Source organism: Pseudorhodoferax sp. Leaf274 (genome assembly GCF_001422445.1).
GTDB lineage: Bacteria > Pseudomonadota > Gammaproteobacteria > Burkholderiales > Burkholderiaceae_C > Pseudorhodoferax.
The window spans coordinates 1-56484 of the sequence record NZ_LMNA01000002.1 but is presented as its reverse complement, the minus strand read 5'-3'; the positions used below and the strand labels follow the sequence as shown (position 1 = coordinate 56484).

At 64.6% G+C, this 56484-nt stretch carries 54 protein-coding genes and 1 tRNA gene (1 of these 55 only partly in view); 48 read left to right on the top strand and 7 right to left on the bottom strand.

From position 1 onward, the window contains the following. The 37 genes from ASF44_RS05850 to tatC all read left to right on the top strand — a co-directional run. Positions 1-79, top strand: partial view of a type 4a pilus biogenesis protein PilO gene (locus ASF44_RS05850; protein ID WP_056898279.1) — the 3' end only. Its footprint begins 596 nt before the window's first position; only the last 79 of its 675 coding nucleotides appear in the window; its start codon lies off the left edge, out of view; the stop codon is at positions 77-79. Continuing rightward, positions 76-627 carry a pilus assembly protein PilP gene (locus ASF44_RS05845; RefSeq protein WP_056898278.1) on the top strand — a complete coding sequence of 184 codons (552 nt, stop codon included), beginning with the start codon at positions 76-78 and terminating at the stop codon, positions 625-627. Before ASF44_RS05850 ends, ASF44_RS05845 begins: the two co-directional genes overlap by 4 nt. After that, entirely contained in the window at positions 624-2738 is a 2115-nt protein-coding gene (pilQ, locus tag ASF44_RS05840; protein WP_056898277.1) for a type IV pilus secretin PilQ, read from the top strand. Before ASF44_RS05845 ends, pilQ begins: the two co-directional genes overlap by 4 nt. Positions 2739-2958: 220 nt before the next feature. Then, positions 2959-4632: an Ig-like domain-containing protein gene (locus tag ASF44_RS05835; protein WP_235579142.1), complete on the top strand. Its 1674-nt coding sequence runs from the start codon at positions 2959-2961 to the stop codon at positions 4630-4632. A gap of 9 nt (positions 4633-4641) precedes the next feature. Further along, positions 4642-5154, top strand: coding sequence for a shikimate kinase (locus tag ASF44_RS05830; RefSeq protein WP_056898275.1), 513 nt, complete (start codon positions 4642-4644; stop codon positions 5152-5154). 27 nt (positions 5155-5181) lie between these two features. After that, entirely contained in the window at positions 5182-6300 is a 1119-nt protein-coding gene (aroB, locus tag ASF44_RS05825; protein ID WP_056898274.1) for a 3-dehydroquinate synthase, read from the top strand. 3 nt (positions 6301-6303) lie between these two features. After that, a complete protein-coding gene (locus ASF44_RS05820; protein WP_056898273.1) occupies positions 6304-7470 on the top strand; it encodes a deoxyguanosinetriphosphate triphosphohydrolase in 1167 nt (388 codons plus the stop codon). An 8-nt stretch (positions 7471-7478) separates the two neighbouring features. Further along, positions 7479-8039, top strand: a complete 561-nt coding sequence (locus ASF44_RS05815) for a DUF1415 domain-containing protein (RefSeq protein ID WP_235579140.1) — start codon at positions 7479-7481, stop codon at positions 8037-8039. Beyond that, a complete protein-coding gene (locus tag ASF44_RS05810; protein WP_056898271.1) occupies positions 8036-8899 on the top strand; it encodes an SAM-dependent methyltransferase in 864 nt (287 codons plus the stop codon). The genes ASF44_RS05815 and ASF44_RS05810 overlap by 4 nt, the downstream gene beginning before the upstream one ends. An 86-nt stretch (positions 8900-8985) precedes the next feature. Continuing rightward, positions 8986-9675, top strand: a complete 690-nt coding sequence (locus tag ASF44_RS05805) for a transposase (protein ID WP_056898270.1) — start codon at positions 8986-8988, stop codon at positions 9673-9675. 188 nt (positions 9676-9863) lie between these two features. After that, the gene (locus tag ASF44_RS05800) at positions 9864-14603 is read left to right on the top strand and encodes a glutamate synthase-related protein (RefSeq protein WP_056898269.1); all 4740 of its coding nucleotides are present in this window, start codon (positions 9864-9866) and stop codon (positions 14601-14603) included. A 29-nt stretch (positions 14604-14632) separates the two neighbouring features. After that, on the top strand, positions 14633-16099 hold the full coding sequence (locus tag ASF44_RS05795) for a glutamate synthase subunit beta (RefSeq protein ID WP_056898268.1): 1467 nt from the start codon (positions 14633-14635) through the stop codon (positions 16097-16099). Between the two features lie 92 nt (positions 16100-16191). Beyond that, positions 16192-17034, top strand: coding sequence for an ABC transporter ATP-binding protein (locus ASF44_RS05790; RefSeq protein WP_056898267.1), 843 nt, complete (start codon positions 16192-16194; stop codon positions 17032-17034). Further along, a complete protein-coding gene (mlaE, locus tag ASF44_RS05785; protein WP_056898266.1) occupies positions 17031-17813 on the top strand; it encodes a lipid asymmetry maintenance ABC transporter permease subunit MlaE in 783 nt (260 codons plus the stop codon). Before ASF44_RS05790 ends, mlaE begins: the two co-directional genes overlap by 4 nt. Before the next feature lie 17 nt (positions 17814-17830). Next, positions 17831-18313 carry an outer membrane lipid asymmetry maintenance protein MlaD gene (gene mlaD, locus ASF44_RS05780; RefSeq protein ID WP_056898265.1) on the top strand — a complete coding sequence of 161 codons (483 nt, stop codon included), beginning with the start codon at positions 17831-17833 and terminating at the stop codon, positions 18311-18313. A gap of 13 nt (positions 18314-18326) precedes the next feature. After that, positions 18327-19064, top strand: coding sequence for a VacJ family lipoprotein (locus tag ASF44_RS05775; protein ID WP_056898264.1), 738 nt, complete (start codon positions 18327-18329; stop codon positions 19062-19064). 115 nt (positions 19065-19179) lie between these two features. Beyond that, the gene (locus tag ASF44_RS05770) at positions 19180-19821 is read left to right on the top strand and encodes a phospholipid-binding protein MlaC (RefSeq protein ID WP_056898441.1); all 642 of its coding nucleotides are present in this window, start codon (positions 19180-19182) and stop codon (positions 19819-19821) included. Next, positions 19821-20090, top strand: coding sequence for a lipid asymmetry maintenance protein MlaB (locus tag ASF44_RS05765; RefSeq protein ID WP_056898263.1), 270 nt, complete (start codon positions 19821-19823; stop codon positions 20088-20090). The genes ASF44_RS05770 and ASF44_RS05765 overlap by 1 nt, the downstream gene beginning before the upstream one ends. 55 nt (positions 20091-20145) lie before the next feature. Further along, positions 20146-21090, top strand: coding sequence for an ABC transporter ATP-binding protein (locus ASF44_RS05760; protein ID WP_056898262.1), 945 nt, complete (start codon positions 20146-20148; stop codon positions 21088-21090). Continuing rightward, entirely contained in the window at positions 21087-21842 is a 756-nt protein-coding gene (locus ASF44_RS05755) for an ABC transporter permease (RefSeq protein ID WP_056898261.1), read from the top strand. The genes ASF44_RS05760 and ASF44_RS05755 overlap by 4 nt, the downstream gene beginning before the upstream one ends. A gap of 10 nt (positions 21843-21852) precedes the next feature. Then, positions 21853-22104, top strand: a complete 252-nt coding sequence (locus ASF44_RS05750) for a BolA family protein (RefSeq protein WP_056898260.1) — start codon at positions 21853-21855, stop codon at positions 22102-22104. A 61-nt stretch (positions 22105-22165) separates the two neighbouring features. Next, on the top strand, positions 22166-23446 hold the full coding sequence (gene murA / locus ASF44_RS05745; RefSeq protein ID WP_056898259.1) for a UDP-N-acetylglucosamine 1-carboxyvinyltransferase: 1281 nt from the start codon (positions 22166-22168) through the stop codon (positions 23444-23446). Next, positions 23443-24099, top strand: coding sequence for an ATP phosphoribosyltransferase (hisG, locus tag ASF44_RS05740; RefSeq protein ID WP_056898258.1), 657 nt, complete (start codon positions 23443-23445; stop codon positions 24097-24099). Before murA ends, hisG begins: the two co-directional genes overlap by 4 nt. Continuing rightward, a complete protein-coding gene (gene hisD, locus ASF44_RS05735) occupies positions 24096-25415 on the top strand; it encodes a histidinol dehydrogenase (RefSeq protein ID WP_056898257.1) in 1320 nt (439 codons plus the stop codon). Before hisG ends, hisD begins: the two co-directional genes overlap by 4 nt. Further along, positions 25412-26500, top strand: coding sequence for a histidinol-phosphate transaminase (hisC, locus tag ASF44_RS05730; protein ID WP_056898256.1), 1089 nt, complete (start codon positions 25412-25414; stop codon positions 26498-26500). The genes hisD and hisC overlap by 4 nt, the downstream gene beginning before the upstream one ends. Continuing rightward, positions 26497-27120 carry an imidazoleglycerol-phosphate dehydratase HisB gene (hisB, locus tag ASF44_RS05725; protein WP_056898255.1) on the top strand — a complete coding sequence of 208 codons (624 nt, stop codon included), beginning with the start codon at positions 26497-26499 and terminating at the stop codon, positions 27118-27120. Before hisC ends, hisB begins: the two co-directional genes overlap by 4 nt. After that, positions 27120-27803 (top strand): imidazole glycerol phosphate synthase subunit HisH, encoded by a 684-nt coding sequence (gene hisH / locus ASF44_RS05720; protein ID WP_056898254.1) that lies wholly within the window; start codon positions 27120-27122, stop codon positions 27801-27803. The genes hisB and hisH overlap by 1 nt, the downstream gene beginning before the upstream one ends. Positions 27804-27840: 37 nt before the next feature. Beyond that, positions 27841-28584 carry a 1-(5-phosphoribosyl)-5-[(5-phosphoribosylamino)methylideneamino]imidazole-4-carboxamide isomerase gene (gene hisA / locus ASF44_RS05715; RefSeq protein WP_056898253.1) on the top strand — a complete coding sequence of 248 codons (744 nt, stop codon included), beginning with the start codon at positions 27841-27843 and terminating at the stop codon, positions 28582-28584. After that, a complete protein-coding gene (locus ASF44_RS05710) occupies positions 28577-29431 on the top strand; it encodes a D-hexose-6-phosphate mutarotase (protein ID WP_056898252.1) in 855 nt (284 codons plus the stop codon). The genes hisA and ASF44_RS05710 overlap by 8 nt, the downstream gene beginning before the upstream one ends. A 32-nt stretch (positions 29432-29463) precedes the next feature. Further along, the gene (gene hisF, locus ASF44_RS05705) at positions 29464-30243 is read left to right on the top strand and encodes an imidazole glycerol phosphate synthase subunit HisF (RefSeq protein WP_056898251.1); all 780 of its coding nucleotides are present in this window, start codon (positions 29464-29466) and stop codon (positions 30241-30243) included. Positions 30244-30271: 28 nt separating this feature from the next. Then, on the top strand, positions 30272-30682 hold the full coding sequence (hisI, locus tag ASF44_RS05700; RefSeq protein WP_056898440.1) for a phosphoribosyl-AMP cyclohydrolase: 411 nt from the start codon (positions 30272-30274) through the stop codon (positions 30680-30682). A gap of 6 nt (positions 30683-30688) precedes the next feature. Further along, complete coding sequence (locus ASF44_RS05695) at positions 30689-31081, top strand: phosphoribosyl-ATP diphosphatase (protein ID WP_056898250.1); 393 nt, start codon at positions 30689-30691, stop codon at positions 31079-31081. Next, positions 31074-31472: a hypothetical protein gene (locus ASF44_RS05690; RefSeq protein WP_056898439.1), complete on the top strand. Its 399-nt coding sequence runs from the start codon at positions 31074-31076 to the stop codon at positions 31470-31472. The genes ASF44_RS05695 and ASF44_RS05690 overlap by 8 nt, the downstream gene beginning before the upstream one ends. 10 nt (positions 31473-31482) lie before the next feature. Then, entirely contained in the window at positions 31483-31839 is a 357-nt protein-coding gene (locus ASF44_RS05685) for a histidine triad nucleotide-binding protein (protein WP_056898249.1), read from the top strand. A gap of 70 nt (positions 31840-31909) precedes the next feature. After that, a complete protein-coding gene (gene tatA, locus ASF44_RS05680) occupies positions 31910-32155 on the top strand; it encodes a Sec-independent protein translocase subunit TatA (protein ID WP_056898248.1) in 246 nt (81 codons plus the stop codon). Positions 32156-32165: 10 nt separating this feature from the next. Then, complete coding sequence (tatB, locus tag ASF44_RS05675) at positions 32166-32651, top strand: Sec-independent protein translocase protein TatB (protein WP_056898247.1); 486 nt, start codon at positions 32166-32168, stop codon at positions 32649-32651. Positions 32652-32708: 57 nt separating this feature from the next. Next, positions 32709-33509, top strand: coding sequence for a twin-arginine translocase subunit TatC (tatC, locus tag ASF44_RS05670; RefSeq protein ID WP_056898246.1), 801 nt, complete (start codon positions 32709-32711; stop codon positions 33507-33509). Positions 33510-33521: 12 nt separating this feature from the next. Here tatC and ASF44_RS05665 read toward each other — a convergent pair whose 3' ends face one another. After that, positions 33522-34667 (bottom strand): S1C family serine protease, encoded by a 1146-nt coding sequence (locus tag ASF44_RS05665; RefSeq protein ID WP_056898438.1) that lies wholly within the window; start codon positions 34665-34667, stop codon positions 33522-33524. Between the two features lie 286 nt (positions 34668-34953). On the opposite strand from ASF44_RS05665, the gene ASF44_RS05660 reads away from it, so the two are divergent. Genes ASF44_RS05660 through pdxA form a run of 3 tightly spaced genes read left to right on the top strand, consistent with a single transcriptional unit; the run spans position 34954 to position 38083 of the window. After that, positions 34954-36270: an MFS transporter gene (locus ASF44_RS05660; RefSeq protein ID WP_056898245.1), complete on the top strand. Its 1317-nt coding sequence runs from the start codon at positions 34954-34956 to the stop codon at positions 36268-36270. 29 nt (positions 36271-36299) lie between these two features. After that, on the top strand, positions 36300-37058 hold the full coding sequence (locus ASF44_RS05655; RefSeq protein ID WP_056898244.1) for a Nif3-like dinuclear metal center hexameric protein: 759 nt from the start codon (positions 36300-36302) through the stop codon (positions 37056-37058). Continuing rightward, positions 37058-38083, top strand: coding sequence for a 4-hydroxythreonine-4-phosphate dehydrogenase PdxA (gene pdxA / locus ASF44_RS05650; protein ID WP_056898243.1), 1026 nt, complete (start codon positions 37058-37060; stop codon positions 38081-38083). Before ASF44_RS05655 ends, pdxA begins: the two co-directional genes overlap by 1 nt. Before the next feature lie 6 nt (positions 38084-38089). Here the strand turns inward: pdxA and mscL are convergent, their stop codons facing one another. After that, complete coding sequence (gene mscL / locus ASF44_RS05645; protein ID WP_056898242.1) at positions 38090-38518, bottom strand: large conductance mechanosensitive channel protein MscL; 429 nt, start codon at positions 38516-38518, stop codon at positions 38090-38092. Positions 38519-38674: 156 nt separating this feature from the next. On the opposite strand from mscL, the gene petA reads away from it, so the two are divergent. The 7 genes from petA to ASF44_RS05610 all read left to right on the top strand — a co-directional run bounded on the left by petA (position 38675) and on the right by ASF44_RS05610 (position 44240). After that, positions 38675-39274 carry a ubiquinol-cytochrome c reductase iron-sulfur subunit gene (gene petA / locus ASF44_RS05640; protein WP_056898241.1) on the top strand — a complete coding sequence of 200 codons (600 nt, stop codon included), beginning with the start codon at positions 38675-38677 and terminating at the stop codon, positions 39272-39274. Between the two features lie 15 nt (positions 39275-39289). Beyond that, the gene (locus tag ASF44_RS05635) at positions 39290-40693 is read left to right on the top strand and encodes a cytochrome bc complex cytochrome b subunit (protein ID WP_056898240.1); all 1404 of its coding nucleotides are present in this window, start codon (positions 39290-39292) and stop codon (positions 40691-40693) included. 22 nt (positions 40694-40715) lie between these two features. Further along, positions 40716-41486, top strand: coding sequence for a cytochrome c1 (locus ASF44_RS05630; protein WP_056898239.1), 771 nt, complete (start codon positions 40716-40718; stop codon positions 41484-41486). A gap of 94 nt (positions 41487-41580) precedes the next feature. Further along, complete coding sequence (locus tag ASF44_RS05625) at positions 41581-42192, top strand: glutathione S-transferase N-terminal domain-containing protein (protein WP_056672295.1); 612 nt, start codon at positions 41581-41583, stop codon at positions 42190-42192. A 19-nt stretch (positions 42193-42211) separates the two neighbouring features. Then, positions 42212-42718 (top strand): ClpXP protease specificity-enhancing factor, encoded by a 507-nt coding sequence (locus ASF44_RS05620; protein WP_056898238.1) that lies wholly within the window; start codon positions 42212-42214, stop codon positions 42716-42718. Positions 42719-42744: 26 nt separating this feature from the next. Then, positions 42745-42820 (top strand) — tRNA-Thr (locus ASF44_RS05615). A 187-nt stretch (positions 42821-43007) separates the two neighbouring features. Next, positions 43008-44240 carry an integrase arm-type DNA-binding domain-containing protein gene (locus tag ASF44_RS05610; RefSeq protein ID WP_056898237.1) on the top strand — a complete coding sequence of 411 codons (1233 nt, stop codon included), beginning with the start codon at positions 43008-43010 and terminating at the stop codon, positions 44238-44240. Between the two features lie 227 nt (positions 44241-44467). Here ASF44_RS05610 and ASF44_RS31530 read toward each other — a convergent pair whose 3' ends face one another. The 5 genes from ASF44_RS31530 to ASF44_RS05605 form a co-directional block, all read right to left on the bottom strand. Beyond that, the gene (locus tag ASF44_RS31530; protein ID WP_156374370.1) at positions 44468-45229 is read right to left on the bottom strand and encodes an HNH endonuclease; all 762 of its coding nucleotides are present in this window, start codon (positions 45227-45229) and stop codon (positions 44468-44470) included. Positions 45230-45348: 119 nt separating this feature from the next. Further along, positions 45349-47013, bottom strand: a complete 1665-nt coding sequence (locus ASF44_RS30835; protein WP_082524559.1) for an AAA family ATPase — start codon at positions 47011-47013, stop codon at positions 45349-45351. Between the two features lie 1004 nt (positions 47014-48017). Continuing rightward, the gene (locus tag ASF44_RS31525) at positions 48018-49595 is read right to left on the bottom strand and encodes a hypothetical protein (protein ID WP_156374369.1); all 1578 of its coding nucleotides are present in this window, start codon (positions 49593-49595) and stop codon (positions 48018-48020) included. Beyond that, positions 49592-51430, bottom strand: coding sequence for a hypothetical protein (locus ASF44_RS31520; protein WP_156374368.1), 1839 nt, complete (start codon positions 51428-51430; stop codon positions 49592-49594). The genes ASF44_RS31525 and ASF44_RS31520 overlap by 4 nt, the downstream gene beginning before the upstream one ends. 195 nt (positions 51431-51625) lie before the next feature. Then, positions 51626-52492 carry a phage integrase N-terminal domain-containing protein gene (locus tag ASF44_RS05605; RefSeq protein ID WP_056898236.1) on the bottom strand — a complete coding sequence of 289 codons (867 nt, stop codon included), beginning with the start codon at positions 52490-52492 and terminating at the stop codon, positions 51626-51628. A 967-nt stretch (positions 52493-53459) separates the two neighbouring features. Between ASF44_RS05605 and ASF44_RS30830 the strand changes: the two genes are divergently transcribed. Further along, complete coding sequence (locus ASF44_RS30830; protein ID WP_200930571.1) at positions 53460-56147, top strand: DEAD/DEAH box helicase; 2688 nt, start codon at positions 53460-53462, stop codon at positions 56145-56147. Positions 56148-56484 lie beyond the last annotated feature (337 nt).

The window sequence follows — 56484 nt, the reverse complement described above, 5'->3', positions numbered from 1 at the left end:
CACGGCGCGCACCTTCCGCTACCTGGACGCCGACGAGATCGCCGCCCAGAAGCCCGCAGCCAAGGGAGCCGGCAAGTGAGCGGGCGGCATCCGGCCTGGGTGGGCCTCCTCTTGGCCGCCGTGGCGCTGCTGGGCGGCTGCGCGGGCGACGACCAGGGCGAGTTGCAGCAATGGATGGCAGAGCAGCGCGGCCAGGTGCGCCCCAAGGTGACGCCGCTGTCCGAACCCAAGCAGTTCGTGCCCCAGGCCTACACGCAGGAGACGTCCGTCGACCCCTTCAGCCAGCAGCGGCTGGCTTCGGTGCTGCGGCAGGACGCGGCGCCGAGCGCCGTCAACACCGGCCTGATCGGCCCCGAGCTGGCGCGCCGCAAGGAGCCGCTGGAGGCGTTCCCGCTGGATGCGATGAGCATGGTCGGCAGCCTGCGCCGCGGCGGCTCGCCGGTGGCGCTGGTCCGCGTCGACAACCTGATCTACCAGGTGCGGGTGGGCGAACACATGGGCCAGAACTACGGAAAAGTGACCAAGATCGACGAAGCGGAGGTAAGCCTGCGCGAAATCGTGCAGGACGGCGGCGGCGAGTGGATCGAGCGCGCGGCGAGTCTGCAGCTGCAGGAGAAAGTCAAATGAACAAGCACAACCACCGGTCCGGCATCCTGGCGCGAGGCCTCGCGGCCTGCGGATTGGCGCTGGCCTGCTTCGGTGCCTGGGCCGTGCCGTCCATCCAGGCCGTGACCGGCGCATTGCAGAACGGCTCGGAAATCGTGCGCATCGACCTGAGCGAAGCCCCGGCCGCCTTGCCGGCCGGCGTGGCCATCCAGTCGCCAGCGCGCATCGCGCTCGACTTCGCCGGCGTGGCAAGCACCATGCCGCGCACGCCCATCGACATCAACCAGGGCAATCTGCGCTCGGCCAATGTGCTCAGCGTGGGCGATCGCTCGCGCGTGGTGCTCAACCTCAAGCAGGCCACCTCGTACAAGGCGCTGCTGCAGGGCAACTCGGTGCTGATCGTGCTCGATCCCGTGGTGTCGGCGCTCCCGGCCAGCCCGACGCCGGTGTTCCCGGATGCCGGCGCCCAAGGCCGCGCTGCCCTGCGCGACCTGGATTTCCGGCGTGGCGCCGACAGCACCGGCCGCGTGATCGTGGGCCTGGGCAACAGCCAGGTCGGCGTGGACGTGCGCCAGCAGGGCCAGAGCCTGGTGGTGGAGTTCCTCAACTCCTCGCTGCCCGAGGGCTTGCGGCGGCGGCTGGACGTGGCCGACTTCGACACGCCGGTGCAGACCATCTCGACCTTCCAGGTCGGCGACCGCGTGCGCATGGTCATCGAGCCGCGCGGCAACTGGGAGCACAGCGCCTACCAGAGCGAAGGCCAGTTCGTGGTCGAGGTGCGGCCGCAGCGCGTCGACCCGAACCGCCTGAGCCAGGGCCCCGGCTTCAGCGGCGAGAAGCTGTCGCTGAACTTCCAGAACATCGAGGTGCGGGCCCTGCTGCAGGTGATCGCCGACTTCACCAACTTCAACGTCGTGACCTCCGACTCGGTGACCGGCTCGGTCACGCTGCGGCTCAAGGACGTGCCCTGGGACCAGGCGCTGCAGATCATCATGGATGCCAAGGGCCTGGGCATGGAGAAGAGCGGCAGCGTGCTGTGGATCGCGCCCAAGGACGAGATCGACGCGCGCAAGAAGAAGGACTTGGAGTCCGCCGCGGCGCTGGAGAACCTGGAGCCGCTGCGCACCCAGTCGTTCCAGATGAATTACGCGCGGGCGACCGACATCGCCACGCAGATCACCAATGCGGGTGGTGGTGGCGGCGCCGGCAGCACGGGCAGCAGCCGCTTCCTGAGCGTGCGCGGCACGGCGATCCCCGAGCCGCGCACCAACCAGCTGTTCGTGACCGACGTGGCGAGCCGGCTGGACGCTGTCAACGAACTCATCAAAAAGCTCGACGTGGCCGTGCGCCAGGTGCTGATCGAGGCGCGCATCGTCGAAGCCTCCGACACCTTCGGCAAGTCGCTCGGCGTGCGCCTGGGTGGCGGCAACGGCAACGGCTACAGCCTGGGCGGCGGCAACCGGATCGTGGCCGGGACCAGCTACAGCAATGCCGTGGCCGCCGCCAACGGCAACGCCATCAACACCAGCAGCAACTTCGTCAACCTGCCGGCCACGACGCAGGGCAGCGCGACGGAGGCGGCCAGCTTCGCGGTCTCGATCTTCCGGGAGGGCGTGGGGCGCTTCCTGACGCTGGAACTGTCGGCGATGGAAGCCGATGGCAAGGGCAAGGTGGTGTCCAGCCCGCGCGTGGTGACGGCCGACCAGACCAAGGCGCTGATCGAGCAGGGCACGGAGCTGCCCTACCAGGTCGCCACGTCCAGCGGCGCCACCTCGATCGCGTTCCGCAAGGCCAACCTCAAGCTGGAAGTCACGCCGCAGATCACGCCCGAGGGCAACATCATCCTGGACCTGGACGTGAACAAGGACAGCGTGGGCCAGAGCACCTCGGCCGGCTTTGCCATCAACACCAAGCACATCAAGACCCAGGTGCTGGTGGAGAACGGCGGCACGGTGGTGATCGGGGGCATCTTCGAGCTGACCGAGAACGACGACGTGACCAAGGTGCCGCTGCTGGGCGATATCCCGATCGCCGGCAACCTGTTCAAGAGCCGCACGCGCACGTCGAACAAGACGGAGATGCTGGTGTTCATCACGCCGAAGATGATCGCCGACCGGATGGCGGGGCGCTGAGGCAGCGGTCCACGGCACTACAGAATCACAAGAGGGAAGAGCTATGCGTTGGATGCGATACCTTGCGGCAGTGGCCGTGGCGGGTTTGGTGGCGGCCTGTGGGGGTGGGGGGAGTTCCACAGGCAGTGGGAGTTCGGGCGGAGGCACCACCACGCCGGCCGTCGCGGGGGTGGAGGTGCTGTCCTCGGCGTCGACGCTGGGGTCGGCCAGCGCCAACACAGTGACCATCACGGCGCTCGTGAAGAACGCGGCCAACAACGGGATGGCCGATACGCCTGTGGCCTTCGCTGCCGACTCTGGCGTGCTGCAGTCCGCAGCGGCCCAGACAGATACCAGCGGTAGTGCGACCGCGATCCTGGCGACCGGTGCGAACCGTGCCAATCGCGACATCCGCGTGACGGTCACAGCGGGGACCATCACCGGCTCGATCGTGGTGCCGGTGACCGGTACGGGCCTGTCGGTGGTCGGTGTCGGATCGGTGTTGCTGGGCGGCACGGCCACCTATGCCGTCACGCTGCGCGACAGCGGCGGCAACCCCATTTCTGCAGCTGCCGTCGCAGTGCGCTCCTCGCTGGGCAACAACGTGAGCCCGGCCAATCTGACCACGGATGCCAACGGTGGTGCCAGCTTCAACTACGTGGCCAATGTGGCAGGCAACGACGTGCTGACGGTGACCGGCGCAGGAGCTTCGACCACCCTGGCCGTGGTCGTCAGCGGCCAGGACTTCACGGTCGTCAGCCCGAGCGCCGGCACCGAGGTGTTTGTCAACACATTGCGCGAGGTGCGGGTGCGGTTCCGCTCCTCAGGCGCTGGCGTCGCCGGGCAGGTGGTGAACTTCAGCAGCACGCGCGGCGTCGTCTCCGCGGGCTCTGCGACCACCGATGCGAATGGCGAAGCGGCTGTGAACGTTTCATCCTCGACCGCCGGCCCGGCAACCGTGACGGCGCAGATCTCCAGCGGCGCGCTGACCAGCGTTCCGCTGCTGTTCACGGCCTCGACACCCGATGCCATCGTGCTGCAGGTCAACCCGGGAGCGGTACCCCCCAATGCCGCCGGCAGCTCGACGAACCAGGCGCAGCTGCAGGCTGTGGTGCGCGACGATTCCGGCAATCCGGTGTCGGGGCGCACCGTCAACTTCACGCTGGTGTCCGACACCAGTGGCGGCCGGCTGGGCGCCGGCATTGGCACGACAGATGCCAACGGCCAGGTCAGCGACACCTTTATCCCTGGACCCTCGTCGACGGCAACGGATGGTGTGCAGATCCGTGCGACCGTCGCCGGCACTGCCATTCAAAGCACGGCGAATCTGACGGTCAGCGCGCGCGCTCTGTTCATCTCGATCGCGACCAGCAATACGATTGGCAATTTGGACGAGACGACCTACACCAAGCCCTTTTCGCTCCAGGTCAACGATGCCAATGGTGTCGCAGTGGCCAACCAGACCGTCACGCTGTCGGTTATGGCCTCCAGCTATGGCAAGGGTTTCATGGCGTGGAACGGCAACAACGCGTGGGTGGTTGCGTCGCGGCTGTGGTGCCCGAATGAAGATCTCAACAACAACGGGCGGCTCGATGCTGGAGAGGATTCCGTTGCGCTCGGCACCGGCAATGGCAATGGTCGCTTGGAGCCTGGTGCACCTGTGATCGTGGCGCCGGGGAGCGTCACCACCGACGCGAGCGGACGGGCGACTTTCAGCCTGACTTATGGTGAGCAGTACGCGCGCTGGATCGAATTCGAATTGACTGCGCGCAGTGCGGTGGCTGGCACCGAATCGCGCGCCGTCTACAAAGACGTGACCCCGATTCTGGCGTCCGACGTCGGGACCGAGACGGTTTCGCCTGCCGGTGCCCGCAGTCCGTTCGGTACCATCCTGTCCTGTACCGACCCCAATTGACGGATTTTCTTGAACATCGCACTCATCGGCCTGCCCGGATCGGGCAAGTCGACCGTCGGCCGCCAACTGGCGCGCCGGCTCCAACTCCCCTTCGTTGACGCCGACCAGTGGGTCGAGCGCCAACTCGGCTGCTCGATCCGCGAGTACTTCGAGCGCGAGGGCGAGGTCGGCTTCCGTGACTTCGAGCAGCAGGCGCTGGCCGACATCGCGGCCGCCGGCCCTGCCGTGATCGCGACCGGCGGCGGCGCCGTGCTGCGTCCCGCCAACCGCGCCTGCCTGCGCGAGAACACCCGCGTCTTCTACCTGTTCGCCACGCCGGAGGAGGTCTTCCGGCGCCTGCGCCATGACCAGGTGCGGCCGCTCCTGCAGGTGGCGGACCCCCAGGCCCGCCTGCGCGAGCTGTTCGCCCAGCGCGATCCGCTGTACCGCGAGACTGCGCACGAGGTGATCACCATCGGCCGGCCATCCACGGCGGCGCTGGTCAACACCATCGCCGAACTCGTGCAGCGCCAGGGCGGCTGAGGGCGGCGGCTTACACTCGGCGCCCTGATGGACGCCACCCTTTCCGCCCCCCCCACGGCCCAGGTGCAGATCGCGCTGGGCGAGCGCAGCTACCCGATCGCCATCGGCGCGAGGCTGTTCGACCAGCCCGCCACCTATGCCGCCGTGCCCAAGGCGGCAGCGGCGTTGATCGTCACCAACACCACGCTTGCGCCGCTGTATGCGCCGCGCCTGCAGCAGGCGCTGGCCGGGCGTTTCGGCACCGTGCACACCGTGGTGCTGCCCGATGGCGAGGCCTACAAGACCTGGGAAACGCTGAACCTGATCTTCGATGCGCTGCTGTCGCGCGGCTGCGACCGCAAGACCGTGCTGTTCGCGCTGGGCGGCGGCGTGGTGGGCGACATCACGGGCTTCGCGGCTGCCAGCTACATGCGGGGCGTGCCCTTCGTGCAGGTGCCCACCACGCTGCTGGCGCAGGTGGATTCCTCGGTGGGCGGCAAGACGGCCATCAACCATCCCTTAGGCAAGAACATGGTCGGCGCGTTCTACCAGCCCCAGCTGGTCGTGTGCGACCTCGATGTGCTCAAGACCCTGCCGCCGCGGGAGTTGAGCGCCGGCCTCGCCGAGATCATCAAGTACGGCCCGATTGCCGACGCGGATTTCCTCGACTGGATCGAGGCCCACGTGCAGGCCCTGCGCGACGGCGACCCGGCCGCGCTGGCGCACGCCGTGCGGCGCAGCTGCGAGATCAAGGCCGACGTGGTCGGCCAGGACGAGCGCGAGGGCGGCCTGCGCGCCATCCTGAACTTCGGCCACACCTTCGGCCACGCGATCGAGGCCGGCATGGGCTACGGCGCCTGGCTGCACGGCGAGGGCGTGGGCTGCGGCATGGTCATGGCTGCGCGGCTGTCTCAGCGCCTGGGCCTGCTGGACGCTGGGCAGGTGGCGCGGCTCACGCGACTGATCGAACGCGCCGGCTTGCCGACCGTCGGTCCCGTTCTCGACAGCGCCGACAACGCCGGCCGCTACCTCGAACTCATGCGCGTGGACAAGAAGGCCGAGGCTGGCGAGATCAAGTTCGTGCTGATCGACGGCATCGGCCGCGCCGTGGTGCGCGGCGCGCCAGACAGCCTGGTGCGCGAAGTCATCGACGCCTCCTGCGCCTGAACGATGCAGGGCGTGCTGGCTCCCTACGCCTGCGACCCGGCCACGAGCCGTGGCCGCCGGCATGCCGAGGCACCCGCGCCCACGCGCACCGAGTACCAGCGCGACCGCGACCGCATCGTGCACTCCACCGCGTTCCGGCGGCTGGTCTACAAGACCCAGGTGTTCCTGAACCACGAGGGCGACCTGTTCCGCACGCGGCTCACGCATTCGCTGGAGGTGGCGCAGCTGGGCCGCTCCATCGCACGCTCGCTGCAGCTCAACGAGGACCTGGTCGAGACCATCGCGCTCGCGCACGACCTGGGGCACACGCCCTTCGGCCACGCCGGGCAGGACACGCTGAACGCCTGCATGGCGCAGTGGGGCGGCTTCGAGCACAACCTGCAAAGCCTGCGCGTGGTGGATGAGCTGGAAGAGCGCTACCCGCGCTACGACGGTCTGAACCTGTCCTTCGAGACGCGCGAGGGCATCCTCAAGCACTGCTCGCGTGCCAACGCCGAACGTCTCGAGGCGGCTTGCCCGGGCGATGTGGGGCAGCGCTTTCTCGAGCGCACCCAGCCCAGCCTGGAAGCACAGCTGTGCAACCTGGCCGACGAGATCGCCTACAACGCGCACGACATCGACGATGGCGTGCGTTCGGGCCTGCTGGTCATGGCGCAGCTGGAAGAGGTGCCGCTGTTCGATGACTTCCGGCGCGAGACGCTGCGCGAGCACCCGCAGCTGGCCGGCCGCCGGCTGCTGTACGAAAGCATCCGCCGCATGCTGAGCGCCCAGGTCTACGACGTGATCGGCGCCAGCAGCGCGGCCCTGGCCCGCGCGCGGCCCGACAGCGCCGATGCGGCACGCCGCTGCGCGCCGCTGGTCGGCTTCGGCGACACCATGCGCGAGGCCTCGCAGCAGCTCAAGCGCTTTCTCATGCGCAACCTGTACCGCCATGCGCAGGTCGTCGAAGTGACGGGCCGGGCCAAGGCGGTGGTGCAGGAACTGTTCGCGGCCTACCAGCAGGCGCCGGCCGAGATGGCCGGCGGCTTCGCCGAGCGGGCCGGTGCGCGTGCCGCGGCAGCCGGCATGGCGGGGCAGGCCCGCGTGGTGGCCGACTACATCGCCGGCATGACCGACCGCTTCGCCGCGCGCGAGCACGAGCGCCTGACCGGCCAGCGACTGCTGGGATGAGCGTCGCCATGCCTTCGCACGATGTGGTCCGCGCCGACACCCAGCGCTGGCTCGAGCGCGCCGTGATCGGCCTGAACCTGTGCCCGTTCGCCAAGGGCGTCGTGGCCAAGGGCCAGCTGCACGTGGCCGTCAGCGACGCGCGCGACGACGAGGCCGTCGAGGCCGTGCTGCGCGAGGAGATCCAGGCCCTGCTCGCGCTGGACGCCGAGGTGCGCGACACCACGCTGCTGGTGCTGCCGCTGGCCTTGCCCGACTTTCTGGACTTCAACGACTTCCTGGACCGGGCCGACGCCGTGCTCGACGCGCTCGACGCGGTGGGCGAGCTGCAGATCGCCAGCTTCCACCCCGATTACCAATTTGCCGGCACTGCACCCGACGACGTGACCAACTGCAGCAACCGCGCGCCGTACCCGATGCTGCACCTGCTGCGCGAAGACAGCGTGGAGCGCGCCGTCGAGGCGTTCCCCGACGCATCCGACATCTTCGAACGCAACATGGCCACGCTGGAGCAGCTCGGCGCCGAAGGCTGGGCCGCGCTCGGTGTCGGTGCCACCAAGGACACCCCATGAAACGCGGAGCCCCCGATCTGGCCGCGGCCCTGGCCACCGAGCTGCGGCCCGGCCAGTCCATCGAGCTGCTCAAAGAGCTGCACATCCTCACGCGCGAGGGCAAGCTGAACCAGGATTCGCGCCGCAAGCTCAAGCAGGTCTACCACTTGGTGCAGTTCATCGAGCGCGAGATGCGCGAAGGCTTCGCGGCCGATGCGCCGATCACGCTTGCCGACCATGGCGCGGGCAAGTCCTACCTGGGCTTCATGCTGTACGACCTGGTGTTCGGCCAGCGGCCGGGCCATGTCTACGGCATCGAGACGCGCGGCGAACTCGTCGAGAAATCGCGCGCGCTGGCACAGCGGCTGGGCTTCGGCCGCATGTCGTTCCTGAACCTCAGCGTGGCCGAGGCCGGCGCCTCGGCCCAGTTGCCGCCGCGCATCGACATCGTGACGGCGCTGCACGCCTGCGACACGGCCACCGACGACGCGATCCGCTTCGGCCTGCAGAAGGAGGCTGCCAGCATGGTGCTGGTGCCCTGCTGCCAGGCCGAGGTGGCCGCCAGCCTGCGCCAGCACAAGGCGCTGGCGCTGGCGCGCACGCCGCTGGCCGAGCTGTGGCGCCATCCGCTGCACACGCGCGAGATCGGCAGCCAGCTGACCAACGTACTGCGCTGCCTGTACCTGGAGGCCTGCGGCTACCAGGTCACGGTGACGGAGCTGGTGGGCTGGGAGCACAGCCTCAAGAACGAGCTGATCGTGGCGCGCCGCCAGGGCCAGGGCCGCGGCAAGCGCAGCGCGGCCGAGCGCCTGGGCCAGCTGCTCGACGAGTTCGGGCTGCAAGCGCTGCGCGAGACCCGCTTCGACCTGCTTCCCGCCTGATGTTGCCCCCGCGTCCATCGCTCCGCGTGCCGCTGCCCGCCGTGGGCGCGCGTCACGCGTTTCGGGCGGCCGGGCGCGCCTGACCCATGGCCCGCTTGCCCCGCCTGTCCCTGGCCGGCCAGGTGCACCATGTGCTGCAGCGCGGCAACAACCGCCAGCCCATCTTCACGTGCGAAGAAGAGCATGTGGCGATGCTGCAACTGCTGGCGCAGGAATGCCGCAGCGCGGGGGTGGCGCTGCACGCCTACGTGCTGATGCCCAACCACTTCCATCTGCTGCTGACGCCGCCGGAGGAGGGGGCGCTCTCGCACGCCTTGCAGGCCGTGGGCCGCACCTATGTGCGCCGCTTCAACCTGTCCCATGGCCGCAGCGGCACCTTGTGGGAAGGACGCTACCGCTCCACCGTGGTGCAGCCGGAGCTGTACCTGTTGCCGTGCATGGCGTACTTCGACCTCAATCCCGTGCGCGCCAGCTTGGTGCAGGCGGCGGCCGACTATCCCTGGTCCAGCCACGGCCACTACGCCGGGCGGCGCCACGACGCGTGGCTGGCCGCGCCGCCGGCGTACTGGGCGCTGGGCAACACGCCGTTCGCGCGCGAGGCCGCGTACGCCAGCATGGTGCATGAAGGCGTCACGGGCGCGCAGCAGGATGCGCTCACGCGCTCCGTTCTGGGGGGCTGGGTGCTGGGCGATCCTGCCTTCGTGGCACGCATGCAGGTGTCCGCACCGCGGCGGCTCACACGCAGCCAGCCGGGCCGTCCCCGCAAGGCAGGCTGAGCGCCGGCGTGCGGCTGCATGTGCAGTCGCGAATGCCGTTCGACCTGATGTGTCCCCAAATAATTTCTGATCGAAAAAGTCGGAATTTAATCGTCTTCTGACCCCATTTATTGTGCTTGGCATCCTTGTTGCAACGCACTATGCTCCGCTTCCCCCGCGATTGAGTGAAAACCCGAAGGAGTGCGTCGATGACCACGGATGCAGAGATCCAACACCTGGCCCAGCACGGCCTGTATTCCGCCGCGCACGAGCACGACGCCTGCGGCCTGGGCTTCGTGGCCCACATCAAGGGCGAGAAGCGGCACGACATCGTGACCCAGGCGCTCAAGATCCTGGAGAACATCGACCACCGCGGCGCCGTGGGCGCCGACAAGCTCATGGGCGATGGTGCCGGCATCCTGATCCAGATCCCGGACCTGCTCTACCGCGAAGAGATGGCCAAGCAGGGCGTGACCCTGCCGCCTGCCGGCGAGTACGGCGTGGGCGTCATCTTCCTGCCCAAGGAACACGCCTCGCGCATGGCCTGCGAACAGGAGATCGAGCGCGCCATCAAGGCCGAAGGCCAGGTGCTGCTGGGCTGGCGCGACGTGCCGGTCAACAAGGACATGCCGATGTCCCCGGCCGTGCGCAAGACCGAGCCCATCCTGCGCCAGGTGTTCATCGGCCGTGGCAGCGACGTGATCGTGCAGGATGCACTGGAGCGCAAGCTGTACGTGATCCGCAAGACCGCCAGCGCCAACATCCAGAACCTGGAACTGAAGCACTCCAAGGAGTACTACGTTCCCAGCATGTCCAGCCGCACCGTGGTCTACAAGGGCCTGCTGCTGGCCGACCAGGTGGGCGTGTACTACTTCGACCTGGCGGACGAACGCTGCGTCTCGGCCATCGGCCTGGTGCACCAGCGCTTCTCGACCAACACCTTCCCCAAGTGGCCGCTGGCCCACCCGTACCGCTATGTCGCGCACAACGGCGAGATCAACACCGTGCGCGGCAACTACAACTGGATGCTGGCGCGCGAGGGCGTGATGTCCTCGCCCGTGCTGGCGGCCGACCTGGCCAAGCTGTACCCGATCAGCTTCGCCGGCCAGTCCGACACGGCCACCTTCGACAACTGCCTGGAACTCATGACCATGGCGGGCTACCCCATTGCCCAGGCCGTGATGATGATGATCCCCGAGCCGTGGGAGCAGCACGAGAAGATGGACGAGCGCCGCCGCGCGTTCTACGAGTACCACGCCGCCATGATGGAGCCCTGGGACGGCCCGGCCTCCATCGTGTTCACCGACGGCCGCCAGATCGGCGCCACGCTGGACCGCAACGGCCTGCGCCCCTCGCGCTACATCATGACCGACGACGACATGGTCATCATGGCGTCTGAAGCCGGCGTGCTGCCGATCCCCGAGCCCAAGATCGTCAAGAAGTGGCGCCTGCAGCCCGGCAAGATGTTCCTGATCGACCTGGAGCAGGGCCGCATGATCGAGGACGAGGAGCTCAAGTCGCTCGTCGTCAACACCAAGCCCTACAAGCAGTGGATCGAGAACCTGCGCATCAAGCTCGACAGCGTCGAGGCGCCTGCCGCCGAGGCACCGGCGAGCGATGTCTCGCTGCTCGACCGCCAGCAGGCCTTCGGCTACACGCAGGAAGACATCAAGTTCCTGATGAGCCCCATGGCGCAGGCCGGGGAAGAGGGCATCGGTTCCATGGGCAACGACAGCCCGCTGGCCGTGCTGTCGAGCAAGAACAAGCTGCTGTACAACTACTTCCGGCAGATGTTCGCGCAGGTGACCAACCCGCCGATCGACCCGATCCGCGAGGCCATCGTGATGTCGCTCAACAGCTTCATCGGCCCCAAGCCGAACCTGCTGGACATCAACCAGGTCAACCCGCCGATGCGGCTCGAGGTGAGCCAGCCGATCCTGGACTTCGCCGACATGGCCAAGCTGCGCGACATCGAGCGCATCACCCAGGGCAAGTTCCGCTCGGCCACGCTGGACATCACCTACCCGGCCGACTGGGGCCGTGAGGGCGTGGAGGCCAAGCTGGCCTCGCTGTGCGCCGAGGCCGTCGATGCCATCAAGGGCGGCGCCAACATCCTGATCGTCAGCGACCGCGCCGTCAGCGCCACCCAGGTGGCCATTCCCGCCCTGCTGGCCTCCAGCGCCATCCACCAGCACCTGGTGCGCGAGGGCCTGCGCACCACGGCCGGCCTGGTCGTGGAGACCGGCAGCGCGCGTGAAGTGCACCACTTCGGCGTGCTGGCCGGCTACGGCGCCGAGGCCATCCATCCCTACCTGGCGATGGAAACGCTGGCGGCCATGCATGCCGACCTGCCGGGCGCGCTTTCGGCCGAGAAGGCGGTCTACAACTACGTCAAGGCCATCGGCAAGGGCCTGTCGAAGATCATGTCCAAGATGGGCGTGTCGACCTACATGAGCTACTGCGGGGCCCAGCTGTTCGAGGCCATCGGCCTGAACAACGGCACCGTGGAGAAGTACTTCACCGGCACCGCCAGCCGCGTGGAAGGCATCGGCGTGTTCGAGATCGCCGAAGAGGCGCTGCGCATGCACGCGGCCGCCTTCGGTGACGACCCGGTGCTGGCCAGCATGCTGGACGCTGGCGGCGAGTACGCCTGGCGCACGCGCGGCGAAGAGCACATGTGGTCCCCCGACGCCATCGCCAAGCTGCAGCACAGCACGCGTGCCAACAACTGGAGCACCTACAAGGAATACGCGCAGCTGATCAACGACCAGAGCCGCCGCCACATGACGCTGCGCGGCCTGTTCGAGTTCAGGATCGATCCGTCCAAGGCGATTCCCGTGGACGAGGTGGAGGCCGCGGCCGAGATCGTCAAGCGCTTCGCCACCGGCGCCATGTCGCTGGGCTCCATCTCGACCGAGGCGCATGCCACGCTGGCCGTGGCCATGAACCGCATCGGCGGCAAGAGCAACACGGGCGAGGGCGGTGAAGACCCCGCGCGCTACCGCAACGAGTTGAAGGGCATCCCGATCAAGCTGGGCGACACGCTCAAGAGCATCATCGGCGAGAAGGAGGTCGAGGTCGACCTGCCGCTGCAGGCCGGCGATTCGCTGCGCTCGAAGATCAAGCAGGTGGCCTCGGGCCGCTTCGGCGTGACGGCGGAATACCTGTCGTCCTCCGACCAGATCCAGATCAAGATGGCCCAGGGCGCCAAGCCCGGCGAGGGCGGCCAGCTGCCCGGCGGCAAGGTGACCGAGTACATCGGCAAGCAGCGCTACGCCGTGCCCGGCGTCGGCCTGATCAGCCCGCCGCCGCACCACGACATTTACTCCATCGAGGACCTGGCCCAGCTGATCCACGACCTGAAGAACGTGGCGCCGCATGCCTCCATCAGCACCAAGCTGGTGTCGGAAGTGGGCGTGGGCACGATTGCCACCGGCGTCACCAAGTGCAAGAGCGACCACCTCGTGATCGCCGGCCACGACGGCGGCACGGGCGCCTCGCCCTGGTCGTCCATCAAGCATGCCGGCGGACCCTGGGAGATCGGCCTGGCCGAGACCCAGCAGACCCTGGTGCTGAACCGCCTGCGCGGCCGCGTGCGCGTGCAGGCCGACGGCCAGATGAAGACCGGCCGCGACGTCGCCATCGGCGCGCTGCTGGGCGCCGATGAATTCGGCTTCGCCACGGCGCCGCTGATCGTCGAGGGCTGCATCATGATGCGCAAGTGCCACCTGAACACCTGCCCCGTGGGCGTGGCCACGCAGGACCCGGTGCTGCGCAAGAAGTTCTCGGGCAAGCCCGAGCACGTGGTGAACTACTTCTTCTTCGTCGCCGAGGAAGTGCGCCAGATCATGGCGCAGCTGGGCCTGCGCAAGTTCGACGAGCTGATCGGCCGCGCCGATCTGCTGGACATGAAGAAGGGCATCGCCCACTGGAAGGCCCGGGGCCTGGACTTCTCGCGCCTGTTCGCGCTGCCCGAGGTGCCGGCCGATGTGGCGCGCTACCACGTCGAGAACCAGGAGCACGGCCTGGAGCACAACCTGGACACGCGCCTGATCGAGAAGGCCCAGGTGGCCATCGACAAGGGCGAGAAGGTGCGCTTCATCGAGGTGGCGCGCAACGTGAACCGCACCGTGGGCGCCAAGCTCTCGGGCGCCGTCACGCGCGTGCACCCGGAAGGCCTGCCGGACGACACCATCCACATCCAGTTCGAAGGCACGGGCGGCCAGTCGTTCGGCGCCTTCCTGGCCAAGGGCATCACGCTGTACCTGATCGGCGAGGCCAACGACTACACCGGCAAGGGCCTGTCGGGCGGCCGCGTGGTGGTGCGCCCCAGCCTGGACTTCCGCGGCGAGGCCGTGCGCAACATCATCGTGGGCAACACCGTGATGTACGGCGCCACCACGGGCGAGGCCTACTTCTGCGGCGTGGCCGGCGAGCGCTTCGCCGTGCGGCTGTCGGGCGCCACCGCCGTCGTCGAAGGCACGGGCGACCATGGCTGCGAGTACATGACGGGCGGCACCGTCGCGGTGCTGGGCAAGACCGGCCGCAACTTCGCCGCCGGCATGAGCGGCGGCGTGGCCTATGTCTACGACGAGGACGGCCAGTTCGCCAGCCGCTGCAACCAGTCCATGGTCACGCTGGAGAAAGTGCTGACCACGGCCGAGCAGACCGCCACGGTCAAGCGCGGCCACTGGCACAACGGTGCGACCGACGAGGCCATCCTGCGCAAGCTGCTGGAAGACCACCACCGCTGGACCGGCAGCAAGCGCGCGCGCGACCTGCTGGACGACTGGGCCACGGCCCGCGGCAAGTTCGTGAAGGTGTTCCCGAACGAATACAAGCGCGCGCTGGGCGAGATCCACGACCGCAAGGTCGAGCTGGCCAGCAGCGGCAACAACGCACATGCGGGCCTGGAGCCGCACGCCGTGCGCCAGCCGGCCAAGGTCTGAACGCAGCCAGAACAACGAGGAAGAACACGATGGGAAAGATCACCGGCTTCATGGAGCATGAGCGCATCGACGAGGGCTACAAGCCCGTGGACGAGCGCCTGAAGCACTACAAGGAATTCGTGGTGGCGCTGACGCCCGAGCAGGCCAAGATCCAGGGCGCGCGCTGCATGGACTGCGGCACGCCGTTCTGCAACAACGGCTGCCCGGTCAACAACATCATCCCGGACTTCAACGACCTGGTGTACCGCCAGGACTGGCAGAACGCCTTCGCGGTGCTGGACTCCACCAACAACTTCCCCGAGTTCACGGGCCGCATCTGCCCCGCACCTTGCGAGGCCGCCTGCGTGCTGAACGTGAACGACGATGCCATCGGCATCAAGTCGATCGAGCACGCCATCATCGACAAGGCCTGGGAAGAGGGTTGGGTCACGCCGCGTCCGTCCAAGCACAAGACCGGCAAGAAGGTCGCCGTGGTCGGCTCGGGCCCCGCGGGCCTGGCGGCGGCACAGCAGCTGGCGCGCGCCGGCCACGACGTGACGCTGTTCGAGAAGAACGACCGCGTCGGCGGCCTGCTGCGCTACGGCATCCCCGACTTCAAGATGGAGAAGTCGCACATCGACCGCCGCGCCGAGCAGCTGCAGGCCGAAGGCGTGACGATCAAGACCAGCACGGTCGTGGGCAACTGGCCCAAGGATTCCAAGGTCACGAACTGGGCCAAGCACAGCGTCACGCCCGAGCAACTGCAGAAGGATTTCGACGCCATCGTGCTGACGGGTGGCTCCGAGCAGTCGCGCGACCTGCCCGTGCCGGGCCGCGACCTGGACGGCATCCACTTCGCGATGGAGTTCCTGCCGCAGCAGAACAAGGTCAATGCGGGCGACAAGCTCAAGGGCCAGCTGCGCGCGGACGGCAAGAACGTCATCGTCATTGGCGGTGGCGACACCGGCAGCGACTGCGTGGGCACCAGCAACCGCCACGGCGCGGCCAGCGTGGTGCAGTTCGAGGTGATGCCCCGTCCGCCCGAGGAGGAGAACCGCCCGCTGACCTGGCCCTACTGGCCGATCAAGCTGCGCACCAGCTCCAGCCACGACGAAGGCTGCGAGCGCGAGTTCGCCATCTCCACCAAGGAGTTCATCGGCGAGAAGGGCAAGGTCACGGGCCTGAAGACCGTGCGCGTCGAGTTCAAGGACGGCAAGCTCGTCGAGGTTCCCGGGACCGAGGTGGTGATGAAGGCCGACCTCGTGCTGCTGGCCATGGGCTTCGTGAACCCGGTCGCCTCGGTGCTGGAATCCTTCGGCGTCGACAAGGACGCGCGCGGCAACGCCAAGGCCACGACCGAATTCGACGGCGGCTACGCCACCAACGTGCCCAAGGTCTTCGCGGCCGGCGACATGCGCCGCGGCCAGAGCCTGGTGGTCTGGGCCATCCGCGAAGGCCGCCAGGCCGCGCGGGCGGTGGACGAGTTCCTGATGGGCTTCTCGGACCTGCCGCGCTGAGGGGTGGTAAGGGAAAGGCCGCGTATACGAGCCCGCCTGCGGCATCCCTTATCATCCTCCAAGGCCGGAGCTCCTCCGGCCTTCTTCTTTTGATGGACGCTTCTCCCGCCCCTGCCGCCCCCCTGGTTGAACTCAAGGACCTCTCCTTTTCGTACGGAGAGCGTCCGATTCTGGACGGCGTTTCGCTGACCATCCCGCGTGGCAAGGTCACTGCGTTGATGGGCGCCTCCGGCGGTGGCAAGACCACCGTGCTGCGCCTGATCGGCGGGCAGATCCGGGGCCAGAAAGGCCAGGTGCTGTTCGACGGCCAGGATGTGGCGGCGCTGGACCCCACCGGCCTGTACGCGATCCGTCGGCGCATGGGCATGCTGTTCCAGTTCGGCGCGCTGTTCACCGATCTTGACGTGTTCGAGAACGTCGCCTTCCCGCTGCGCGAGCACACCGACCTGCCCGAGGCGCTGGTGCGCGACATCGTGCTCATGAAGCTCAACGCCGTCGGCCTGCGCGGCGCGCGCGACCTCATGCCCAGCGAAGTGTCCGGCGGCATGGCGCGCCGCGTGGCGCTGGCACGCGCCATCGTGCTCGACCCCGAACTCGTGATGTACGACGAACCTTTCGCCGGCCTGGACCCGATCTCGCTGGGCACGGCCGCACAGCTGATCCGCCAGCTCAACGACGCCATGGGCCTGACCAGCATCGTCGTCTCGCACGACCTGGACGAGACCTTCGCGATCGCCGACCAGGTCATCGTGCTGGCCAACGGCAAGATCGCCGCGCAGGGCACGCCGGAGCAGGTGCGTGCCAGCACCGATCCGCTGGTGCACCAGTTCGTCAACGCCGAGGCCGAAGGCCCCGTGCGCTTCCACTACCCCGGCCCCAGCATCGACCAGGACTTCGGTCCCACGCACGGGCCCTCCGCAGCGGTGCGCCAATGAGCTGGTACAAGCCCGCCGACATCGGCTTTGCCGCCCGCACCGCGCTGACCGATCTCGGCGAGGCCGCGCGCCTGTTCGTGCGCCTGCTCGGCCTGGGCGGCACCTGCCTGCGCCGTTTCGGCTTGGTGCGCGACCAGATCCACTTCCTGGGCAATTACTCGCTGGCCATCATCATGGTCTCGGGCCTGTTCGTGGGCTTCGTGCTGAGCCTGCAGGGCTACTACACCCTGCAGCGCTACGGCTCGTCCGAGGCGCTGGGCCTGCTGGTGGCGCTGAGCCTGGTGCGCGAACTCGGGCCGGTGGTCACGGCACTCCTGTTCGCGGGCCGCGCCGGCACATCCCTCACGGCCGGCATCGGCCTCATGAAGGCCGGCGAGCAACTCACCGCCATGGAAATGATGGCCGTGGACCCGGTGCAGCGCGTGCTGGCGCCGCGCTTCTGGGGCGGCGTGATCGCCATGCCGCTACTGGCCGCACTGTTCTCGGCGGTCGGCATCATCGGCGGCTGGCTGGTCGGCGTGGTCATGATCGGCGTGGACGCAGGCGCTTTCTGGAGCCAGATGCAGGGCGGCACGGACTGGCTGGCCGATGTCGGCAACGGCGTGCTCAAGAGCATCGTGTTCGGCTTCACGGTCACCTTCGTCGCGCTCCTGACCGGCTGGCGCGCCCAGCCCACGCCGGAGGGCGTGTCGCGCGCGACCACGCGCACCGTCGTCGTGTCCTCGCTGGCCGTGCTGGCGCTGGACTTCGTGCTGACGGCCGTGATGTTCAATATTTGAGGCAGGGGAAAAAGGCGATGCAACGTTCGAAGACGGATGTGTGGGTGGGGCTGTTCGTGTTGCTGGGCGCGGCCGCCATCCTGTTTCTTGCGCTGCGCGCGGCCAACCTGACGAGCCTGAGCCTGTCCTCCACCTACAGCATCGCGGCCAAGTTCGACAACATCGGCGGCCTGAAGCCCAAGGCGGCGGTCAAAAGCGCCGGCGTGGTCGTCGGCCGCGTGGAAGCCATCGAATTTGATGACAAGAGCTTTCAGGCCCGTGTGACGCTTGCGATGCAGACTCGCTACACTTTTCCCAAGGACAGTTCGCTCAAGATCCTGACCAGCGGCCTGCTCGGCGAGCAATACATCGGCATCGAGGCCGGTGCCGACGACAAGAACCTTGCTGCAGGCGATACCGTGACCACCACGCAATCGGCTGTGGTGCTGGAGAACTTGATCGGCCAGTTCCTCTACAACAAGGCAGCAGACACGCCAGCGGCGCCCGCTCCGAAAAAATGAAGGTACCTACGCCATGAAGTTCTCTTTCGTTCGAACCCGCACCGCCTTGGCCGGCGTGCTGGTGCTGGCTTTGCTGGGCGGCTGTGCCACCGGCCCGAACGCCGATCCGCGCGATCCGCTGGAGCCATTCAACCGCAGCATCTACAGCTTCAACGAAGGCGTGGACCGGGCGGTGCTCAAGCCTGTGGCCCAGGTCTACAACGATGCGCTGCCCAGCCCCGTGCGCACCGGCGTGCGCAACTTCTTCAACAACCTGGCCGACGCCTGGACGGCCGTGAACGCCGTGCTGCAACTGCGCGGCCAGGCGGCGGTCGAGAGCTTCTTCCGCGTGCAGGTCAACACCGTGTTCGGCCTGGGGGGCTTGATCGACATCGCCAGCGATGCCGACATCCCGCGCCACCGCGAGGACTTCGGCAAGACCCTGGGCCGCTGGGGAGTGCCGACCGGCCCCTACCTCGTGCTGCCGCTGCTGGGACCTTCGACCATCCGCGACACCGCCGCGTTGCCGGTCGACACCTGGGGCAACCCGGTCTCGCATCTGGACGACCATGGCGCGCGCTATGGCTTGTACGGCCTGCGCATCATCGACGCGCGTGCGCAGCTGCTGCGCGCCAGCAACGTGCTCGAAGAGGCGGCGCTCGACAAATACAGCTTCACGCGGGACATCTACCTCCAGCTGCGCGGTGCCAAGGACTACAACGGCCAGGCCGAAGATCCGGATGCGCAACCCGCACCCGCGCGGGCACAGTAGGCGCCTGCACATTCTGTTACAGCCCGCGCGCCCACCCCGGAACCCGGAGGTGGCTGGCGGCTTCCAAGACCCTATGCATACACGGGCCGCGTGCCCTGCTGGAGAGAGCGAGATGATGAACCGCAGACAAATGGCCCGATGGGCAGGCGTTGCCAGCCTGGTGCTGGCCCAGGGCATGTCGGGCCTGGCCTTTGCCGCCGACGAGGCGCCCGACGCCTTGATCACGCGTCTGTCGACCGATGTGCTGGGCGCCATCAAGGCCGACAAGTCGATCCAGGCCGGCGATGTCACGAAGATCATCGCGCTGGTCGACAGCAAGATCATGCCGAACGTGAATTTCCAGCGCATGACGGCTTCCGCGGTGGGCCCGGCCTGGCGCCAGGCCACCGACGCGCAGAAGCAGAAGCTGCAGGACGAATTCAAGGTGCTGCTGGTGCGCACCTATTCCGGCGCGCTCGCGCAGGTCAGCGACCAGGAGATCTCGGTGCGCCCGCTGCGCGCGGCCGCCGACGACAAGGAAGTCGTGGTGCGCTCCGAAGTGCGCGGCCGCGGAGATCCGGTGCAGCTCGATTACCGGCTCGAGAAGACGCCGGGCGAGGGCGCCGGCTGGAAGATCTACAACCTCAACGTGATGGGCATCTGGCTGGTTGAAACCTACCGCAGCCAGTTCTCGCAGGAGATCAATGCCAAGGGCCTCGACGGCCTGATCGCGGCGCTGGCCCAGCGCAACAAGTCCAACGACAAGAAGAGCGGCTGATGCTCGTGCTGCCGGCCGCGCTGACGCATGCCGAGGCATCCGCCTCGCTGCACATGCTGCTGCAGGGGCTGGCCTCGCAGACGGGGCCGGTGCTGGTGGATGCCGGTGCGCTGCAGCGCTTCGATTCCTCGGCGCTGGCCGTGCTGCTGCAATGCCGCCGCGAGAGCATGAGCCAGGGCCGCGGCTTCACGGTGCGCGCGCTGCCCGAGCGTCTGCGTTCGCTGGCCAGGCTCTACGGCGTCGACCTGCTGCTGCCCGCTGCCGTCTGAGCGACGCCCTGCGCCTGCAGCAAACAGCTGCGCGCTTTAGAATGCCGGGTTCCCCATGCCCGCCATCTCGTTCCAATCCGTCAGCAAGACCTATAAAGGTTCAAAAGGCGGCAACTCCTCCTTCCGTGCGCTCGACGACGTCAGCTTCGACATCGCCGAAGGCGAATTCTTCGGCCTGCTCGGGCCGAACGGCGCGGGCAAGACTTCACTGATCAGCATCCTGGCCGGGCTCTCGCGTGCCAGCGGCGGCAGTGTGTCCGTGCACGGGCACGACGTGCAGCGCGACTTCGGCGAGGCCCGGCGCAAGCTCGGCGTCGTGCCGCAGGAGCTGGTGTTCGACCCCTTCTTCAACGTGCGCGAGGCGCTGCGCATCCAGTCCGGCTACTTCGGCGTGCGCAACAACGAGGCATGGATCGACGAGTTGCTGGAAAGCCTGGGCCTGGCCGACAAGGCACATTCCAACATGCGCCAGCTGTCCGGCGGCATGAAGCGGCGCGTGCTCGTGGCCCAGGCCCTGGTGCACCGCCCGCCCGTGATCGTGCTGGACGAGCCCACGGCAGGCGTCGATGTGGAACTGCGCCAGACCTTGTGGCAGTTCATCGCGCGGCTGAACAAGCAAGGCCATACCGTGCTGCTGACCACCCACTACCTCGAAGAGGCCGAGGCGCTGTGCACGCGCATCGGTATGCTGAAGCAGGGCCGCATGGTGGCGCTGGCCGACACCAGCGAACTGCTCAAGTCTGCGTCCAGCAACGTGCTGCGCTTCAAGGTCGACCGCGAGCTGCCGCCGGCTCTGGCGCTGACCGCGCGCGTGACGGGCCGCATCGTGCAGCTGCCGGCGCACGGCGCGCTCGAGATCGAGCAGTACCTGGCAGCGGTGCGCCAGGCCGGCCTCACCGTGGAAGACGTGGAGATCCGCAAGGCCGACCTGGAGGACGTGTTCCTGCAGGTCATGGCCGCCGACCGCAACCCGACCGCCCCGATGGCGCTGACCGCATGACCGGCTGGCAGACCCTGTTCTACAAGGAAGTGCTGCGCTTCTGGAAGGTGGGCTTCCAGACCGTGGCCGCGCCCGTGCTGACGGCCGTGCTCTACCTGCTGATCTTCGGCCATGTGCTGGAAGACAAGGTCAAGATCTACGACACCATCGGCTACACCGCCTTCCTGGTGCCCGGCCTGGTCATGATGAGCGTGCTGCAGAACGCCTTTGCCAACAGCTCGTCCTCGCTGATCCAGAGCAAGATCATGGGCAGCCTGGTGTTCGTGCTGCTGACGCCGCTGTCGCACTGGAGCTGGTTCGTCGCGTACGTGGGCTCGTCCGTGGTGCGTGGCGTGCTGGTGGGCTGCGGCGTGTTCCTGGTCACGGTGGGTTTCACCGGCGTGCACATGGTGGCGCCGCTGTGGATCATCGTGTTCGCCGTGCTGGGCGCCGCGCTGCTGGGTTCGCTGGGCGTCATCGCCGGCCTGTGGGCCGAGAAGTTCGACCAGATGGCGGCGTTCCAGAACTTCCTGATCATGCCCATGACCTTCCTGTCGGGCGTGTTCTATTCCATCCACTCGCTGCCCAGTTTCTGGCAGACCGTGAGCCACCTGAACCCGTTCTTCTACATGATCGACGGCTTTCGCTACGGCTTCTTCGGCATCAGCGACATTTCGCCCTGGACCAGCCTGTCCATCGTGGGCACTGCGCTGGTGGTGGTGAGCACCATCGCCATCCACCTCTTGCGCATCGGCTACAAGATCCGCAACTGAAAACACGCCCATGACCGCCGACCAACTCCGCTCCCTGATCGCCGCCGGCGTGGCCTGCGAGCATCTGCACGTGCAGGGCGACGGCCGGCATTGGTACGCGACCGTCGTCTCCACCGCGTTCGCGGGCAAGCGCCCGATCCAGCGGCACCAGATGGTCTACGCCACGCTGGGTGAGAAAATACGCAACGATGAAGTGCACGCGCTGTCGATGAAGACCTTGACGCCCGACGAGTGGGTGGCCCAGGGCCGGCCCCAGCACTGAGCGCTTTCCTTCGCCCGCGGCGGCCCATGCTGCGCGGGCCTGACTTCCTGAACGGCTTTTCATGGACAAACTGTTGATTCGCGGCGGCCGCCGCCTGAGCGGCGAGGTGCGCATTTCCGGCGCCAAGAACGCGGCCCTGCCCGAGCTCTGCGCGGCCCTGCTGACCGAGGAGACGGTCGAGCTGTCCAACGTTCCGCACCTGCAGGACGTGGCCACCATGCTCAAGCTGATCCGCAACATGGGCGTGGCGGTCGAGCAGCACGACGACGGCCGCGTGGCCATCAACGCGCGCAGCCTCACCAAGCCGGAAGCGCCGTACGAGCTGGTCAAGACCATGCGTGCCTCGGTGCTGGCGCTGGGCCCGCTGCTGGCGCGCTTCGGCCACGCGACGGTGTCGCTGCCCGGCGGCTGCGCCATCGGTTCGCGGCCGGTCGACCAGCACATCAAGGGCCTGCAGGCCATGGGCGCGCAGATCGCCGTGGAGCACGGCTACATGATCGCCCGGCTGCCCGAGGGCCGCACGCGCCTGCGCGGCGCCCACATCACGACCGACATGGTCACGGTCACCGGCACAGAGAACTTCCTGATGGCCGCGGCGCTGGCCGAGGGCGAGACCGTGCTCGAGAACGCCGCCCAGGAGCCGGAGATCCCCGACTTGGCCGAGATGCTGATCGCCATGGGCGCGCGCATCCGCGGCCACGGCACGCGCCGCATCGTGATCGAGGGCGTGGAGCGCCTGCACGGCGGCGCCCACGAGGTGGTGGCCGACCGCATCGAGGCCGGCACCTTCCTGTGCGCCGTCGCGGCGGCCGGTGGCGACGTGCTGCTGCGCGGCGCGCGTGCCGACCACATGGACGCCGTCGTCGAGAAGCTGCGCGACGCCGGTGCCCGCGTGCAGGCCGTGGAGGGTGGCGTGCGCGTGCAGGCCGATGCCCCGGCCTACGAATTCCTGCGCGCGCAGAACTTCCGCACCACCGAGTACCCGGGCTTCCCGACCGACATGCAGGCCCAGTTCATGGCGCTCAACTGCATTTCCCAGGGCGCGAGCAAGGTCACCGAGACGATTTTCGAGAACCGCTTCATGCACGTGAACGAGCTGGTGCGGCTGGGCGCGCGCATCCAGATCGACGGCAAGGTCGCGCTGATCGAGGGCGCGCCGCGCCTGTCGGGCGCCACGGTGATGGCGACCGACCTGCGCGCCTCGGCCAGCCTGGTCATCGCCGGCCTGGTGGCCGACGGCGAGACGCTGGTCGACCGCGTCTACCACCTGGACCGTGGCTACGACCGCATGGAAACCAAGTTGCGCGGCATCGGTGCCGACATCGAACGGGTGAAAGCATGATCACGCTGGCCTTGTCCAAGGGACGCATCTTCGACGAGACGCTGCCGCTGCTGCGTGCGGCCGGCATCGAGGTGCTGGAAGACCCCGAAACCTCGCGCAAGCTGATCCTGGCGACCAACCAGCCGGACCTGCGCGTGGTGCTGGTGCGCGCCACCGACGTGCCGACCTATGTGGAATACGGCGGTGCCGACCTCGGCATCACGGGCCGCGACACGCTGATCGAGCACGGCGGCCATGGCCTGTACCAGCCGCTGGACCTGGACATCGCGCGCTGCCGCATCAGCGTGGCGGTGCGCAAGGACTTCGACTACGCCACGGCCGTGCGCCAGGGCTCGCGCCTGCGCGTGGCCACCAAGTACGTGGGCATCGCGCGCGACTTCTTCGCCACCAAGGGCGTGCACGTGGACCTGATCAAGCTCTACGGCAGCATGGAACTGGCGCCGCTGACGGGCCTGGCCGATGCCATCGTTGACCTGGTGTCCACCGGCAACACGCTGCGCGCCAACGGCCTGGTCGAGGTCGAGCGCATCATGGACATCAGCTCGCGCCTGGTCGTGAACCAGGCCGCGCTCAAGCGCAAGCAGGCGGCGCTGCGCCAGGTCATCGACGGTTTTGCCGCGGCGCTGCGCCAGCCGGCCGGGAGCGCGGCATGACACTCGCCGCCCGTCCGCTGCGCCTGGCCACGGCCCAGGCCGATTTCGAGGCCCAGTTCAAGGCGCGCCTGCACTGGTCGGCCGACACCGATGCCGCCATCGAGCAGCGCGTGGCCGGCATCCTGGCCGACGTGCAGCAGCGTGGCGACGCTGCCGTGCTGGAGTACACGCGGCGCTTCGACGGCCTGGATGCGCCGGACCTGCATGCGCTGACGCTTCAGCCGGCCGAGCTCAAGGCCGCCTTCGACGGCCTGCCGGACGCCCAGCGCAAGGCCTTGCAGGCCGCCGCGCAGCGGGTACGCGCCTACCACGAGGCCCAGAAGAAGGCCTGCGGCGAAAGCTGGAGCTACCGCGACGCCGACGGCACGCTGCTGGGCCAGAAGGTCACGCCGCTGGACCGCGTGGGCATCTACGTGCCGGGCGGCAAGGCCGCTTATCCGTCCAGCGTGCTCATGAACGCGATCCCGGCCCAGGTGGCCGGCGTCGGCGAGATCATCATGGTCGTGCCGACACCGCGCGGCGAGAAGAACATGCTGGTGCTGGCCGCCGCCTACGTGGCCGGCGTCACGCGTGCCTTCACCATCGGCGGCGCCCAGGCCGTGGCTGCGCTGGCCTACGGCACGGCCGCGGTGCCGGCCGTGGACAAGATCACCGGCCCGGGCAACGCCTATGTGGCCGCCGCCAAGCGCCGCGTGTTCGGCACGGTCGGCATCGACATGATCGCCGGCCCCAGCGAGATCCTGGTGCTGGCCGACGGCAGCACGCCGGCCGACTGGGTGGCGATGGACCTGTTCAGCCAGGCCGAGCACGACGAGTTGGCGCAAAGCATCCTGCTGTGCCCCGACGCCGCCTACATCGACGCCGTGCAGCAGGCCATCGACCGCCTGCTGCCCACCATGCCCCGCGCCGGGATCATCGCTGCCAGCCTGAACGGCCGCGGCGCGCTGATCCACACGCGCGATATGGAAGAGGCCTGTGCCATCAGCAACCGCATCGCGCCCGAGCACCTGGAGGTCAGCAGTGCCGAGCCGCACCGCTGGGAGCCGCTGCTCAAGCACGCCGGCGCGATCTTTCTGGGTGCCTACACCAGCGAGAGCCTGGGCGACTACTGCGCCGGCCCCAACCACGTGCTGCCCACATCGGGCACGGCGCGCTTCTCCAGCCCGCTGGGTGTCTACGACTTCCAAAAGCGCAGCAGCCTGATCGAGGTCAGCGCGGCGGGTGCCCAGGTGCTGGGCCCCATCGCTTCCGTGCTGGCCCACGGCGAAGGCCTGCAGGCCCATGCCCGCGCGGCCGAACTGCGTTTGCACCCATGACCCCTGGACTCGCCCCCCGCCTCGCCAAGCTCATCCGCCAGGACGTGCAGTCCATGCACGCCTACGCCGTGCAGGACGCCACCGGCCTGCTCAAGATGGACGCGATGGAGAACCCGCACCGGCTGCCTGCGGCGCTGCAGGCGAAGCTGGGTCAACGCCTGGGCGCAGTGGAACTCAACCGCTACCCCGGCAGCCGGCTCGACGACCTGCGCCAGGCGCTGGCGCGCCACGCGCAGATGCCCGAAGGCTTCGGCCTCATGCTGGGCAACGGCTCGGACGAGCTGATCTCGCTGCTGGCCATGGCCTGCGACCGGCCCGGCGCCACCATCGTCGCACCGGTGCCCGGCTTCGTGATGTATGCGATGAGCGCGCAGCTGCAGGGCCTGAACTTCGTCGGCGTGCCGCTCACGGCCGACTTCGAACTCGACGAGGCCGCCATGCTGGCCGCCATCGAAGAGCACCAGCCCGCCATCGTCTTCCTGGCCTATCCGAACAACCCCACGGCCAACCTGTGGGACGACGCGGCCATCGAGCGCATCGTCGCCGCCGCGCCGGGCCTGGTGGTCATGGACGAGGCCTACCAACCCTTCGCCAGCCGCAGCTACATCGCCCGCGTGGCGCGCCACGGCCACGTGCTGCTGATGCGCACGCTCAGCAAGTTCGGCCTGGCCGGCGTGCGCCTGGGCTACATGATGGGGCCGGCCGCGCTGGTCGCCGAGATCGACAAGGTGCGCCCGCCCTACAACATCAGCGTGCTCAACGCCGAATGCGCGCTGTTCGCGCTGGAGCATGCAGACGTGTTCGACGCCCAGGCGGCCGACCTGCGTGCACAGCGCGATGCGCTTCTGCCGGCGCTGCGCGCGCTGGGCCTCACGGTCTGGAAGAGCGACGCCAACATGGTGCTGGTGCGCATTCCGGGCGAGGACGGCCGGGCCCAGGCCGTGTTCGAGGGCATGAAGGCTCGCGGCGTGCTGGTCAAGAACGTTTCTAAAATGCACCCCTTGCTGGCCAACTGCCTGCGCCTGACGGTCGGCAGCGCCGACGACAACGCCCAGATGCTGCGGGCCCTGCAGCAGTCCCTATGAGCAGCCTAGTCCCCACCCCCACCACGCCATTCGCGCGCACGGCCGAGGTCAGCCGCAACACCGCCGAGACCAAGATCACGGTGCGCGTCAACCTGGACGGCACCGGCCAGGCCAAGCTGGCCACCGGCATCGGCTTCTTCGACCACATGCTGGACCAGATCGCGCGGCACGGCCTGATCGACCTGGACATCGCGGTGGACGGCGACCTGCACATCGACGGCCACCACACGGTGGAAGACGTGGGCATCACGCTGGGCCAAGCCGTGGCCAAGGCCATCGGCGACAAGAAAGGCATCCGGCGCTACGGCCACGCCTACGTGCCGCTGGACGAGGCCCTCAGCCGCGTGGTGATCGACTTCTCGGGCCGTCCCGGCCTGGTGCTCAACGTGCCGTTCACGAGCGGCATGATCGGCGCGTTCGACACGCAGCTGACCCACGAGTTCTTCCAGGGCTTCGTGAACCACGCGTTCGTGACGCTGCACATCGACAATCTGCGCGGCGTGAACGCACACCACCAGTGCGAGACCGTGTTCAAGGCCTTCGCCCGCGCGCTGCGCGGCGCGCTGGAATTCGACCCGCGCGCACTCGGCACCATCCCTTCCACCAAGGGTTCGCTGTAATGGCCGGCAACACCGTGGCCGTGGTCGACTACGGCATGGGCAACCTGCGCTCGGTGTCGCAGGCCGTGCAGGCGGCAGCACAGGGCGAGGGCGTCGAGGTCGTCGTGACCGGCGATCCGGCCCAGGTGCGTGCGGCCACGCGCGTGGTGCTGCCCGGCCAGGGCGCCATGCCCGACTGCATGCGCGAGTTGCGCGATTCCGGCCTGCTGGAGTCGGTGCGCGAAGCCGCGGCCAGCAAGCCCCTGTTCGGTGTCTGCGTCGGCATGCAGATGCTGCTGGACCGCAGCGCCGAGACGCGTGCGGGCGATGCCAGTGGCGCCACGCCAGGGCTGGGCCTGATCGCTGGCGAGGTGCTGCGCTTCGCGCTGCAGGGCCGCACCCAGCCCGACGGCAGCCGCTACAAGGTGCCGCAGATGGGCTGGAACCGTGTGGCGCAGCAGCAGCCCGACGGGCGCCGCCATCCGGTCTGGGGCGAAGTGCCGGACCAGAGCTGGTTCTACTTCGTGCACAGTTTTTACGCGCGTCCGTCGGATCAGCGCCACAGTGCGGGCTTGACGGAGTACGGGGAAACCTTTACCTGCGCCATCGCCCGCGATAATATTTTTGCGACCCAGTTCCACCCGGAGAAGAGTGCAGCGCATGGTCTGGCGCTGTACCGCAACTTCCTCCACTGGAATCCCTGACCTTTTCTTCCCACCGCTCCAGGCTGCCTTCAGCACCATGCTCCTCATTCCTGCAATCGATCTGAAAGACGGTCAATGCGTGCGCCTCAAACAAGGCGACATGGAACAGTCCACCACCTTCAGCGACGACCCGGCCGAAATGGCGCGCAAGTGGGTCGACCAGGGCGCGCGCCGCCTGCATCTGGTCGACCTCAACGGCGCCTTCGCCGGCAAGCCCAAGAACGAGATGGCGATCCGGCGCATCCTCAAGGAAGTCGGCGACGTGGTCGATGTGCAGCTGGGCGGTGGCATCCGCGACCTGGACACGATCGAGCGTTACCTGGATGCCGGCCTGCGCTACGTGATCATCGGCACCGCAGCCGTCAAGAACCCCGGCTTCCTGCACGATGCCTGCACGGCCTTCGGCGGCCACATCATCGTGGGCCTGGACGCCAAGGACGGCAAGGTCGCCACCGACGGCTGGAGCAAGCTCACGGGCCACGAGGTCGTCGATCTGGCCAAGAAGTTCGAGGACTACGGCGTCGAGTCCTTCATCTACACCGACATCGGCCGCGACGGCATGCTGACGGGCATCAACATCGACGCCACCGTCAAGCTGGCGCAGGCGCTCGGCACGCCGGTCATCGCCTCGGGCGGGCTGTCGAACATCGGCGACATCGAGAAGCTCTGCGAGGTCGAGAGCGAAGGCATCGAGGGTGTGATCTGCGGCCGTGCCATCTACACCGGCGACCTGGATTTCGCCAGCGCGCAGGAGCGCGCCGACAACTACAACAATGGCTGAGCTGGCGGCCGCGGCCGAATCCTTCCGCGGCCAGCCCTGCCTGCGACTGAACTGGGGTCCCGACGACAGCCTGCTGGTGGCGCTGCATGGCGCCCATGTGCTGTCATGGACCGGTGCCGGGCGTGAACGCCTGTACCTGAGCCCCAAGGCGGTCTTCGATGGCCAGGCCGCCATCCGCGGCGGCGTGCCGGTCTGCCTGCCGCAGTTCAATGAACGCGGCCCGCTGCCCAAGCACGGCTTTGCGCGCAACCTGCCCTGGCGCTGCGGCGGTGCGCGTGCCGAGGCGGCCTCGGGCGATGTGCTGCTGACGCTGGTCCTCGAAAGCGATGCGGCGACGCGCACCCGATGGGCGGCGGCCTTCCGCTTCGCGCTGACGCTGCGGCTCGGTGCCGGCCGGCTGGAGATGCTGCTGGAGCTCGACAACACGGGCGCCACGCCCTGGAGCTTCACAGGCGCGCTGCACACCTACCTGCAGGTGCAGGACATCGCCGGCGTGCGGCTGCAGGGGCTGGACGGCCAGCCCTGCTGGGACGCGCTGGCCGACACCCGTGCTGCGCATGCGGGCGAGGTGCGCTTCGACGGCGAGTTCGACCGCGTGTTCCGTGCCGCACCGGCGCCTTTGCGCCTTCTGGACGGCAGCACGCAGCTGGAGATCGCCCAGAGCGCAAGCTTCGAAGACACCGTGGTCTGGAACCCCGGCGCTGCCAAGTCCGCCACCATGGCCGACATGGCGCCCGACAGCTACGTGCAGATGCTGTGCGTGGAGGCGGCACAGGTCGAGCGCCCGCTGAGCCTGGCACCCGGGGCGCAGTGGGCCGGCTGGCAGCGCCTGTCCGTCGCCGCCTGATCTCCCCCTCTTTTTTCTCGAGCAGAACGCCCATGCTGGCCAAACGCATCATTCCTTGCCTGGATGTCACGGGCGGCCGTGTCGTCAAGGGCGTCAACTTCGTCGAGCTGCGCGATGCGGGCGACCCCGTGGAGATCGCGGCGCGCTACAACGAGCAGGGTGCCGACGAACTGACCTTCCTCGACATCACCGCCACCAGCGACGGCCGCGACCTGATCCTGCCCATCATCGAGGCCGTGGCCTCGCAGGTCTTCATTCCGCTGACGGTGGGGGGCGGCGTGCGCACCGTCGAAGACGTGCGCCGGCTGCTCAATTCGGGCGCCGACAAGACCAGCTTCAACTCGGCCGCCATCGCCAACCCCGAAGTCATCAACCAGGCTTCGGACAAGTACGGTGCACAGTGCATCGTGGTGGCCATCGACGCCAAGCGCCGCAGCCCCGAGGATGCCGCGCAGCGCGGGGCCGGCTGGGATGTCTACAGCCATGGCGGGCGCAAGAACACCGGCCTGGACGCCGTGCAATGGGCCGCCGAGATGGCGCGCCGCGGCGCCGGCGAGATCCTCCTGACCAGCATGGACCGCGACGGCACCAAGTCCGGCTTCGACCTGGCGCTCACGCGGGCGGTCAGCGATGCCGTGGGCGTGCCTGTCATCGCCTCGGGCGGGGTCGGCAGCCTGGACCACCTGGCCGACGGCGTGCAGTCCGGCGGCGCCGATGCCGTGCTGGCCGCGAGCATCTTCCACTATGGCGAGTTCACCGTGGGCCAGGCCAAGGCCCACATGGCGGCGCGCGGTATTCCCGTACGGATCTGACGTCATCGTGATCACCGAGAATCCCGCGATGGACTGGTTGGACGATGTGAAGTGGGATGCGCAGGGCCTGGTGCCCGCGATCGCCCAGGAAGCTGCGAGCGGCGACGTGCTGATGTTCGCCTGGATGAACCGTGAGGCGCTGCAGAAGACCTTCGAGCTCCAGCGCGCCGTGTACTTCAGCCGGTCGCGCGGCAAGCTGTGGTTCAAGGGCGAGGAATCTGGCCACGTGCAGACCGTGCACGAGATCCGGCTCGATTGCGATGCCGACGTGGTGCTGCTCAAGGTCACCCAGCTCGGGCACGAGCCGGGCATCGCCTGCCACACGGGCCGGCACAGCTGCTTCTTCAGCAAGCTCGAGGCCGCTGGCCAATCCCATGGCGGCGCGCGCTGGCAGGCCGTCGATCCGGTCTTGAAAGACCCCGAGTCCATCTACAAGTAGGCCCGCATGAGCACTTTGTCCCAGGACGCATTGGGCCGCCTCGCGGCCGTGATCGAGAGCCGCAAGCCCGCGGCCGGCGGCAACCCCGAGGCCAGCTACGTGGCCCGGCTGCTGCACAAGGGCCCGGACGCCTTCCTGAAGAAGATCGGCGAGGAGGCGACCGAGGTCGTCATGGCCGGCAAGGACATCGACGCCGGCCGCGGCGATGCCGCCCACCTGCAGGGCAAGTTCGTGGCCGAGGTGGCCGACCTGTGGTTCCACTCGCTGGTGGCGCTGGCGCATTACGGCGCCGGCCCGCAGGATGTGATCGACGAGCTGCTGCGCCGCGAAGGCACCAGCGGCATCGAGGAAAAGGCCTTGCGCAAGGCCGTTGCGCGCGAAGGAGATGGCCGTGGCTGACGACATCGTCGACGTTCAGGTCAAGGACAGCGAACAGGCCCAGCAGCTCAAGACGGTGGGCTGGATCAGCTACGTGCTGCACCTGGTGGTGGCGGTGGCGGCCGTGGTGCCCTCGGCCCAGCCCAGCATCGGCCTGTTGCTGGTCGCGCTGGTGATCGACCTTGTCAAGCGCTCGGATGCCGAAGGCACCTGGCAGGCCAGCCACTTCTCCTGGCGCATCCGCTCGGTGCTGTGGGCTGGCGTGCTCTACCTGGTCACGCTGCCGCTGTTCTTCCTGCTGTACCTGCCCGGTGCCATCGCCTGGCTGGTGATCTCCATCTGGTTCCTGTACCGCATCGTGCGTGGCATGGTGGACATGAACGCCAGCCGCCCGGTCGGCCCATCCCGTTGAGCGAGCCCGCATGCACGACTCCGATTGCCTGTTCTGCAAGATCGCCCGAGGGCAGATCCCGTCCCGCAAGGTGTACGAGGACGACGAGTTCTTCGCGTTCCACGACATCCGCCCTGCCGCGCCCATCCACTTCCTGATCGTGCCCAAGGCCCATGTGGCGTCGATGGCCCATGTGACCGAGGAACATGCACCCATGCTGGGCCGCATGCTCACGCTGGCGCCGCGGCTGGCCGCGCAGGAGGGCTGCAACCCGTATCCCGAGGGCGGCTTCCGGCTGGTGGTCAACACCGGCACCGAAGGCGGCCAGGAGGTGCACCACCTGCATCTGCATGTCCTGGGCGGTCCGCGCCCCTGGGCGCGCGGCTGAACATTCGCCTACGGCGGGAATGGTTCATCCCGCGCACTAAAATTCAACGCAATTCGTTAGGAGTACTTCCATGGGTTCTTTTTCCATCTGGCACTGGTTGATCGTGCTGTTGATCGTGGTGATGGTGTTCGGCACCAAGAAGCTCAAGAACATGGGCAGCGACCTGGGTGGCGCCGTCAAGGGCTTCAAGGACGGCATGAAGGACGGCAGCGCCACGGACGACAAGGCCGCCACCGGCCCGAACGCGCAGGTGGGCAACACGGCAGCCAACGCCGAGAAGTCCACCATCGACGTCGAAGCCAAGACCAAGTCCTGATCGTCCGCCCGTGATCGATCTCGGCATATCGAAGATGGCGCTGATCGGCGCGGTGGCGTTGATCGTCATCGGGCCGGAAAAGCTGCCGCGCGTGGCCCGCACCGTGGGCACCTTGCTCGGCAAGGCGCAGCGTTACGTGGCCGACGTCAAGGCCGAGGTCAACCGCTCCATGGAGCTGGACGAACTCAAGAAGATGAAGGACACGGTGGAGGGTGCCGCGCGCGACGTGCAGACCTCCATGCAGACCTCTGCCAGCGACTTCGAAAAGGACTGGGCCGCCACCACGGCCGGGCTGGACGGCAGCACGACCGCGTCGTCCGACAGTACGGCGGCCGAAGGCTTCGTGCGCTATCCCGAATACAAGCACCCCAAGAAGCACTGGCGTGTGAAGCAGGGCGCCATGCCGCAGTGGTACAAGGCGCGCACAGGTGTCCGCACCAAGGCCTTGTCCGGTGCAGCGCGGGTGGCCCGCTACCGGCCCCAGAAACTCAATTGACCACGGTTTGCACCGTGTCCGGCCGGCGCAGCTGCCCGCCGTCCATCCGCTTGCACCATGCCTGATCCGAACACGAAGGAAGACGAACTCGCCGGTACGGAGCAGCCGTTCGTAGAGCACCTGATGGAACTGCGCGACCGGCTGATCAAGGCCGTGGTCGCCATCGGGGTCGTCGCGGCCGTGCTGGCCGTCTGGCCTGGCCCTGGCGCGCTGTACGACCTGCTGGCCGCGCCACTGGTGGCGGCGTTGCCGGCGGGTGCCACCTTGATCGCCACCTCCGTGATCTCGCCGTTCCTGGTGCCGCTCAAGATCCTGCTGATGGCCGCCTTCATGATCGCGCTGCCGGTCGTGCTCTACCAGGTCTGGGCCTTCGTGGCGCCAGGCCTGTATTCGCACGAGAAGAAGCTGGTCATGCCGCTGGTCATTTCCAGCACACTGCTGTTCCTGATCGGCGTGGCGTTCTGCTACTACTTCGTGTTCGGCCAGGTGTTCAAGTTCATCCAGAGCTTTGCGCCCAAGAGCATCACCGCCGCGCCTGACATCGAGGCGTATCTCGGCTTTGCGCTGAGCATGTTCCTGGCGTTCGGCCTGGCCTTCGAGGTGCCGATCGCCGTGGTCGTGCTGGCGCGCGTGGGCATCGTCACCGTGGACAAGCTCAAGAGCTTTCGCGGCTACTTCATCGTGGTGGCCTTCGTCGTGGCCGCCATCGTGACGCCGCCGGACGTCGTGTCGCAGCTGGCGCTGGCCATTCCCATGTGCATCCTCTACGAGGTGGGCATCTGGGCGGCGCAGCTGTTCATCAAACACACGAAGGCGCCCGAGGAGGCGCAGGCCGAAACCAGCGGCAACGGCTCCTAGCAGCCGTTTGGATCAGGGCCGCTGCGCGCGCTGCGGCTTGGGCCGCACGCCGGGCGTCACCTGCACACGCAGGCGTTCCTCGCGCCGCAGCACTTCGAATTCCGATGCTTCGCCGGGCTTGAGCGCGGCCACCGACGACAGCAATTCCGTCACGTTGCCGATGGGCTTGCCGGACACCGCGGCGATGACATCGCCCGGCCGCACGCCGGCCTGTGCCGCCGGGCCGTTCTGCAGCACGCCGGTGATGATCACGCCGGCCGTGGTCTTCACGCCGAAGGTCTCGGCCAGTTCGGGCGAGAGGTCGTTGGGTTCGACGCCGATCCAGCCGCGCCGGACCTGGCCGTCGCGCACGATGCCTTCGAGCACCAGCTTGGCCGTCGACACGGGAATCGCGAAGCCGATGCCCATGCTGCCGCCGGAGCGCGAGTAGATCGCGGTGTTGATGCCCAGCAGGTTGCCCGTGGTGTCGACCAGTGCGCCGCCCGAATTGCCGGGGTTGATGGCGGCATCGGTCTGGATGAATTCCTGCAGCGGGCTCAGGCCCAGCTGGTTGCGGCCCAGCGCACTGATGATGCCGCTGGTCACGGTCTGGCCCACGCCGAAGGGGTTGCCGATGGCCAGCACCTGGTCGCCGACCTGCAGCGCGTCCGAGCTGCCCAGCACCATGACGGGCAGTTTGTCGAGGTCGATCTTGAGGATGGCCAGGTCGGTCTCGGGATCGGTGCCGATCACCTTGGCCTGGGTGCGCCGCGCGTCGTTGAGGATCACCTCGATCACGTCGGCGCCCTCGACCACGTGGTTGTTGGTCAGCACATAGCCTTCGGCGCTCACGATCACGCCGCTGCCCAGGCCGGCGCGCGCCTCGCCGCCGCGGTCGCCGAAGAAGAAGCGGAACCACGGGTCGTTGCTGTTGGGATGCGGTTGGGCCGCCGTGCTGGTGTTGATGCTGACCACGGCGGGCGCGGCACGCTTGGCGGCCGGTGCAAAGCTGCCGGCGGCGACCGTGCCCGGTGGCGCGGCAGGCGCCTCGATGACGGAGATGCTGCCGCCCGCGAAGCTGCGCTTGCCCAGCCACTCGGGCTTCAGCGTCGCGACGACGAAATAGGCCGCGAGCAGCACGGTCACGGATTGGGAAAAGAGCAGCCAGAAGCGCTTCATGGTGGCAAGGGGAAATCCGGGAAAGCGCGCATTGTCGGCCATGGCGGTGGCGCTCCGCAGGCCGCACGCTGGTCCTGGCGCTGCACGATACCGGGTAAACCCTTAGAATCGCGGCCCTGCGCCAACCGCTGCGTTCTCCGCCATGCCGGACCGGACACCCCGGTTGCGTGCCTGGGCCAGGCCCCACCCGGACCCTCCCGCCGAACGACTTTCTCCGTGCCGCCCACCCCCGCGGCGGCGTCTTGCGCAGACGCGATCCTGCACGCCGTTTCCACCTAACCTTGCCATGACCACCTACGTTTCGGCGTCGTCCCAGCAGGACGCCGCATCGCGCCGACCGCTGACCCGACGCGATTTCCGCACCCTGGGCCTGTCGGCTCTGGGCGGCACGCTGGAGTTCTACGACTTCGTCGTCTTCGTGTTCTTCGCCAACGTGCTGGGCGCGCTGTTCTTCCCGGCCGACATGCCGGATTGGCTGCGCCAGCTGCAGACGCTGGGCATCTTCGCCGCCGGCTACCTGGCGCGGCCGCTGGGCGGCATCGTCATTGCGCACTTCGGCGACATCCTGGGCCGCAAGCGCATGTTCACGCTGTCGATTTTCCTGATGTCCGTGCCGACGCTGGTCATCGGCCTGTTGCCCACCTATGCCGCCATCGGCATCGCAGCGCCGCTGCTGTTGCTGGCCATGCGCATCCTGCAGGGGGCGGCCATCGGCGGCGAGATGCCGGGTGCCTGGGTGTTCGTGGCCGAACACGTGCCGCAGCGCCACTACGGCATGGCCGTGGGCACGTTGACGGCCGGCATCACGGGCGGCATTTTGCTGGGCTCGCTGATCGCCGTGGCGCTCAACACGCACTACACGCCGGCCGAGATCCACGATGGGGCCTGGCGTATTCCCTTCATCCTGGGCGGCGTGTTCGGGCTCGTGTCGGTCTACCTGCGCCGCTTCCTCGAAGAGACGCCGGTGTTCCAGGAGTTGGCCGAGCGCAAGAAGGTGGCGCGCGAAATGCCCGTCAAGACCGTGCTGCGCGAGCACCGCACGGCCATCGTGCTGGTGGCGCTCATGACCTGGGTCTTGTCGACCGCCATCGTCGTGGTGATCCTGTTCACGCCGGCCTACCTGCAGAAGGTGTTCCAGATCCCGGCCAAGCTGTCGCTGCAGGCCAACCTGGCGGCGACCTTCACGCTGACCGTCGGCTGCGCTGTCGTGGGCTGGGCATCGGACCGGCTCGGCACCAAGGCGGTGATGCTGATCGGCTGGGGCGGCCTGTTCGTCACGACCTACCTGTTCTACCTGGGCCTGCCCGGTACGCCCGAATCGCTGGTGTGGAGCTACGCGCTGATCGGCTTCTTCGTCGGCTCCATCGCGCTGCTGCCCATCGTGGGCGTGCGCGCCTTCCCGCCGGCGGTGCGCTTCAGCGGCCTTTCGTTCGCCTACAACATGGCGTACGCGGTCTTCGGGGGCCTGACACCGGTGCTGATCAGCGTCTGGCAGAAGTACGACGTGATGGCACCGGCCCACTACGTGGCCGCGGTCGCGGCGCTCGGCTTCCTGATCGGCCTCTGGCCGTTCGCCTCGCGCGGCTGGCAACCGCGCGCGTGACGGGCCGGATGGCCTGAGACAATCCGGCCATGCACACCACCACGCGCGACGAATTGCTGCAGGCCTGCGATGCACTGCTGCAGCCGGCCCGTTTCAAGGACTACGGGCCGAACGGGCTGCAGGTGGAGGGCAGGGCGCAGGTCCGCCGGCTCGTCAGTGGCGTGACGGCCAGCCGGGCGTTGATCGAGGCCGCGGTTGCCGACGGGGCCGACGCCATCTTCGTGCACCACGGATTGTTCTGGCGCGGCCAGAGCGGCACCGTCACGGGCTGGATGAAGCAGCGTCTGGCGCTGCTGCTCGCGCACGACATCAGTCTCCTGGCCTACCACTTGCCGCTGGATGCGCACCCTGAACTCGGCAACAACGCGCAATTGGGCCGTGTGCTGGAGCTGACCGTAGAGCCGACGCGCTTCGGCGAGCAGGAGCTCGGTTTCATGGGTCGGGGCGTGTTTGCCGATGCGCAGATGCTGGCGCAGCACGTGGAGCAACGGCTGGGCCGCCGCGTGACGCTGGTCGATCCGGGCCATGGCCGGCCGCTGCGCCGCATCGCGTGGTGCACGGGCGGCGCGCAGTCGTACTTCGAGGCGGCCATCACGGCGGGCGCCGATGCGTTCATCACCGGCGAAATCTCCGAGCCGCAGGCCCATCTGGCGCGCGAATGCGGCGTGGCCTTCCTGGCCTGCGGCCACCACGCGACCGAGCGGTATGGCGCGCCGGCCGTGGCCGCGCAGGTTGCGGCGGCGCTGGGCATCGCGCACCGCTTCATCGACATCGAGAACCCCGCCTGATGGCCGCGCCGACTGCCATCCAGCCGGTGGCCATCAGCATGGGCGATGCCGCCGGCATCGGCCCGGAAATCATCGCCAAGGCTTTCCAGGCCGAGCCCGCGTTGCTGCAGGGTTGTTTTGTCGTGGGCGATGTGGGGCTCATGCGGCGCGCGCTGGCGCTGCTGACCGGGGTGGTGCCCGCGCTGGCGCCGATCGCCACGCCCCGGGACACCTGGCAGGTGCCGCCACGCTGCATTCCGGTGCTGCAGCCGGGGGCGGACACGCCCGCCATGCCCTATGGGATCGTCAGTGCGGCAGCTGGCCGCCTGGCCGCCGACTGCGTGGCGTGGGGTGCGCGGGCCGCCTTGCGGGGCGAGGTTGCGGCGCTGGTCACCGCGCCCGTGCACAAGGAGGCGCTGGCCGCTGCAGGCGTGCCTTATCCGGGCCACACCGAACTGCTACAAGCCGAGGCTGCGGCGCATGCCGGGCGGCCCGTGGCAGAGATGCCGGTGCGCATGATGCTGGCCAACCCGGAGCTGCGCACCGTGCTGGTCAGCATCCATCTGGCGCTGCGCACCGCGTTGGATGCGGTGACGTTCGACAACGTGCTGCAGACGCTGCGCATCACGCATGCGGCCCTGGCCACCATACTTGGCCGCGCGCCGCGCATCGGCGTGGCCGGGCTGAATCCGCATGCGGGCGAGGGCGGCCTGTTCGGCCGCGAGGAGATCGAGACCATCGCGCCGGCCATGGCAGCGGCGCGCACCGAAGGCATCGACGCCCAGGGCCCTTATGCGCCCGACACGGTGTTCATGCGCGCCCGCACCGGCGCGTTCGACGTGGTCGTGGCCATGTACCACGACCAGGGGCTGATCCCGGTGAAATACCTTGGCGTGGAGCAAGGCGTGAACGTGACGCTGGGCCTGCCGCTGGTGCGCACCAGCCCGGACCACGGCACGGCCTTCGACATCGCCGGCACCGGCCGGGCCGATGCGCGCAGCCTCGTCGAGGCCTTGCGCATGGCGCGCCAGCTGGCGATCGCCTGAGTCTGCCTACTTCTTCAGGCTGTCGCGGATCTCGCGCAGCAGCACGATGTCCTCGGGTGTGGCCGGGGCTGCCGGCGTGATGGCCGGTTCCGAGCGCTTGAGGCGGTTGATCTGCTTGACCATCATGAAGATGATGAAAGCCAGGATCGCGAAGTTCACCGCGATGGTGATGAAGTTGCCATAGGCCAGCACCGGCACGCCGGCCTTGCGCAGCGCGTCCAGCGTGTTCGGCACGCCGGCGGGAACGGTGCCCAGCACCACGAACAGGTTGGAAAAGTCCAGCTTGCCGAACACCAGGCCCACGACGGGCATGATGAGGTCGGCCACCACCGAATCGACGATCTTTCCGAACGCGCCGCCGATGATCACGCCGACCGCGAGGTCGATCACGTTGCCCTTGACGGCGAACTCCTTGAACTCCTGCACCATCCCCATGGCATTCCTCGCTTCGCTGAGTGAAAAACCGAGGCATTCTCGCTGTAAAAGTCTGTCGCGCAGGGCGCACGCGCTGCATCAGTGCGCCTTGAGAGCGAATAACCCTGTCCGCTACAATCTTTTGTTGACTCCAATAAGAGACTTTTGAGGAACCCCATGAGTGACATTCCAGTCGACCGTAGCAAGCGGACATGGCTGATCGCCTCCGGTTGCGCGGGGGCGGTAGGTGGTGTGGCGACCGCAGTTCCGTTCGTGAGCACGTTTCAGCCATCGGAGCGCGCCAAGGCGGCGGGCGCCGCCGTCGAGGTCGACATCTCGGCGCTCAAGCCGGGAGAGAAGGTCACCGTGGAATGGCGGGGCAAGCCCGTCTGGATCATCAAGCGCACGCCCGAGCAACTGGCCGAGCTGCCCAAGCTCGACAGCCAGCTGGCCGATCCCAAGTCGCTGCGCAAGCCGTCTGAATTGACGCCCGAGTACGCACGCAACGAAGGCCGCTCGATCAAACCCGATGTGCTGGTCGTGGTCGGCATCTGCACCCACCTGGGCTGCTCGCCGGTCGACAAGTTCACGCCCGGCCCCCAGCCCTCGCTGCCCGACAACTGGGAGGGCGGTTTCCTGTGCCCCTGCCACGGCTCGACCTTCGACCTGGCCGGCCGGGTGTTTGCCAACAAGCCGGCGCCCGACAACCTCGAGGTGCCACCGCACCAATACCTGTCCGACACGCGCCTGCTGATCGGCGACGACAAGAAGGCATGAGGGGGCACGACGGACATGGCTGAATTCAAGGAAATCTCGCCCAACGCGCCCATCGGCGCGCATGTGACCAACTGGCTGGAGAACCGGTTCCCGACCGCGTTCGACGCCTACCGCGTCCACATGTCGGACTACTACGCGCCGAAGAACTTCAACTTCTGGTACATCTTCGGCTCGCTGGCGCTGCTGGTCCTCGTGATCCAGATCGTCACCGGCATCTTCCTCGTGATGCACTACAAGCCCGATGCGAACCTCGCGTTCGCCTCGGTCGAGTACATCATGCGCGACGTGCCCTGGGGCTGGCTGATCCGCTACATGCATTCCACCGGGGCCTCGGCCTTCTTCGTGGTGGTCTACCTGCACATGTTCCGGGGCCTGCTGTACGGCTCGTACCGCAAGCCGCGCGAGCTGGTCTGGGTGTTCGGCTGCGCGATCTTCCTGTGCCTGATGGCCGAGGCCTTCATGGGCTACCTGCTGCCCTGGGGCCAGATGTCCTACTGGGGCGCCCAGGTGATCGTGAACCTGTTCGCCGCCATCCCCTTCATCGGCCCCGATCTGGCGCTGCTGATCCGCGGCGACTACGTGGTCGGCGACGCCACGCTGAACCGCTTCTTCAGCTTCCACGTGATCGCCGTGCCGCTGGTGCTGCTGGGCTTGGTGGTGGCGCACCTGCTGGCGCTGCACGACGTGGGCTCCAACAACCCCGACGGCATCGAGATCAAGGCCACCAAGGACGCCAACGGCAAGCCGCTGGACGGCATCCCCTTCCACCCGTACTACACCGTGCACGACATCTTCGGCGTGTGCGTGTTCCTGATGGCCTTCACGGCGGTGATCTTCTTCGCCCCCGAGTTTGGCGGCTACTTCCTCGAGTACAACAACTTCATCCCGGCCGACCCGCTGAAGACGCCTGCGCACATCGCGCCGGTCTGGTACTTCACGCCGTTCTACTCGATGCTGCGCGCCATCACGAGCGAGATGATGTATGTGCTGATCGCCTGCGTGGTGCTGGGCGCCGGGCTCATGACGCTCAAGCTGCGCCTGCCCGGCTTCGTCAAGGCCGGCATCGTCGTGGTGGCGATCGCGGCCGTGGCGATGATGCTGTCGATCGACGCCAAGTTCTGGGGCGTGGTCGTCATGGGTGGCGCGGTCATCATCCTGTTCTTCCTGCCCTGGCTGGACCACAGCCCCGTCAAGTCGATCCGCTACCGCCCCGACTGGCACAAGTACGTGTATGGCGTGTTCGTCATCAACTTCGTGGTGCTGGCCTATTTGGGCGTGCAGGCACCGTCGCCGATCGGCGAGCGCGTGTCGCAGGTCGGCACCCTGTTCTATTTCGGCTTCTTCCTGCTGATGCCCTGGTGGAGCCGCCTGGGCGAGCCCAAGCCGGTGCCCACGCGCGTGACCTTCAACCCGCACTGAGCCCACGGAACAGACGCAGATCATGAAAAAGAATCTCCACGGTTTCATCGCAGGCCTGTTGCTGTCGCTGGGCCTGGCCGCCGGCAGCGCGCAGGCGGCCGAAGGCGGCATCGCCTGGGACAAGGCGCCCGTCAGGACCAACGACATGGTGGCGCTGCAAAACGGCGCCAAGCTGTTCGTCAACTACTGCCTGAACTGCCATTCGGCAGCGTTCATGCGCTTCAACCGGCTCCAGGACATCGGCCTGACCGAGCAGCAGATCAAGGACAACCTGCTGTTCACGACCGACAAGGTCGGCGAGACCATGAAGGCCGCGATCGATCCGCGCCAGGCCAAGGAATGGTTCGGCGCCAATCCGCCCGACCTCACGCTGATGACGCGCTCGCGCTCCGGCCACGGTGGCACGGGTGCCGACTACCTGTACACCTACCTGCGCACCTACTACCGCGACGAGACCAAGGCCACAGGCTGGAACAACCTGGCCTTCCCCAGCGTCGGCATGCCGCACGTGCTGTGGGAACTGCAAGGCGAGCGCAAGCCCGTCTTCGAGGAAATGCAGAGCCATGGCCATGCCGTGCCGGTCTTCAAGGGATGGGAGCAGGTGAAGCCGGGCACAATGACGCCCCTGCAATACGATCAGGCCGTCGGCGACCTGGTCAGCTTCATGGCCTGGATGGCCGAACCGGCGCAGAACACGCGCGTGCGCGTGGGCGTCTGGGTTCTGTTGTTCCTCGCTGTTTTCTCAGTCATCACCTGGCGCCTGAACGCTGCGTTCTGGAAAGACGTCAAGTAAGCAGTCCATGCCCGGCAGCAGCAGGCTGCGGGCGTGATCAGAGTGGGTGCGGCTACCGCACCCACTCTTTTTGGTTTTTTAGGAGTCTTCTCTCATGATGGTCTTGTACTCGGGAACGACCTGCCCCTTCTCCCACCGTTGCCGCTTCGTGTTGTTCGAAAAGGGCATGGATTTCGAAATCCGCGACGTCGATCTCTACAACAAGCCGGAAGACATCAGCGTCATGAATCCGTACGGCCAGGTGCCCATCCTGGTTGAGCGCGACCTGATCCTGTACGAGTCGAACATCATCAACGAGTACATCGACGAGCGCTTCCCGCACCCGCAGCTGATGCCCGGCGATCCGGTCGACCGCGCCCGCGTGCGCCTGTTCCTGCTGAACTTCGAGAAGGAACTCTTCGTCCACGTGAGCCTGCTGGAGAACCGCGCCTCCAAGGGCAACGAGAAGGCGCTGGAAAAGGCCCGCGCCCACATCCGCGACCGCCTGACGCAGCTCGCCCCCGTGTTCCTCAAGAACAAGTACATGCTGGGCGAGAACTTTTCCATGCTCGACGTGGCCATCGCGCCGCTGCTGTGGCGCCTGGACTTCTATGGCATCGACCTCAGCAAGAACGCGGCGCCGCTGCTCAAGTACGCCGAGCGCATCTTCTCGCGCCCCGCCTACATCGAAGCGCTGACGCCGTCCGAAAAGGTCATGCGCAAGTAAGCGCGGAGAACTGGACCGGATGAACGCACTCGACGCCACTTCCACCCGCCCGTACCTGATCCGGGCGCTTTACGAATGGTGCACCGACAACGGCTTCACACCGTACATCGCGGTGCTGGTGGACGAGACGGTGCAGGTCCCGCGCGAGTACGTGAAGGACGGCGAGATCGTGCTGAATGTGAGCTTCGACGCCACCAGCGCGCTCAAGCTCGGCAACGACTTCATCGAGTTCAAGGCCCGCTTCGCAGGAACGGCGCGCGAGATCCTCGTGCCCATCGGCCGCGTGATCGCGATCTATGCGCGCGAGAACGGGCAAGGCATGGCGTTCCCATCGCCGGTGGCGGCCTTGGCCGATGCCGCGCCGGGCGCCGCCAGTGCGCCCTTACCGGCAGACATCGCCGGCGAAAAGACCGTCCCGAAGGTGCTGCAGCTGGCACCGGTCGATCCTGTCGACGAGGGAGATGGCCCCGAGCCGCCCAAACCGGGTGGCAGCGCGCCGCGCCCGGCGCTCAAGCGCGTAAAGTGACCGTTTAGAATCGCCGCTGGTTTTTTGCCGATTTAGCTCAGTTGGTAGAGCACCCGCCTTGTAAGCGGACGGTCGTCAGTTCGATTCCGACAATCGGCACCAAGATGGTGCATCATGGGGTCTCATGTAGTCCCATGTAATCCCGGAAACCCGCATGCCTACTAGGCATCGCGGGTTTTTCTTTGTCCAGGACGTCTCACTCCGTACCATGCCGTGTCGGCATCTTGTCGGTACTTGTGTCGGTATCACGCCGTCGTACCCTGCCAGGTACCGACAACGGAGGTGTGAAATGTCACTTACAGATACATTTGTGCGCCAGGTGAAGCACCAGGGCGCAGAGATTGGCGAGCGCTACGCCGACGGTGGTGGCTTGTACTTGCGCGTCAAGGCGGCCGGCAAGTACTGGCGGATGGACTACCGGTTCGCCGGAAAGCCTAAAGTCTTGTCCTTCGGCGTGTACCCGGCCGTGTCGCTCGCCAAGGCCCGCAAGCGACGCGACCAAGCGAAAGAACTGCTGGCGGATAGCAAAGACCCTGGAGAGGTGAAGCGCGAGGCCGAGACGGCCCAGGAGGCGGCATCAGCCAATACGTTCCGGCTGGTGGCGATGGAGTGGCATGCGATGAGGGCCAAGCGGGGTGAAGCCGCCACGACCACGGGCAAGCGCCTGGCCCACCTCGAAACCCACGTACTCCCCGAGATCGGCAGTCGCGCCATCGCAGACCTCAAGCCTTCCGAGGTGCTGGCGATGCTGAACAAGGTCGTCGACGGCGGCAGCGCCTACACGGCCACCCGTCTGCGCGAGATCTGCGGCCAGATCTTTCGCTATGCCATTGCAACGGACCGCGCCGACCGAAACCCAGCGGGCGATCTGCGTGGCGCGTTGGAGGTTCCGCGGGTCAAGCACCGGCCGGCATTGACGACGCGGCGCGAGTTCGGCGAGTTCCTGCGCAACCTGCTTACCTACGAGAACTGTCAGCCGATGACCAGGTTGGCGGCCCGCCTTGCGGTGCTGACCTGGACCAGGCCGGTCGAGCTGCGCACGGCGCGCTGGGAGCACTTCGACCTTGAGGCCAGGGAATGGCGGGTTCCGGCCGCGAACATGAAGGAGGGCAAGCACCTGCAAGCCCACACGGTGCCGCTATCCGCTCAGGCTTTGTCTGTGCTTGCCGAACTGCGCGCGCTCAACGGAGAGCGCGTGCAGTGGCTGTTTCCAGGCAACCACGGTGCCGACAGCATCATGAGCGAAAACACCTTGAACTTGCTGTTCAAGAGGATGGGCTACGAGGGAAAGCAGAGCCACCATGGGCTGCGAGCCTCGGCGCGTAGCCTGCTGTCTGAGCGGGGCTGGTCAGCGGCGGCGTTGGAGACGCAGTTGGATCATGCGGAGCGGAGCAAGGTCGTGGCCGCCTATGCGCGGAGCGAGCATCTCGTCGAGCGGCGCAAGATCATGGACGACTGGGGCGAGTTGGTTGCGGCGATGGAGAGTGGCGACAACGTTGCGCCGTTGCGGCCGGCGGCGTAGAAGCGGTTCGTTCCCAAGAATATGTGAAATCTCGCCACGTTCGCACGCCTGATCCTGCGTGACCCTTCAGAATGTTTCTTGCCAAAGTGACCAGCCAAAACATCACATGTCAGCGCATTCCTTTGAAGGGTCACATTTGCGCTCTACGACGAAGGCAGTGCAAGCATCTCATCTAAATCCGTTGTCGGCTTCGATAGAAAGGCAAATAGAAGACCTCACTTCACCTTCTAACTGCCAAAAGCGTCTCTGAGGATCTCGGCTGGAACATTGAAAACGGGAATAAACCCGCCATTGCAGAAGTCGTCGCAGGTAGATAATTTTGCCAGCAGCGTAGGACGCCAGTGGTTTCGATAGAATCGCCGAATTTCGTACTGGGCCTGCGCGCGAAGCTGTGCCTTAACTCCTTGTGATCCGCCCGCTGCATAAGCGCCATGCAACGATATTGCTTGGCTAGCTAAAAATATGTTCACCTCAGCGAGATATCTTTCGCTTAGGTTCAGACGGATGTGGATATTTTTTAGTTTGTCCCCCAGTGAGTCTGCGACGGCGTCAAGACCATCGATTGAAAAAGTCACGCTTAAAGTTGAATCTTGAAGACGCACCTCTGCATGTAGAAACTGAATATCAGGTAGCTGATCGAAATAGGCATGGAGAAACGGCAACTCGCCCGGTTCCGCGAAGCCAGCAAGCTTGTGGTGATTGCAGAGATGGCACAGAGGTACTAGGTTGCGGACATATACTGCCACTGCCTTGTATGCCGAGCGCGGAAGCACATGATCTAGTTCAGTCGGCGGATCTATTCCGCACACTGGACACAGCTCAACGCCCGAGAAAAGTTCCTCACGAACATGCTTTAAACGGCGCCTTTTTTGTGTTTGATCATAGGCATCATGCAATGCTTGCTTGAGAGCCGCGTCCATTTCTGGCGTGGTCAATGCAATGTTCGCAACTCCGCGAGCCGCATCGTAGGCATCGTAGACAGCGAGCACAGCGGTTACTTCTTCCGCCGTGCCTGCGTAGCCCTTAGCAACACCTTTGTACTGATACTGAGAGAGTGCCGTAGTGAGAGTGGCGCGATCTGTGCTTCTGTTAGGCTGAGGCAAGTTTCTCAAGCCAATTTCCCCTTTGTAGCCAATCGCGCTAGAACATACGCTCGTGCCTGACTGCTCAAGCCAGGACTGAAGACTTTATCAATCTCAGTAATATCATGTAGGGAATCGACAAGCAGATCTAACACTTGATGAAAATCACTACTGGAGGCTGTTAATCCGAATGTGTCGTAAGTGAGTATTCCGATACTCTCTCCGAAGGTCTCCATTTGTGGCTGTTTGACATGGAGGGATTCGCCATTGCGGTTAACAACTCGTACTTGTCGAGCCATTGTCTCTTGCAGCATTACAGGCGAATGGGTTGCCACGACACACACAGCATTGGCATCTTCTAGAATAAGCCGAACAGAATGCATCAGCGCCGCCGCTAAGGGTGGATGCAGATGCATCTCCGGTTCGTCGAATAAGACAAGCGATCTCGGTACTGTATAAGTTACGAGTGAAGCGATGACATGTAGTGCGATCTTGTGCCCAGTACTCCAGGAGAGAAAAAGCTCCTTTGCTTCAGCAGCCGAGAGGTCCTCTAAAGCCTCCTCCTTCATATCAGAAAAAGAAGGATCTTGTAAAATAGGCTCAAGCGCTAGGGATAACAAGGCCTTTTTATCTGTAGACTGAATTCTGCCAATCAGAGAGGCAAACTCATCTGCTAGTGCATCTATTGACTTCAGCCGAGTTGAAGTTCTTCGATCTTCGACTCGGAGCATGGTCTCTTTAAATTCCTGCTCGTCAACCTGTTTGGCCCGATTGATATCGTCTCTGGCCTCGTCAATCACATCACGCAATCCGCAATAAACAAACCGGCCCTCGCCCTTCTCAATGTCACGAGCAGTCTGAGACAACGTGTCCTCACGGTCGCCAGGAATTGTGAAGCTGTCGAACGCGCTATAAGAAACGGTAACGATGCGCATGAAACCAATTGCCTCCGGCCTGAAAGCGCCGAGGCGGCGTACATGTGGGCTCAGTCGCTCGCTTGGCGATGCGAAGGCTACATGCGCAAGACGCGAAAGCAGCGTGCTCTTTCCAGATCCATTGCGTCCGACGAGAACCATCACGCGATGGGGCAGCTGCACCTTCCGCTTGTTTGGGCCAATCCTTCTGTCAAGGAGAAATAGAAGACCAGAGTCATTTGTGCTGAAATCAAACTCAATATCGGAAGACTGCTCTCCTATCGAGAAGGAGAATGGCTCTTGGACATCAACTAGGCTAGTAAACTCATTGAAGTAAAGCCCATGCGCATCGTCTAAAAATCGCTTCCAATCTGAGTTGTCGCGAAAAAGCGATCTTCTCCAGGCCGGCTCCTGGGAATAAATCTGCTGAAGCTCCGGATGCACAGCAACGTCCCGCAGCGCCTGAACGATCTCTCTTCTAACATTAGACGGAAGTGCAACAAGACGCTGGTAATAATCAAGCGACGTGCCGACAGAACAGAAATTCTCATCTAACTTACTGAACGACGTTTTAATCTGAATTCCATCTGCTTGAGTCTGGCCCTTACGAAGAATTTTCACTCCGCCAATAAGGGTGGCATCTTCACCGGGGGTGTTGTAATACAGATGGTACAGGGTTTGGTAGTTGTAGTCGTTCCAAGTATCTTGCTGGAGAGCGAACTGACCGTTGATTGCCTTTAATTTCTGTCGTGAAGGTGGGTATATTGTGACCAGCATCCTCTTGAAATTCTCGAATTATTAGTTAATGCATTTCGTCAAAAGACTTCATGCAGCTTCTGGCGTCTTCGATGCTGCTGCTCCTGTTTAATCTATAACTCTTTTAGTATATTGTCGAAGTCCACAACCTGTCGTCGGGCGCTTTGCATTAAATCGCTGACAGGGCCGTGCAATGTTTCCTCTCGGTACTGGTAGATCAGCGCTCCATTAATGCTTAATATTGCAAAGGTGGAGTACTCGATCCAGTAAAAATGATCATGCTCTCCATCGTAGTGTCGAACCCGCGCTTGATAGAGGCCGAACCAGTGGCCATTGTGACGACTTTCTAAGAAAAGTGGTATTACCTCATCTGTCCCGGAAGACACGGCCGGGGGCGGCCTACACTCCGTCCATGTGATCTCTCTTGCAATCGTTTTCCGATTTAAGCCAAGGATGAGTTGAAGTTCACGTTCGTCCATTTTATGCGTCCGCTTCTGAGTCTTTCTTAATCTGCTCTATTGCTCTAATACAGCCCCGCAGTTCTGCATAGACGGTCCAGATTTGATCCCTTTTCTGCTCTGTAGTGAGGCCACGCGCCAAAAACTGGTCTGTTGCCGCCTTTAGCGGTTTTAGTTCCCGCTTGTACGTAGATGGAACTTGGCGCAGAAGTGACCGATAGAGGGCAAGCAAATCCCTTATGTGTATGTCTGCTGTCTGCCTACTGTTTGGCCAATCCGCGTAGCAGTCGTTGATATCACTGGCGAGCTTTGCCAGATCGCGGCTAATCTGGGGTAGCCTTCGCTTTGATATGAATGTTTTACGGATGGTCCATACTTCGCGCGCTACGTACGCCGAGATTACGAACCCCGCTACAGAGGCTAATGTGTCAATATTCTGCAGCCATTGCGGCAAAGGTGCTTCAAATATGACATTCTCCTTTGTTCTGAAGTTTGGCGGCAGTCATCTTTGGCTGGCGCACATGATCTGAATTCGGCGGGGAATTCTGAGAAGCAAGATGGCAGGAACTATGCATAGTACTTGAAGTTATGCCGCCATTGTTCATGACTCAATCCAGGGTTGGCCAAAAGAATTTCGCCGACCCTATCCGAGTATTTGATTGTGATTGGTCGGCCCTCGCCGAGCTGGCACGAGTTATAGTTGAGCTTGGTCAATCCTAGAATATCTTTTGCCACCTGGACAATATCTCCATCACCAAACTGAATGGTCACTGAGAGTGGAACTGGAACCTCAAATCCGTCATAGGTTGCAATTCTTGGCTTGAATCCATTGGTATAAAGAAGGCCATGGCGAGGGGTCTTCTGCCAAAACACTCCGCGTAAGACGGGATGTTGTCCGCGCTTTGATGTGTCCGGGTGGTCGTCGTATCGGTACAAGCGCTGGCCACCTCGGTCCTGTTTTACGCGTATTGAGATGAGTTTGACGCCTTCTGGCACTGCCCGCAAAAAGCCTTTGTATTCTTCGTAAGTGATGCCTGAGTGCGTGTGTAAGAAGATTTCCTTGAGTGGCCTGCCGTCCTGCTGTTTGTAGGTCTCAATAGTTCCGCGCAGAAGCGCTTCTGCTTTGTCAGGAGGCAAATGGTACTCGCCGGAATGTGGAGAATACCAAGGCCCAAATTCGCCAACAAACACTACGCCGTCCCCGCTATCCAGGAACATTTGTGCTGCGCAGCATGCGGTGCGCTTGTTCTCAGCGACCTTGTAGGCTAATCCAACGTAGCAAACACCTTCCCGAGCCCATGGCGTTTTCCAAGGTTTGGCTCCGCACTTGTAATAGATGGCTGTTGAGAAGTTCCATAGTCGATCCGAAAGAGGATTCGTCCCTTTCTCGCCATCGCGAACTTTGGAGGTAATGAGAAGGGTAGACTCTTTAATGATCTGCACAGGCAGGTCGTGGGCCATCAAACGGCCTTTGAGCTGTCGGCGGAAATCAGGTGAGTAGCCACGCGACTCTTCATAAGTGTCCATTGTGTCTAACACAGCTGCCACTTCTGGCTCATCCATGTCGAACATCGCCTGTTGTCCCGAATCTCTGTCGAGGATTGCTTGCCGAAGAAATGAAACCTCGTCAGCACTGCGTTTGCTGTCGCTCTGCTTGCTGAATGCCACAGACGAGTTTGGTCGGCAGTTCTCGTAGACCTCATCGGGCACCACGCATATAGCGAGTGCAGGACGGGAGTCGAGCCTCTTGACTTTGTCTACTTGCTCAAGATATAGCCGAGACACTGCGAATGCTCTGTCGTGTTTGTCTGCCTTTCGGGACGCTTCGGAAAGCTTCTCGCCGTCCAGTGCATAGCTGCGTACGGGCTTAGGCCACTTGACGCCGAATGCCACGTCAAAGCCGGGGTAAGGGGGCCAAGCTCGATGCTTTGCTGTGTCGACGCAAGCGGCTGAAGAATTCAGCGCTAAGCACCAAGAATTCCATGCATCCAATCCTTCAGCTGTGCCGATTACGATGTTGTCTGGCATTTGGCTGCGCGTTTCCGCAGGTCCGAACAACGCAAGTCCGTCATGAGGGTCTTCTGCCGTTTGCTGATGACCGAACTCAAGCAGTGGCTCACCGAAAAAGTGGAAGGTGCTCGTCATGCGGATTGCTCCTCTGACAATGTTTCATTGTTGCCATCTGTGTCTTCACCCTCTCCCTCTCGAGACTTGTATTCGGCAAGCTCCTCGCCGATGTCGAGCATGCCGGACAGAGCCTGGACATCCAGACCAATTGGGCAGTCCCATCGTAACGGGTCGCTGCGCATCACCAGCGCACGCGTTCCTTCTCCGTAGCGAATTTCACCGACACTTGTTTCCAGTGCTTGGACGACACCGATCAGACGGGCAAGCCAGTCTTTGTTCCACCAGCTCTTCGTCACTGCTTTGCGACGCCTGCCGATAGCTTTGAGTTCGTACACCTTGCCGGAGAGGTCTGTTGGACGCACATAAACTCGCACGACAACGTTCCAAGTGCCATCTACGTCGTGTTGAGGCTGAAATAGGGGCGCTAGGTGGTATATGAACGGGGATGCACGATCACCCCAACCCAGTGTTCGCGAGCCGGTAAGCGCTACTCGTGTGTTGCGACCGTCGACGTGGCGGATTTTCTGATTCCAGTCCCGGTCATCTCTTTTAGGAAAGTAGAAGAGGTCTCGATCGGAGCAGAAATCGAGGCCTTTTTCGACACAAATCACCCAAAGGCTACGACGGACAAGTTCTTTTGCGACGTCCTCAGTTTTCTTGCCGTCTCGCTCCGGGATCTCTGACCACAAAAACTCAGGAGTGCGATCAGGCTTTGTCGCTGGAATCGAGTTTGGTGGTGGAGGTGTAAAAGCCAGTAGTCGGTATGGGTTGGCCTCAACGAACGCCCATTTTTTCCGCAGCGCATCACGTTCAGACGAGGACATCGCCGCATAGAGATCGTAGATCAGCATGGTTTGCGGCAGCTGCAACGCGAATACGTTTGCAAAGACGGGCTCTGGCTTTGCGATGGTGACGTTCGTCGGCATGTAGTCACCAAGCGCGATGCTTTTTCCTTGCTCATGCCCGAACTCCGGCTTGATCCCGAGCCCGGCCATCCGCTGCAGAACATGCTGCAACCCATCGTTCCAGGACGTCGAGAAGTCTGCGGGAGATACTGCCCTAAGCCTCGAGGGCAGGCGCGCTTGAGCACCTGAAGACACCAGACACGGCAGCACAAAGGAGTCTCTTGACGCAGCTAGGCTGCATCGCTCCAGAAAGAGTTCATCACTGACGCTTGTCGAAGATGCGATGGGAAGATACTGCTTGGCCCGAAACTCGATCAGCTTGCGAACACTATCGTCGGGGTTCTCGCCAGCAAGCGGGGCGGTGCCGCGGCACCAAGTCGGTAAACCTGCAAGCGTCAGACGCCGTGAAAGCCAAGTGGCCAATGCGTGGTCGGCATCGAGGTGGTCGATGACTAGCGTGTCACGACTCTCCGAAAGAGATTCACCCCCGGATTGTGGGAAGAACGGCGGGGTGAAAACGCTCGGGTGCTGAGCGACTAGGTGCTTTTGTGGACCCGCAAGCAGGGCCCGCAGTCTTTCTAAGTCGTAGAGGTCCAAGACCCACCCGAACTCATCGCTCAACATCCTATGAGCTGCATCTTTGTCGGCCGCATTTAGTGGCTCCGTGCAAACAAACACGAAGACATTGGGGTTGTGCTTGAGTTCACGAACTCGCGAACAGTCGTGTTTCAACTTGACCTTCCAGTCGCCACGCACTGTGTAGGCAAACACGATCTTCTGGCCGGTGGCGTCGGAACGGATGATGGCATCGCGACCACCGTCGCCAGTGCCCCCAAGGGGGTCTATTCCAGGGTAGTCGGCGCCGGCAAGAAGAGCGCTGCAGAGACGTTCGAAGTCTCGATATGACGAGATACGCTCAAGGCAGTAAGTAAGGCGATCAGCAGACATTTGCAAAGCATACGATGGGAACTTATGCGCAGGCCGCGAAGCGCGTTCAGTGCTCCACAATTCACCCAATAACCAGACAGCCAAGGCCTAGCAGCCAGTGGTCAAAATTGGCGCCGCATCCGGCGGCGATACGTGGGATTCTGGACACTCACACCACCGCCGAACGCCGGCGGCTTGTGGCCGGCAGCTACATCGTCAGCGCCCGAGGTACACCGCTGTGATCTGCTCGCGCTCGTGGCCCAACTCGCGTGAGATAGCAAGCCGTGCCTCGCGGTCCACCACCTTTTGCTTCGGGCTCAGATCCTTGTACCGAGGGCCGCCTGCTGCCGGTGCCTTCCACCCTGTCAGTTCGAAGTAGCGCCTCTGCGCGTAGGCGTGCCGTAGCCCGTGTACGCCGCGGATGCCTGCGCGCGCCGTCTGCGCCTTGAAGCGGTTCTGTTGGTCACGGTAGTTCATCTTCGTGGGAATCATGCTGCCGCCCTGGGCGAGCGCCTTGGCTTCTTCGAGCACCTGGCGCTGCATGGCGTTGGTGACAGGCACATCGCGCTCGCGACCGCCCTTGGTCCAACTGGCCTTCAGGTGCAGCACGCCGCCCCTGTCGGCCCAGCCCGGTCGCACCTTGATGCTTTCCTCTCGCCGAAGCCCGAAGGCCTCTTCCAGCCGCAGCGACATTGCGGTGTAGGGATCGGTCACACGGCTCAGTTGCTCGCCGTCCAGCGTCCTGGCCTTCGAGGTGTTGCTGACGTGCTGCCGCTCCGGGATGCCATAGGCGGCGTTGTCGCGCCGCACGATGTTCTGTTTGCCGATCTTCTCGGCCAGCCAACGCAGTGCGCTCATGCGGTTCTTGAAGGTGCCTGCGGCGATGCCTTCCTCATGCCATCGCTCGACCAGGTAGTCTATGTGCTTGGTGCGCATGCCCTGTGCACGCAGGTGGTGGAAGCCACCCTCGTGCAGCTGGTCGCCCACCAGGCTCAGGATTACCTCGCGGTCGTGCTGTGTCGCCATCGAGCCGTCCCGGTTGCGTTGGCACAGCAGTTTGAAGTCGTGGTTCAAGTCGCGCATGGCTCGCTCCTCTTCATTCCTCATCCATTCATCTCCGCACGTAGTGCGGTCCTTACGAGACCGAAGGCCGAAGCCGCCGGGGTGCATGACGGTCAGGTCAGTGTTTCTGTCCGTCCCCGGCGCCGCAGCGCAAGGGAACTACGAGGGACACGGGACACCACTCCCGGTTGTGCAAGCAATTCAACTGGTCGCCGGCGTTGCACGCGCTGTGGCGCCGCGCGGTGGTGCCTGTTGGCACGTCGTTGCGCGGGGACTGGTCACCCAAGGTCCATGGGGTGTGCACGTCACACGAGGGATTGATCCGTTGACGGGGATCAGGCGGCGCAGCGCCGGTCGAGCCGAACGCATGCGCATCGGATGCGCGAGGGCATCGAGGGGGGCTCCAGGCCCCATTGACGGACGCCGTCCAGCAGCGTCAAAGCCCGTCACTTCGGGCCGTCACTTCGCGAAATGCGCCTTGAGATGAGGCGCGGCGCGGACTTACCGCGTCGTCACTGTTAGCAAGCTTCCAGTGACGACGCGGAGGGCGCTGCGATGCAAAGGGCAGATGTCCAGACATCGCAGTACAAGGGCGCCATCGGGTGGCGCACAAGATGCCGTCGCGCATGGCGCGACGACGCGAGCAGCGGCACATGCCGCAGGTGGCTCTGGGCAGATCAAGTCTGCGCGGCAAGCCGAAGTTCGCGCAAGGCGAACTCGGCATCTATGGCCGGTGCGAAGGCACGGCAATCTCTACAAGGGCAGGTAACGCCTGCGACGTCCTGTGGTGAGGTCAGGATCCTCGGGAGCAATTTGAGTGAATCAGGCGTGCGGCCACATGTCAAGGTTCCGCTCGAATAACACTTGCAGCATGGTGCCTAGAGCGTCAGGTGGCGTCCTCCGATCACATTCATTGAGCATCTCAGCGGCGTCTGCAAAGTGCGAGACTGCCTTTCGAGGGCGCGGTCGACTGTTTGCAAAAGGCGACATGCCTACAAGCCGCATCATTGCTTGTAAGAACAGGGTGAAAGCAGAGGCGGGTCACAATCAGCATCCCTTGTTTGGAGCGGAAAACGAACTCATGGCCTTTACAAGATTGCCTACTGCTGCGAGCGTAGCCAAGTCGCCCGACCAACTGTTCCTCGATCTCCCACTTCGTCAGTATCTGGGGCTTGTCGATCATCAAGGCCAGATGCTCAGGACCTATGCCGAAAAAGCGGTTAGCTCGCCGGACGTTGCGTTGCAACTTCCAACCGGAAGCGGGAAGACCCTGGTCGGTCTGCTTATTGCTGAGTGGCGTCGACGCACCTTCAACGAACGAGTTGTGTATCTTTGCCCGACCCGCCAGTTGGTCTATCAAGTTGTAGAAGAAGCGACGACAAAATATGGGCTTTCCGTCGATGGATTCACAGGACCAATCAAGGAGTACGAGTCTTCCGCAAAAGGGCGCTATGCTGCGGGGGAGCGGGTGGCTGTTACGACCTATAGCGCACTATTCAACACAAATCCGTTCTTCAAATCTCCTGATACGGTAATACTGGATGATGCTCATGCCGCGGAGAATTACGTGGCAAAGATGTGGACGCTGCAGGTCGATCGCTACAGCAAAACACATGCAGGCTTGTTCGCTGCGCTTGCCAACGTTCTTGGCGCAGTCATGGATCCGTATTTTCACGCGCGGCTTACTAGTGACGCACCGAGTGTCAGCGATGTCGGGTGGGTGGACAAAATTCCAACACCAGCTTTTGCGGAAATTGCAGATCAAGTGCGTGCGATCCTCGATGTGCATAACTCTGATCCGCAGATCGTATTTTCCTGGAAGTCTCTGTGCGAAAATCTGTTGGCGTGCCATTTTTACGTATCTGCGAATCAGCTGTTGATTAGGCCTGCGATACCTCCAACATGGAGTCACGCACCGTTCCAAGCTGCGAAACAGAGAATTTTCATGTCGGCGACGCTTGGGCCGGGCGGTGACTTGGAGCGATTAACCGGTCGTCGAGCGATTCAGCGACTGCCGATCCCTGCAGGCTGGGACAGGCAGGGCATCGGGCGGAGACTCTTCTTCTTTCCCGGCATGTCCTTTGATGAGCAGGAAGCGACGGAATTGGGTTTTGCACTCATGCGTGAGGCCGGAAGAAGTTTAGTGCTTGTGCCTTCCGACGCGAGAGAGGCAGAAGTTTCTAAGCTGATCGTAGAGAAGACAGGATTTCCTACGTTCTCGGCAGATGATATTGAAAAAACAAAATCTGACTTTCTAAGTAGGGCGAACGCTGTCGCCGTCGTTGCAAATCGTTATGATGGGATTGACTTTCCTGGCGATGCATGTCGTCTTGAATTTCTTGATGGTTTGCCGCAAGCGGTGAATCTGCAGGAAAAATTTATCATGTCGAGGATGGGGGCGGTTGCACTCTTCAATGTGCGTATTCAGGCGCGTGTTCTCCAGGCAATTGGTCGCTGCACACGCGGTTTGAAAGACTTCTCAACGGTGGTCGTCGGAGACGGTGAGCTTGCTGACTATCTGATTGATCGAAGAAAGAATGAGCATCTCCATCCTGAGCTTCAGGCCGAGATTCAATTCGGTCTCATGCAGTCGCGTGAACGGAAGGCTGAAGATTTTCTGGAGAACTTTCGAATATTCAATCGTCATGACACTGAGTGGCAAGTCGCGAATCAAGACATACTCTCAATGAGAGACCAGGCCGCGCAGGCACCATACAAAGAAATGAGTGAGTTGCAGGAAGTGGTTGCCTCCGAGGTGCGTTATCAAGAAGCGATGTGGCAGGGCGATTACCCGCAGGCGTTCGAGTGCGCTCGCGAAGTGCTGGGTAAGCTGACGCTGTCTGAACTGAAGGGCTATCGTGCGCTATGGCATTATCTTGCCGGTAGCGCTGCACATCTTGCCTCTCGCGAGATGGATCCGGGATTTTCTGTGGCAGCAACGGATCAGTTTTCAAAAGCGCGGGACGCTGCAAGAGGAATTCCTTGGCTCGTTGGCATATCCCGGACGACCATGCTTCCACCAACCGATGCAGACAAACGTAATGCATCGGTCATGCACCAAGTGGAGCGGATCGAAAGTTTATTTGCGAGCTTAGGCCTTGTCCACAATCGCGGATACAGCAAACGCGAGCAGGAGATTCTTGCTGGGCTAGCTCGTCCTGAAACTTTCGAGGCTGCTCAAAAATCTTTGGGAGATCTGCTTGGTTTCGTCACCGGAAAAATTGAAGAGGATGCTTCGCCAGATCCTTGGTGGATCGCAGATGACAAAGTGATCGTGTTTGAAGATCATGCTGGAGCAACTGCTGACGAGCCGTTCATTGATGCAAAGAAAGCGCGTCAAGCTGCCTCACATCCGGCATGGATGAAAATGCGAGTTCCAGAGGCAAAAAGTGCTGAAATTATCTCTGTTCTAGTTACGCCCGCGCGTATCGCGAAAATTGGAGCGGAGCCTTCGCTGGCGTCTGTCTCGTACTGGGAATTGGACGATTTCAGACAGTGGGCCCAAAAAGCGATGGGGGTGCTGCGAGAAATTAGAACTACGTTTGTACGGCCTGGCGATCTCGAATGGCGTGCAAGGGCCGCTGAGGCGCTCGAGACTGCTGCTATCGATGCATCAAGTCTGTTCGATGCTCTGAATGCTGCTAAGGCTTCCCAACTCATGAAATTCGAGCAATAGTTCTACGCTGGTCGGGTGCAGCTATGCCATGGCGTTGAAGCCAAACGTGAGGATCTTGGCGGTGAGCCTTGCACGTACGGCAGGTTGCCTCCTAGTGTGAGGAGATCCTGCGTTAGAGGAGTTCAGCGATGTACCCGTCCAACATGCTGGCTAGGGAAGCTCTGCGCAATACGCTTTGAGATGTGCTGATGCAGCCCCACCCAGCCAATTCGCCGCTTCGGCCCCTTGCACGGCGGCTTTTCGGCTCCTTCGGGCCTGCTGGCCCCTTGCACGGCGGCTTTTCGGCTCCTTCGGGCCTGTTGGTCACGACGAAGCTGCCGTCGGCGCTGCATTCCAC

Bases quoted from the DNA above. Each gene is read 5' to 3' on its own strand.
- ASF44_RS30835 (WP_082524559.1), bottom strand. From the start codon at position 47,013: ATGCTGGTCACAATATACCCACCTTCACGACAGAAATTAAAGGCAATC.
- mlaD (WP_056898265.1), top strand. From the start codon at position 17,831: ATGCAACGTTCGAAGACGGATGTGTGGGTGGGGCTGTTCGTGTTGCTG.
- ASF44_RS05770 (WP_056898441.1), top strand. From the start codon at position 19,180: ATGAACCGCAGACAAATGGCCCGATGGGCAGGCGTTGCCAGCCTGGTG.
- ASF44_RS05805 (WP_056898270.1), top strand. From the start codon at position 8,986: ATGGCCCGCTTGCCCCGCCTGTCCCTGGCCGGCCAGGTGCACCATGTG.
- mlaE (WP_056898266.1), top strand. From the start codon at position 17,031: ATGAGCTGGTACAAGCCCGCCGACATCGGCTTTGCCGCCCGCACCGCG.
- ASF44_RS05665 (WP_056898438.1), bottom strand. From the start codon at position 34,667: ATGAAGCGCTTCTGGCTGCTCTTTTCCCAATCCGTGACCGTGCTGCTC.
- hisI (WP_056898440.1), top strand. From the start codon at position 30,272: ATGGACTGGTTGGACGATGTGAAGTGGGATGCGCAGGGCCTGGTGCCC.
- ASF44_RS05810 (WP_056898271.1), top strand. From the start codon at position 8,036: ATGAAACGCGGAGCCCCCGATCTGGCCGCGGCCCTGGCCACCGAGCTG.
- ASF44_RS05750 (WP_056898260.1), top strand. From the start codon at position 21,853: ATGACCGCCGACCAACTCCGCTCCCTGATCGCCGCCGGCGTGGCCTGC.
- ASF44_RS05820 (WP_056898273.1), top strand. From the start codon at position 6,304: ATGCAGGGCGTGCTGGCTCCCTACGCCTGCGACCCGGCCACGAGCCGT.
- ASF44_RS05765 (WP_056898263.1), top strand. From the start codon at position 19,821: ATGCTCGTGCTGCCGGCCGCGCTGACGCATGCCGAGGCATCCGCCTCG.
- ASF44_RS05775 (WP_056898264.1), top strand. From the start codon at position 18,327: ATGAAGTTCTCTTTCGTTCGAACCCGCACCGCCTTGGCCGGCGTGCTG.
- hisB (WP_056898255.1), top strand. From the start codon at position 26,497: ATGAGCAGCCTAGTCCCCACCCCCACCACGCCATTCGCGCGCACGGCC.
- hisD (WP_056898257.1), top strand. From the start codon at position 24,096: ATGACACTCGCCGCCCGTCCGCTGCGCCTGGCCACGGCCCAGGCCGAT.
- pdxA (WP_056898243.1), top strand. From the start codon at position 37,058: ATGGCCGCGCCGACTGCCATCCAGCCGGTGGCCATCAGCATGGGCGAT.
- ASF44_RS05755 (WP_056898261.1), top strand. From the start codon at position 21,087: ATGACCGGCTGGCAGACCCTGTTCTACAAGGAAGTGCTGCGCTTCTGG.
- ASF44_RS05605 (WP_056898236.1), bottom strand. From the start codon at position 52,492: ATGCGCGACTTGAACCACGACTTCAAACTGCTGTGCCAACGCAACCGG.
- ASF44_RS05790 (WP_056898267.1), top strand. From the start codon at position 16,192: ATGGACGCTTCTCCCGCCCCTGCCGCCCCCCTGGTTGAACTCAAGGAC.
- ASF44_RS05710 (WP_056898252.1), top strand. From the start codon at position 28,577: ATGGCTGAGCTGGCGGCCGCGGCCGAATCCTTCCGCGGCCAGCCCTGC.
- ASF44_RS05625 (WP_056672295.1), top strand. From the start codon at position 41,581: ATGATGGTCTTGTACTCGGGAACGACCTGCCCCTTCTCCCACCGTTGC.
- aroB (WP_056898274.1), top strand. From the start codon at position 5,182: ATGGACGCCACCCTTTCCGCCCCCCCCACGGCCCAGGTGCAGATCGCG.
- ASF44_RS05760 (WP_056898262.1), top strand. From the start codon at position 20,146: ATGCCCGCCATCTCGTTCCAATCCGTCAGCAAGACCTATAAAGGTTCA.
- ASF44_RS30830 (WP_200930571.1), top strand. From the start codon at position 53,460: ATGCCTACAAGCCGCATCATTGCTTGTAAGAACAGGGTGAAAGCAGAG.
- ASF44_RS05620 (WP_056898238.1), top strand. From the start codon at position 42,212: ATGAACGCACTCGACGCCACTTCCACCCGCCCGTACCTGATCCGGGCG.
- ASF44_RS05695 (WP_056898250.1), top strand. From the start codon at position 30,689: ATGAGCACTTTGTCCCAGGACGCATTGGGCCGCCTCGCGGCCGTGATC.
- ASF44_RS31520 (WP_156374368.1), bottom strand. From the start codon at position 51,430: ATGTCTGCTGATCGCCTTACTTACTGCCTTGAGCGTATCTCGTCATAT.
- ASF44_RS05660 (WP_056898245.1), top strand. From the start codon at position 34,954: ATGACCACCTACGTTTCGGCGTCGTCCCAGCAGGACGCCGCATCGCGC.
- pilQ (WP_056898277.1), top strand. From the start codon at position 624: ATGAACAAGCACAACCACCGGTCCGGCATCCTGGCGCGAGGCCTCGCG.
- ASF44_RS05815 (WP_235579140.1), top strand. From the start codon at position 7,479: ATGCCTTCGCACGATGTGGTCCGCGCCGACACCCAGCGCTGGCTCGAG.
- tatC (WP_056898246.1), top strand. From the start codon at position 32,709: ATGCCTGATCCGAACACGAAGGAAGACGAACTCGCCGGTACGGAGCAG.
- murA (WP_056898259.1), top strand. From the start codon at position 22,166: ATGGACAAACTGTTGATTCGCGGCGGCCGCCGCCTGAGCGGCGAGGTG.
- tatA (WP_056898248.1), top strand. From the start codon at position 31,910: ATGGGTTCTTTTTCCATCTGGCACTGGTTGATCGTGCTGTTGATCGTG.
- ASF44_RS05800 (WP_056898269.1), top strand. From the start codon at position 9,864: ATGACCACGGATGCAGAGATCCAACACCTGGCCCAGCACGGCCTGTAT.
- ASF44_RS05635 (WP_056898240.1), top strand. From the start codon at position 39,290: ATGGCTGAATTCAAGGAAATCTCGCCCAACGCGCCCATCGGCGCGCAT.
- ASF44_RS05685 (WP_056898249.1), top strand. From the start codon at position 31,483: ATGCACGACTCCGATTGCCTGTTCTGCAAGATCGCCCGAGGGCAGATC.
- hisA (WP_056898253.1), top strand. From the start codon at position 27,841: ATGCTCCTCATTCCTGCAATCGATCTGAAAGACGGTCAATGCGTGCGC.
- ASF44_RS05610 (WP_056898237.1), top strand. From the start codon at position 43,008: ATGTCACTTACAGATACATTTGTGCGCCAGGTGAAGCACCAGGGCGCA.
- hisC (WP_056898256.1), top strand. From the start codon at position 25,412: ATGACCCCTGGACTCGCCCCCCGCCTCGCCAAGCTCATCCGCCAGGAC.
- ASF44_RS31525 (WP_156374369.1), bottom strand. From the start codon at position 49,595: ATGACGAGCACCTTCCACTTTTTCGGTGAGCCACTGCTTGAGTTCGGT.
- hisG (WP_056898258.1), top strand. From the start codon at position 23,443: ATGATCACGCTGGCCTTGTCCAAGGGACGCATCTTCGACGAGACGCTG.
- ASF44_RS05630 (WP_056898239.1), top strand. From the start codon at position 40,716: ATGAAAAAGAATCTCCACGGTTTCATCGCAGGCCTGTTGCTGTCGCTG.
- ASF44_RS05655 (WP_056898244.1), top strand. From the start codon at position 36,300: ATGCACACCACCACGCGCGACGAATTGCTGCAGGCCTGCGATGCACTG.
- ASF44_RS05795 (WP_056898268.1), top strand. From the start codon at position 14,633: ATGGGAAAGATCACCGGCTTCATGGAGCATGAGCGCATCGACGAGGGC.
- hisH (WP_056898254.1), top strand. From the start codon at position 27,120: ATGGCCGGCAACACCGTGGCCGTGGTCGACTACGGCATGGGCAACCTG.
- mscL (WP_056898242.1), bottom strand. From the start codon at position 38,518: ATGGGGATGGTGCAGGAGTTCAAGGAGTTCGCCGTCAAGGGCAACGTG.
- petA (WP_056898241.1), top strand. From the start codon at position 38,675: ATGAGTGACATTCCAGTCGACCGTAGCAAGCGGACATGGCTGATCGCC.
- hisF (WP_056898251.1), top strand. From the start codon at position 29,464: ATGCTGGCCAAACGCATCATTCCTTGCCTGGATGTCACGGGCGGCCGT.